At 35.0% G+C, this 56,676-nt stretch carries 72 protein-coding genes and 1 pseudogene (1 of these 73 only partly in view); 37 read left to right on the top strand and 36 right to left on the bottom strand.

The window, feature by feature from the left end; genetic code table 11:
* Positions 1-429, top strand: the final stretch of a protein-coding gene (locus tag C6988_RS02560; RefSeq protein ID WP_182133253.1) for a hypothetical protein. Its footprint begins 720 nt before the window's first position; only the last 429 of its 1,149 coding nucleotides appear in the window; its start codon lies off the left edge, out of view; its stop codon occupies positions 427-429.
* A gap of 27 nt (positions 430-456) precedes the next feature.
* On the opposite strand, the gene C6988_RS02555 is transcribed toward C6988_RS02560, so the two are convergent.
* The 11 genes from C6988_RS02555 to C6988_RS02505 all read right to left on the bottom strand — a co-directional run bounded on the left by C6988_RS02555 (position 457) and on the right by C6988_RS02505 (position 12,074).
* A complete protein-coding gene (locus C6988_RS02555) occupies positions 457-1,860 on the bottom strand; it encodes an MBL fold metallo-hydrolase (protein WP_182133251.1) in 1,404 nt (467 codons plus the stop codon).
* Position 1,861: 1 nt separating this feature from the next.
* On the bottom strand, positions 1,862-3,619 hold the full coding sequence (locus C6988_RS02550) for a DUF262 domain-containing protein (RefSeq protein ID WP_182133249.1): 1,758 nt from the start codon (positions 3,617-3,619) through the stop codon (positions 1,862-1,864).
* A gap of 51 nt (positions 3,620-3,670) precedes the next feature.
* On the bottom strand, positions 3,671-4,429 hold the full coding sequence (locus tag C6988_RS02545) for an RNA-binding domain-containing protein (RefSeq protein ID WP_182133247.1): 759 nt from the start codon (positions 4,427-4,429) through the stop codon (positions 3,671-3,673).
* A gap of 40 nt (positions 4,430-4,469) precedes the next feature.
* Positions 4,470-5,633: a cysteine desulfurase family protein gene (locus C6988_RS02540; protein WP_182133246.1), complete on the bottom strand. Its 1,164-nt coding sequence runs from the start codon at positions 5,631-5,633 to the stop codon at positions 4,470-4,472.
* Positions 5,630-5,983: a DndE family protein gene (locus C6988_RS02535; protein WP_182133245.1), complete on the bottom strand. Its 354-nt coding sequence runs from the start codon at positions 5,981-5,983 to the stop codon at positions 5,630-5,632. Before C6988_RS02535 ends, C6988_RS02540 begins: the two co-directional genes overlap by 4 nt.
* Before the next feature lie 7 nt (positions 5,984-5,990).
* Positions 5,991-8,027 (bottom strand): DNA sulfur modification protein DndD, encoded by a 2,037-nt coding sequence (gene dndD / locus C6988_RS02530; RefSeq protein WP_182133244.1) that lies wholly within the window; start codon positions 8,025-8,027, stop codon positions 5,991-5,993.
* A complete protein-coding gene (dndC, locus tag C6988_RS02525; protein WP_182133243.1) occupies positions 8,017-9,537 on the bottom strand; it encodes a DNA phosphorothioation system sulfurtransferase DndC in 1,521 nt (506 codons plus the stop codon). The genes dndD and dndC overlap by 11 nt, the downstream gene beginning before the upstream one ends.
* Position 9,538: 1 nt before the next feature.
* The gene (dndB, locus tag C6988_RS02520) at positions 9,539-10,630 is read right to left on the bottom strand and encodes a DNA sulfur modification protein DndB (protein WP_255464155.1); all 1,092 of its coding nucleotides are present in this window, start codon (positions 10,628-10,630) and stop codon (positions 9,539-9,541) included.
* 62 nt (positions 10,631-10,692) lie between these two features.
* Positions 10,693-10,893, bottom strand: a complete 201-nt coding sequence (locus tag C6988_RS02515) for a hypothetical protein (protein ID WP_182133242.1) — start codon at positions 10,891-10,893, stop codon at positions 10,693-10,695.
* Between the two features lie 82 nt (positions 10,894-10,975).
* Positions 10,976-11,143: a hypothetical protein gene (locus tag C6988_RS02510; RefSeq protein WP_182133240.1), complete on the bottom strand. Its 168-nt coding sequence runs from the start codon at positions 11,141-11,143 to the stop codon at positions 10,976-10,978.
* Between the two features lie 61 nt (positions 11,144-11,204).
* A complete protein-coding gene (locus C6988_RS02505; RefSeq protein WP_182133238.1) occupies positions 11,205-12,074 on the bottom strand; it encodes a S1 family peptidase in 870 nt (289 codons plus the stop codon).
* Positions 12,075-12,193: 119 nt separating this feature from the next.
* Here C6988_RS02505 and C6988_RS11150 point away from each other — a divergent pair, with 119 nt between their 5' ends.
* Together C6988_RS11150 and C6988_RS02495 are read left to right on the top strand one after the other, a co-directional pair.
* Entirely contained in the window at positions 12,194-12,568 is a 375-nt protein-coding gene (locus C6988_RS11150) for a hypothetical protein (RefSeq protein ID WP_255464153.1), read from the top strand.
* Positions 12,568-12,870, top strand: a complete 303-nt coding sequence (locus C6988_RS02495) for a hypothetical protein (RefSeq protein ID WP_182133236.1) — start codon at positions 12,568-12,570, stop codon at positions 12,868-12,870. The genes C6988_RS11150 and C6988_RS02495 overlap by 1 nt, the downstream gene beginning before the upstream one ends.
* A gap of 576 nt (positions 12,871-13,446) precedes the next feature.
* On the opposite strand, the gene C6988_RS02490 is transcribed toward C6988_RS02495, so the two are convergent.
* Positions 13,447-14,682 (bottom strand): site-specific integrase, encoded by a 1,236-nt coding sequence (locus C6988_RS02490; protein ID WP_182133234.1) that lies wholly within the window; start codon positions 14,680-14,682, stop codon positions 13,447-13,449.
* A gap of 45 nt (positions 14,683-14,727) precedes the next feature.
* On the opposite strand from C6988_RS02490, the gene C6988_RS02485 reads away from it, so the two are divergent.
* From C6988_RS02485 to C6988_RS02475, 3 genes are read left to right on the top strand one after another with little or no spacing between them, the layout of a single operon-like run.
* On the top strand, positions 14,728-15,015 hold the full coding sequence (locus C6988_RS02485; protein WP_182133232.1) for a hypothetical protein: 288 nt from the start codon (positions 14,728-14,730) through the stop codon (positions 15,013-15,015).
* A gap of 2 nt (positions 15,016-15,017) precedes the next feature.
* On the top strand, positions 15,018-15,512 hold the full coding sequence (locus C6988_RS02480) for a hypothetical protein (RefSeq protein ID WP_182133230.1): 495 nt from the start codon (positions 15,018-15,020) through the stop codon (positions 15,510-15,512).
* A gap of 32 nt (positions 15,513-15,544) precedes the next feature.
* Positions 15,545-16,294 carry a DUF3426 domain-containing protein gene (locus tag C6988_RS02475; RefSeq protein ID WP_182133228.1) on the top strand — a complete coding sequence of 250 codons (750 nt, stop codon included), beginning with the start codon at positions 15,545-15,547 and terminating at the stop codon, positions 16,292-16,294.
* Here the strand turns inward: C6988_RS02475 and C6988_RS02470 are convergent.
* The gene (locus C6988_RS02470; RefSeq protein WP_182133226.1) at positions 16,257-16,712 is read right to left on the bottom strand and encodes a hypothetical protein; all 456 of its coding nucleotides are present in this window, start codon (positions 16,710-16,712) and stop codon (positions 16,257-16,259) included. The two genes, C6988_RS02475 and C6988_RS02470, sit on opposite strands and share 38 nt — an antisense overlap.
* Positions 16,713-16,738: 26 nt before the next feature.
* The gene (locus C6988_RS02465) at positions 16,739-17,485 is read right to left on the bottom strand and encodes a DsbA family protein (protein ID WP_182133224.1); all 747 of its coding nucleotides are present in this window, start codon (positions 17,483-17,485) and stop codon (positions 16,739-16,741) included.
* Positions 17,486-17,561: 76 nt separating this feature from the next.
* On the opposite strand from C6988_RS02465, the gene C6988_RS02460 reads away from it, so the two are divergent.
* Positions 17,562-17,873, top strand: coding sequence for a hypothetical protein (locus C6988_RS02460; RefSeq protein ID WP_182133222.1), 312 nt, complete (start codon positions 17,562-17,564; stop codon positions 17,871-17,873).
* Between the two features lie 195 nt (positions 17,874-18,068).
* Positions 18,069-18,389 (top strand): hypothetical protein, encoded by a 321-nt coding sequence (locus C6988_RS02455; RefSeq protein ID WP_182133220.1) that lies wholly within the window; start codon positions 18,069-18,071, stop codon positions 18,387-18,389.
* On the opposite strand, the gene C6988_RS02450 is transcribed toward C6988_RS02455, so the two are convergent.
* Together C6988_RS02450 and C6988_RS02445 are read right to left on the bottom strand one after the other, a co-directional pair.
* The gene (locus tag C6988_RS02450; RefSeq protein WP_182133218.1) at positions 18,386-20,416 is read right to left on the bottom strand and encodes a thioredoxin domain-containing protein; all 2,031 of its coding nucleotides are present in this window, start codon (positions 20,414-20,416) and stop codon (positions 18,386-18,388) included. The genes C6988_RS02455 and C6988_RS02450 overlap by 4 nt on opposite strands.
* 34 nt (positions 20,417-20,450) lie before the next feature.
* Complete coding sequence (locus C6988_RS02445; RefSeq protein ID WP_182133216.1) at positions 20,451-20,678, bottom strand: hypothetical protein; 228 nt, start codon at positions 20,676-20,678, stop codon at positions 20,451-20,453.
* Positions 20,679-20,802: 124 nt separating this feature from the next.
* On the opposite strand from C6988_RS02445, the gene C6988_RS02440 reads away from it, so the two are divergent.
* From C6988_RS02440 to C6988_RS02430, 3 genes are all read left to right on the top strand, one after another.
* Positions 20,803-21,767: alcohol dehydrogenase catalytic domain-containing protein (locus tag C6988_RS02440; RefSeq protein WP_182133297.1), on the top strand; the 965-nt coding region annotated here is incomplete at its 5' end.
* Positions 21,768-21,807: 40 nt separating this feature from the next.
* On the top strand, positions 21,808-21,960 hold the full coding sequence (locus C6988_RS02435; protein ID WP_182133214.1) for a hypothetical protein: 153 nt from the start codon (positions 21,808-21,810) through the stop codon (positions 21,958-21,960).
* A 35-nt stretch (positions 21,961-21,995) separates the two neighbouring features.
* Entirely contained in the window at positions 21,996-22,229 is a 234-nt protein-coding gene (locus C6988_RS02430; protein WP_182133212.1) for a hypothetical protein, read from the top strand.
* Between the two features lie 132 nt (positions 22,230-22,361).
* Here the strand turns inward: C6988_RS02430 and C6988_RS02425 are convergent, their stop codons facing one another.
* Positions 22,362-22,685 (bottom strand): hypothetical protein, encoded by a 324-nt coding sequence (locus C6988_RS02425; RefSeq protein WP_255464150.1) that lies wholly within the window; start codon positions 22,683-22,685, stop codon positions 22,362-22,364.
* Between the two features lie 91 nt (positions 22,686-22,776).
* Here C6988_RS02425 and C6988_RS02420 point away from each other — a divergent pair, with 91 nt between their 5' ends.
* Positions 22,777-23,031, top strand: coding sequence for a hypothetical protein (locus tag C6988_RS02420; protein WP_182133210.1), 255 nt, complete (start codon positions 22,777-22,779; stop codon positions 23,029-23,031).
* Here the strand turns inward: C6988_RS02420 and C6988_RS02415 are convergent.
* On the bottom strand, positions 23,028-23,717 hold the full coding sequence (locus tag C6988_RS02415; protein ID WP_182133208.1) for a hypothetical protein: 690 nt from the start codon (positions 23,715-23,717) through the stop codon (positions 23,028-23,030). The genes C6988_RS02420 and C6988_RS02415 overlap by 4 nt on opposite strands.
* Before the next feature lie 101 nt (positions 23,718-23,818).
* Here C6988_RS02415 and C6988_RS02410 point away from each other — a divergent pair, with 101 nt between their 5' ends.
* Entirely contained in the window at positions 23,819-24,028 is a 210-nt protein-coding gene (locus C6988_RS02410) for a hypothetical protein (RefSeq protein WP_182133206.1), read from the top strand.
* Here C6988_RS02410 and C6988_RS02405 read toward each other — a convergent pair.
* The 4 genes from C6988_RS02405 to pth2 form a co-directional block, all read right to left on the bottom strand.
* Positions 24,012-24,242, bottom strand: coding sequence for an Lrp/AsnC ligand binding domain-containing protein (locus tag C6988_RS02405; protein ID WP_182133204.1), 231 nt, complete (start codon positions 24,240-24,242; stop codon positions 24,012-24,014). The genes C6988_RS02410 and C6988_RS02405 overlap by 17 nt on opposite strands.
* 241 nt (positions 24,243-24,483) lie before the next feature.
* Positions 24,484-25,680, bottom strand: a complete 1,197-nt coding sequence (truD, locus tag C6988_RS02400; protein WP_182133202.1) for a tRNA pseudouridine(13) synthase TruD — start codon at positions 25,678-25,680, stop codon at positions 24,484-24,486.
* Between the two features lie 45 nt (positions 25,681-25,725).
* Complete coding sequence (locus C6988_RS02395) at positions 25,726-27,324, bottom strand: Vgb family protein (protein ID WP_182133200.1); 1,599 nt, start codon at positions 27,322-27,324, stop codon at positions 25,726-25,728.
* A gap of 52 nt (positions 27,325-27,376) precedes the next feature.
* Positions 27,377-27,730, bottom strand: a complete 354-nt coding sequence (pth2, locus tag C6988_RS02390; RefSeq protein ID WP_182133198.1) for a peptidyl-tRNA hydrolase Pth2 — start codon at positions 27,728-27,730, stop codon at positions 27,377-27,379.
* Positions 27,731-27,869: 139 nt separating this feature from the next.
* Here pth2 and C6988_RS02385 point away from each other — a divergent pair, with 139 nt between their 5' ends.
* From C6988_RS02385 to C6988_RS02360, 6 genes are all read left to right on the top strand, one after another.
* Positions 27,870-28,277, top strand: a complete 408-nt coding sequence (locus C6988_RS02385) for a hypothetical protein (protein ID WP_182133196.1) — start codon at positions 27,870-27,872, stop codon at positions 28,275-28,277.
* Between the two features lie 84 nt (positions 28,278-28,361).
* On the top strand, positions 28,362-29,501 hold the full coding sequence (locus tag C6988_RS02380) for an NAD(P)/FAD-dependent oxidoreductase (protein WP_182133194.1): 1,140 nt from the start codon (positions 28,362-28,364) through the stop codon (positions 29,499-29,501).
* 48 nt (positions 29,502-29,549) lie between these two features.
* Positions 29,550-29,729, top strand: a complete 180-nt coding sequence (locus C6988_RS02375; protein ID WP_182133192.1) for a zinc finger domain-containing protein — start codon at positions 29,550-29,552, stop codon at positions 29,727-29,729.
* Positions 29,730-29,731: 2 nt separating this feature from the next.
* Complete coding sequence (locus C6988_RS02370) at positions 29,732-30,013, top strand: elongation factor 1-beta (RefSeq protein ID WP_182133190.1); 282 nt, start codon at positions 29,732-29,734, stop codon at positions 30,011-30,013.
* A gap of 8 nt (positions 30,014-30,021) precedes the next feature.
* Positions 30,022-32,193 carry a CDC48 family AAA ATPase gene (locus tag C6988_RS02365; RefSeq protein ID WP_182133188.1) on the top strand — a complete coding sequence of 724 codons (2,172 nt, stop codon included), beginning with the start codon at positions 30,022-30,024 and terminating at the stop codon, positions 32,191-32,193.
* Position 32,194: 1 nt separating this feature from the next.
* Positions 32,195-32,494 (top strand): hypothetical protein, encoded by a 300-nt coding sequence (locus C6988_RS02360; protein WP_182133186.1) that lies wholly within the window; start codon positions 32,195-32,197, stop codon positions 32,492-32,494.
* Here C6988_RS02360 and C6988_RS02355 read toward each other — a convergent pair.
* Positions 32,491-33,363 (bottom strand): heme o synthase, encoded by an 873-nt coding sequence (locus tag C6988_RS02355; RefSeq protein WP_182133184.1) that lies wholly within the window; start codon positions 33,361-33,363, stop codon positions 32,491-32,493. The two genes, C6988_RS02360 and C6988_RS02355, sit on opposite strands and share 4 nt — an antisense overlap.
* A 99-nt stretch (positions 33,364-33,462) precedes the next feature.
* Between C6988_RS02355 and C6988_RS02350 the strand changes: the two genes are divergently transcribed.
* Both C6988_RS02350 and C6988_RS02345 read left to right on the top strand, forming a co-directional pair.
* The gene (locus C6988_RS02350) at positions 33,463-34,548 is read left to right on the top strand and encodes a plastocyanin/azurin family copper-binding protein (protein ID WP_182133182.1); all 1,086 of its coding nucleotides are present in this window, start codon (positions 33,463-33,465) and stop codon (positions 34,546-34,548) included.
* Positions 34,549-34,550: 2 nt separating this feature from the next.
* Positions 34,551-34,958, top strand: a complete 408-nt coding sequence (locus tag C6988_RS02345) for a M67 family metallopeptidase (protein ID WP_255464148.1) — start codon at positions 34,551-34,553, stop codon at positions 34,956-34,958.
* Here the strand turns inward: C6988_RS02345 and C6988_RS02340 are convergent.
* Positions 34,946-35,335 (bottom strand): cyclophilin-like fold protein, encoded by a 390-nt coding sequence (locus C6988_RS02340; protein ID WP_182133180.1) that lies wholly within the window; start codon positions 35,333-35,335, stop codon positions 34,946-34,948. The genes C6988_RS02345 and C6988_RS02340 overlap by 13 nt on opposite strands.
* Before the next feature lie 50 nt (positions 35,336-35,385).
* Here C6988_RS02340 and C6988_RS02335 point away from each other — a divergent pair, with 50 nt between their 5' ends.
* Positions 35,386-35,643: a DUF2024 family protein gene (locus C6988_RS02335; RefSeq protein WP_182133178.1), complete on the top strand. Its 258-nt coding sequence runs from the start codon at positions 35,386-35,388 to the stop codon at positions 35,641-35,643.
* A gap of 55 nt (positions 35,644-35,698) precedes the next feature.
* Complete coding sequence (locus C6988_RS02330) at positions 35,699-35,884, top strand: hypothetical protein (protein ID WP_182133176.1); 186 nt, start codon at positions 35,699-35,701, stop codon at positions 35,882-35,884.
* On the opposite strand, the gene C6988_RS02325 is transcribed toward C6988_RS02330, so the two are convergent.
* The 4 genes from C6988_RS02325 to C6988_RS02310 all read right to left on the bottom strand — a co-directional run bounded on the left by C6988_RS02325 (position 35,881) and on the right by C6988_RS02310 (position 40,159).
* Positions 35,881-37,920, bottom strand: coding sequence for a sodium-translocating pyrophosphatase (locus tag C6988_RS02325; protein WP_182133174.1), 2,040 nt, complete (start codon positions 37,918-37,920; stop codon positions 35,881-35,883). The two genes, C6988_RS02330 and C6988_RS02325, sit on opposite strands and share 4 nt — an antisense overlap.
* A 61-nt stretch (positions 37,921-37,981) precedes the next feature.
* Positions 37,982-38,344, bottom strand: a complete 363-nt coding sequence (locus C6988_RS02320; protein ID WP_182133172.1) for a hypothetical protein — start codon at positions 38,342-38,344, stop codon at positions 37,982-37,984.
* Between the two features lie 136 nt (positions 38,345-38,480).
* Complete coding sequence (locus C6988_RS02315; protein WP_182133170.1) at positions 38,481-38,978, bottom strand: GTP-dependent dephospho-CoA kinase family protein; 498 nt, start codon at positions 38,976-38,978, stop codon at positions 38,481-38,483.
* Between the two features lie 11 nt (positions 38,979-38,989).
* On the bottom strand, positions 38,990-40,159 hold the full coding sequence (locus tag C6988_RS02310; RefSeq protein ID WP_182133168.1) for an Mrp/NBP35 family ATP-binding protein: 1,170 nt from the start codon (positions 40,157-40,159) through the stop codon (positions 38,990-38,992).
* A gap of 147 nt (positions 40,160-40,306) precedes the next feature.
* Between C6988_RS02310 and C6988_RS02305 the strand changes: the two genes are divergently transcribed.
* Genes C6988_RS02305 through nadC form a run of 3 tightly spaced genes read left to right on the top strand, consistent with a single transcriptional unit; the run spans position 40,307 to position 41,937 of the window.
* Entirely contained in the window at positions 40,307-40,921 is a 615-nt protein-coding gene (locus C6988_RS02305) for a DNA-directed RNA polymerase (protein ID WP_182133166.1), read from the top strand.
* A gap of 1 nt (position 40,922) precedes the next feature.
* Positions 40,923-41,111, top strand: coding sequence for a transcription elongation factor subunit Spt4 (gene spt4, locus C6988_RS02300; RefSeq protein WP_182133149.1), 189 nt, complete (start codon positions 40,923-40,925; stop codon positions 41,109-41,111).
* A gap of 1 nt (position 41,112) precedes the next feature.
* Entirely contained in the window at positions 41,113-41,937 is an 825-nt protein-coding gene (gene nadC, locus C6988_RS02295; RefSeq protein WP_182133147.1) for a carboxylating nicotinate-nucleotide diphosphorylase, read from the top strand.
* Here nadC and C6988_RS02290 read toward each other — a convergent pair.
* The 3 genes from C6988_RS02290 to C6988_RS02280 form a co-directional block, all read right to left on the bottom strand.
* On the bottom strand, positions 41,934-42,335 hold the full coding sequence (locus tag C6988_RS02290) for a tetratricopeptide repeat protein (protein WP_182133145.1): 402 nt from the start codon (positions 42,333-42,335) through the stop codon (positions 41,934-41,936). The genes nadC and C6988_RS02290 overlap by 4 nt on opposite strands.
* Positions 42,336-42,365: 30 nt before the next feature.
* Positions 42,366-43,304: a quinolinate synthase NadA gene (gene nadA / locus C6988_RS02285; protein WP_255464147.1), complete on the bottom strand. Its 939-nt coding sequence runs from the start codon at positions 43,302-43,304 to the stop codon at positions 42,366-42,368.
* A gap of 91 nt (positions 43,305-43,395) precedes the next feature.
* Positions 43,396-44,214 carry an aspartate dehydrogenase gene (locus tag C6988_RS02280; protein ID WP_182133143.1) on the bottom strand — a complete coding sequence of 273 codons (819 nt, stop codon included), beginning with the start codon at positions 44,212-44,214 and terminating at the stop codon, positions 43,396-43,398.
* Positions 44,215-44,313: 99 nt separating this feature from the next.
* On the opposite strand from C6988_RS02280, the gene C6988_RS02275 reads away from it, so the two are divergent.
* From C6988_RS02275 to C6988_RS02260, 4 genes are read left to right on the top strand one after another with little or no spacing between them, the layout of a single operon-like run.
* Entirely contained in the window at positions 44,314-45,153 is an 840-nt protein-coding gene (locus C6988_RS02275; RefSeq protein WP_182133141.1) for a DNA double-strand break repair nuclease NurA, read from the top strand.
* On the top strand, positions 45,150-46,682 hold the full coding sequence (locus tag C6988_RS02270; protein ID WP_182133139.1) for an ATP-binding protein: 1,533 nt from the start codon (positions 45,150-45,152) through the stop codon (positions 46,680-46,682). The genes C6988_RS02275 and C6988_RS02270 overlap by 4 nt, the downstream gene beginning before the upstream one ends.
* A 1-nt stretch (position 46,683) precedes the next feature.
* Positions 46,684-47,835, top strand: coding sequence for a metallophosphoesterase family protein (locus tag C6988_RS02265; RefSeq protein WP_182133137.1), 1,152 nt, complete (start codon positions 46,684-46,686; stop codon positions 47,833-47,835).
* Entirely contained in the window at positions 47,819-49,906 is a 2,088-nt protein-coding gene (locus C6988_RS02260) for an AAA family ATPase (RefSeq protein ID WP_182133135.1), read from the top strand. Before C6988_RS02265 ends, C6988_RS02260 begins: the two co-directional genes overlap by 17 nt.
* On the opposite strand, the gene C6988_RS02255 is transcribed toward C6988_RS02260, so the two are convergent.
* Positions 49,903-50,400 carry a HEAT repeat domain-containing protein gene (locus C6988_RS02255; protein ID WP_255464146.1) on the bottom strand — a complete coding sequence of 166 codons (498 nt, stop codon included), beginning with the start codon at positions 50,398-50,400 and terminating at the stop codon, positions 49,903-49,905. The genes C6988_RS02260 and C6988_RS02255 overlap by 4 nt on opposite strands.
* A gap of 100 nt (positions 50,401-50,500) precedes the next feature.
* On the opposite strand from C6988_RS02255, the gene C6988_RS02250 reads away from it, so the two are divergent.
* On the top strand, positions 50,501-51,160 hold the full coding sequence (locus C6988_RS02250; RefSeq protein ID WP_182133133.1) for a thioredoxin domain-containing protein: 660 nt from the start codon (positions 50,501-50,503) through the stop codon (positions 51,158-51,160).
* On the opposite strand, the gene C6988_RS02245 is transcribed toward C6988_RS02250, so the two are convergent.
* Together C6988_RS02245 and C6988_RS02240 are read right to left on the bottom strand one after the other, a co-directional pair.
* Entirely contained in the window at positions 51,146-51,625 is a 480-nt protein-coding gene (locus C6988_RS02245) for a hypothetical protein (RefSeq protein WP_182133131.1), read from the bottom strand. The genes C6988_RS02250 and C6988_RS02245 overlap by 15 nt on opposite strands.
* A gap of 1 nt (position 51,626) precedes the next feature.
* Entirely contained in the window at positions 51,627-52,085 is a 459-nt protein-coding gene (locus C6988_RS02240; RefSeq protein ID WP_182133129.1) for a 50S ribosomal protein L15e, read from the bottom strand.
* 127 nt (positions 52,086-52,212) lie between these two features.
* Here C6988_RS02240 and C6988_RS02235 point away from each other — a divergent pair, with 127 nt between their 5' ends.
* Both C6988_RS02235 and C6988_RS02230 read left to right on the top strand, forming a co-directional pair.
* Positions 52,213-52,386: a hypothetical protein gene (locus tag C6988_RS02235; RefSeq protein ID WP_182133127.1), complete on the top strand. Its 174-nt coding sequence runs from the start codon at positions 52,213-52,215 to the stop codon at positions 52,384-52,386.
* 45 nt (positions 52,387-52,431) lie between these two features.
* Positions 52,432-52,680: a hypothetical protein gene (locus C6988_RS02230; RefSeq protein WP_182133125.1), complete on the top strand. Its 249-nt coding sequence runs from the start codon at positions 52,432-52,434 to the stop codon at positions 52,678-52,680.
* On the opposite strand, the gene C6988_RS02225 is transcribed toward C6988_RS02230, so the two are convergent.
* Complete coding sequence (locus C6988_RS02225) at positions 52,658-53,713, bottom strand: sensor histidine kinase (RefSeq protein WP_182133123.1); 1,056 nt, start codon at positions 53,711-53,713, stop codon at positions 52,658-52,660. The genes C6988_RS02230 and C6988_RS02225 overlap by 23 nt on opposite strands.
* A gap of 150 nt (positions 53,714-53,863) precedes the next feature.
* Here C6988_RS02225 and C6988_RS02220 point away from each other — a divergent pair, with 150 nt between their 5' ends.
* From C6988_RS02220 to C6988_RS02205, 4 genes are all read left to right on the top strand, one after another.
* Positions 53,864-54,559, top strand: a complete 696-nt coding sequence (locus tag C6988_RS02220) for a hypothetical protein (protein ID WP_182133121.1) — start codon at positions 53,864-53,866, stop codon at positions 54,557-54,559.
* Between the two features lie 56 nt (positions 54,560-54,615).
* A complete protein-coding gene (locus C6988_RS02215) occupies positions 54,616-55,269 on the top strand; it encodes an autotransporter outer membrane beta-barrel domain-containing protein (protein ID WP_182133119.1) in 654 nt (217 codons plus the stop codon).
* Positions 55,256-55,774 carry an LEA/WHy family protein gene (locus tag C6988_RS02210; protein WP_182133117.1) on the top strand — a complete coding sequence of 173 codons (519 nt, stop codon included), beginning with the start codon at positions 55,256-55,258 and terminating at the stop codon, positions 55,772-55,774. The genes C6988_RS02215 and C6988_RS02210 overlap by 14 nt, the downstream gene beginning before the upstream one ends.
* Positions 55,775-55,893: 119 nt before the next feature.
* Positions 55,894-56,319: a response regulator gene (locus C6988_RS02205; RefSeq protein ID WP_182133115.1), complete on the top strand. Its 426-nt coding sequence runs from the start codon at positions 55,894-55,896 to the stop codon at positions 56,317-56,319.
* 10 nt (positions 56,320-56,329) lie between these two features.
* Here the strand turns inward: C6988_RS02205 and C6988_RS02200 are convergent.
* Positions 56,330-56,676: pseudogene (locus C6988_RS02200) on the bottom strand (hypothetical protein); the annotation flags it as partial.

The raw sequence follows: 56,676 nt of genomic DNA, 5'->3' as shown, positions 1-56,676 counted from the left end.
ATTGGTTTGTTTGTTGGTAAATTTAATTTAGATGCATATCACTTTTGTTTAGATTACATAATAAAGACCCATGAAATAATTTTTCATCTGTTATTGGTGTCATCTTATGCAAATATAGGGTATTACAATAAAGAACTTGCAGATAGATTGTTCCTCACGATGCAAAATGAACTAACTAATGTAAAACAAAGTTTAAGATTTGAAAGTATAGAGAGTCTACTAATTGAAAAGATTCCAATAAATCAGTATATTGGAACTCAGGATAAAGAATTTGTTCATACGGATGAACAAGAGGAAATTGAGGATGAAGATGATGAAGACATTATATGTCAAAAATGTAATTATCCTACACATGATCCTGATGAAGAATGCATAACGTGTCACTACTTGGAATTTAGTAGACCAAGTTCAAATCATCCTATTATATAGTATGGAGAATTTCAAAAGAAGTGATTATCAAATTTCATATCTTTTTCCTTGCTCTACGATATTGATTTTATTTGTCACTCTAACATATTCAGTAGGATATTCAGTATGAATTGGAAATAGCATTTTGGCATCAATCTCTTTTACCATATTTAATAAATCAGTACCCTTTGCATGACCAGAACAGTGAATCTGATGATGCTCCATTTGGAATTTTTCTATCCAATTATGTAGTCTTTTTGTGCTCAAAACTTGCTCTTCATTATATGCTTCACTAGCAGAATGAATGTAAACGGTTCCAGGTTTTGGTTTCATATCAATTAGTGCATTAAAGCTAAAGAATCCCAATGCACAGATGTATTTGTTAGGATGTTTTGCAATTTCAGATGCAGTCATTGCGTTTGGAGAAGTAGCAAAAACTCTATCCTCCCCATAATAATCAGAATCAGAATACGTACCACTGCGATATTTTGCTTTGTAAATCACAATGTTTTCGTCATCCCAGTTGGGAATACCAAGTTTTGGATCTTGTGACATGTATTTGAGAAAATAACAATCTCTAATCTTGACGACCAGTTTTCTATTGTTTGCTTTGGCAACATTGTAAAAAGTTCTAACCCTGTCTACATCTTTAAAATTAAAATCAGCAAAGATAAGATTCGAGGTGTCTGCAGTAAGCTTGTTTGATTCATCATAAACCATTTGTTCATTTTCATTGGTTGGGGGATCTTTGATTCTTGTTCCCTCTGCAATCAATGCTATAGGTTTTACTTCTTTTGCCTTTTGAACAAATTCTTCAGTCATTTGTGGTTGCGAACCATGTCTACGTAAGTCACCAGTATATACAACGGGCCCTTCACTAGTGTAAATGATGAAACCGTATGCACCAGGAATTGAATGATCTACATGAATAGGCTCTATCTCTAAAGAACCAATCTCGAATTTGTTTCCAGAACGAAATTCATTAATTTTTCTTGCAATTTTAGGATCTCCACGTTTTGTTCCTGCAAGTTTGAACTCTAAGATCTCTCTATCTATAGCTCCGCTTGAACGCTCTTGAATTGCCTTAATCATATTATGAGTAGTTTGACCCATGTAAATTGGGATATCTCGGTGTAAAAAAGAAACATAATCAACGTGGTCTGCATGTGCATGTGAAACTAACACAGCGCCTACTTCTGGTTCTTTGATTTCCCTTCCTGCCTTGAACATTAAATCATCACGATAAATTCCAGGAATATCAGGTACCAATCCCATTGTGATAAAATCTAAAATTCCGTTAGAGGAACGGGGTGCCAAATATTCTTCAAAGTATTTTTCTAGAGATGTGAATCCCTTTCCAAAATCTAGAAAAATTTTTGTGTCTTTGTCTTCAAGTAAAATTTTGTTACCTCCAATCTCATTAACCCCACCATGGAATGTGAGAACCGTCAAATTAGTCGTCTAAATTCCAAATTTTAGATGCTTGTTCAGCAAGCATTTCTTGTCTTTGAGAGATAGATTGATCATTCCATTCTGGCCAATTACAAATATGATTAACGATTTTAGCATCATCTGTTTTGTAAGCCTGATTACATTTTTCAATAAATGAGATATTTTGAGTCTTAAAATTTTTAGAGCGATTTAAAATTGTCAAATTACCAATCTTCCACAAATTATTTTTGTGGTAATCCTCCAATTCCAATTTGGTGGTAAATCCCTTTTTATTCTTAAGATAGATTTCCCATTCTGAATCTTTGATTACCTTAGGCATGATATGCTCAATTGAGATGTTGTCCTTCTGAGCACTTAGAGTCATTTCTTTTTTACCACCATGTAGAGAAGTATTCAAATTTGTTAAAATGTAAATAGCATTTTTTTGGTTTGCGTCAAAATTCGAGAAATTAAATCTAAATGCTTCATTATCGCAATACTGTTTCGAATCTCTTAGGAATTTTTTCACATCTTTCACAGTTATTGAGGAATCATTTCTTAGTTTTTTACAAACATCGTTCATTAAGGCTTCAAGTGATGTTGCACTAGTTTTACAGATGGTTCTTGATCTAAAAAAGAAAATCAATAAATTGTGAACAAATTCCGAAAAAATCTTTCTATCATTACCAAATAAATCAAAGCCTTTAAGCAATACAGGATAAATAACTTTTGCAGTAAGAGAGTTAAAAGTGATTAAATCTTCAACTAAGTTAGATTCATTAAACCAATCTTCTTTTTGTGGATCTTTTAATTTTCTATATACTTGTGCCGCAGATAGAACATGATCAATAAACTCTTCTACTTGCTCTCTAGTCTTTATTTTGTGTAATACTCTCTCAAATACTTCCTTGGGACCTGTAGGGGCATAATATGCCATTAAGTAATGTCTAAGAAAATCTGCTTCTTTCACATTTGCATTATCTAATCGATTAAGAATTTCAAGCCATTTGTTATACCATTCATCCACATCACCACCGCCATGATCAATTTTTTCTAGTAGATAATTCTTAACTAAATCACTTTCTTCTAGCCTTATTCCACGATTGTTAATACTATCAAATATTCTATACGCACGTTCAGGAGTATCAATGACATTTCGTACCACAACAAAATATTTTACAAAATGATTTGCCAATCCAATTAAAAACTGAATTTTTTCATTTTGATCAGGTATTTTATCCAATTCTCCCGAAATTTTATTGTAAAATAGTGCATATGCAGTTGCAAGTCCTTTGTTCCGTTTAGAAATATTGTTAAAAATTATTTGGTTTTTGTTTGAGGCATTATCTAATTTTAAAATCTTGTCTACAAAAAAATCTTGATTGTTTCGACTAAGCTTTAGTCTATATTTGTAATTAGAATCTCCAACATCTTCTGCTTCAAGATAATATTGTATGTTTTCAACATCTCTATCCTTATTAAATTCATAAAGAAAATCTCTAATTACAGTAAGAAAGGTTATGGATGTAGTAAGCCTTTGCTGTCCATCGACTACTTTGAATTTTTCTCTCTTGTTTTGATCTGCAATTAATACTAAGGTTCCAAAAAAGTAGGGATCCTTTTCACATAAATGATAATGTTCAATGAGATCTTTCCAAAATTCTTCAATTTGTTCATCTTGCCATGAATATTCTCTTTGAAATTTTGGAATTACATACGATGCGGCATCTTCTAGGATGGTTTTTAATTTGATTTGTTGAGTATCTATGAAATCTCTCATTCCAGACAGCCTCCGTTAGTACCTAGTATAATAAAACCATATCTTATGAAATTATTCTGATTCATTAAATCGAACCTTCCAGTATGATAAAAAATCACTATGTTTCTCTAGTAACTTTTTACCATTCCCTTCTCGAATGTAGAAGTCATCAAATTTTCTTTGTTGATTCACATTATTAATAGAAACATTATAGATTTTTTCTTTAGAAAATACGGGTTCAGATGCCGGGCTTACTCTAATTTCACATATCTCTTTTCCATCAATAACGTGAAAGCTAATATCTATAAAATTAGATATCGGAACTTGATCTGCTAAATATTTTCGAATTGCATCTCGAATTTGTAATTCTAATTTATCATTATTCCCACCATTTTGCATTAAAGAATAATCTCGTTCTAATCCTTTGACATTTCCATCATCATCTACTCCTATGTAGACATAACCACCTTTTGTATTCATTAACGATGCTACTGCAATACAGACTACTTTTTTTAATTCATCATTTTTTGCATTTGTTGTAGTATCAAATGCGAATGTTTCTTTTTTTTCTAATTCAGTATTCTCTCTTTGTGTAATCCGAATTTGTATTTCTTCTAATGTACTATCTTTTTTTATTATTTTTTCAATATGGCCAATGTATCCATTATCAATTTTAACTTCAATTCCTTTTTCATCAAATTTTTCATCAGATAAAATTTCCTCAACAATACCTTCCTCAAAATCATCTTCTTTTTGATTTGGATGTAATGATATTTTCACATGCATGCCAATTTTGATCGAATCTCGCACCATGGTGTTGGCATCTTTCATTATGATCGAATTTTTTAGGTACTAGAAAAACTTAATGACTTCACAAAGTTATTTTTTCTAGTTTTTTGACACATGAAATAATATTTTCAGTGACATACTGAATTTCGGCATGCGTATTATTTCGCCCAATGCCTATTCTAAGAGATGAATGAGCACGTTCCTCAGCAAATCCTAAGGACAGTAAAACATGTGATGGCTCTACAATTTGGGTCGTACATGCGGAACCGGCAGAAATAGCGATTTCTTTTGAGATTGAATTAATAATCGATTTGCTCTCAATCCCTTTAAAATAAACATTGAGATTATGCTCTAATCTTTTCGTGGGATGTCCGTTTTGTTTTCCACCCGCATTAAAAAAAGATTCAAACATTTCAACAGACCATTTATGAAAACGATTATTTTCTGCCTTCATTTCATGTTGGGATAATTCAATAGCCCTCCCAAAACCAACAATACCAGGAACATTTAGTGTTCCCGAACGAATATTTCTTTCTTGTCCACCACCATGAAGGATCGGATTAGGTTTAATCCTTGGTTTAACACCTCTAACATAAAGTGCTCCAATTCCTTTTGGTCCATACATTTTATGAGCAGAAAAGGACATCAAATCGATATTCATTTTCTCTACATTCATTGGAATATGGCCTACTGCTTGAGCAGCATCAGTATGAAAAAACACATCATGATCATGAGCTATATTCCCAATCTTTTCAACATCAGCTATTGTACCAATTTCATTGTTAGCAGTCATTATGGAAATCATCACAGTTTTTTCTTTAATGGAATCTTCTAGCTGCTCAAGATTAATTTCACCATATTCATTTACAGGTAAATACGTAATTTTTTTCCCTAAACTCTCAAGGTGTCTTGCAGTATCAAGTACTGCTTTGTGTTCAGTAACACAAGTAATGAGATGATCACCCTTATCCTTGTATTTTTCCATTGTTCCAATTAGAGCTAAGTTATTTGATTCAGTAGCGCCACTTGTAAAGATTATCTCATCGTGTCTTGCACCTATTGCTTTTGCAATTTTATCTCTAGCAGATTCTACAGCAACTGATGCTTCATACCCAAATGGATGATCTAAACTAGAGGCATTGCCAAACTTTTCAGTCAAATACGGCATCATCTCATCTAGTACCCTAGGATCTAGAGGAGTAGTTGCATGATGATCAAGATAAATTGGAAATTTTATTTCACTCAATTCTTTCTCTCTACTTTTATCATTTCATAAAAGTCAGACAAGTCTTTGACTCTAGCAAATAATGCAATGGTTCCTCGATTAAAATGAGCCCGCAACATTTTGCTAAGATATATCTCAGGATCTAAATTGTCTTTTTTTAATCTTTGAATCATCAATGTCATGTAGATATCCTCATACTCTCCAAACAATACTGAAGGATGAATTTCAGAACCTTTTTCATCAAACTCTTCTGGATTAGGCATTGATGGATCCTTTAAGGAAAGACATATGCCAAATCTACCCATAATATTTGGGGTCAAACCAGTTTTTGCCTTTAGTTGCCCGAGCAGATGCTGAGAGCGTATACTCATCTTTAATCTAGTGAATCGCAATTATCTTCTCTCCTTTGTCATTCCAAAAGTAGCCCAAGTGTTGTTTTGTTAATCCGTTATCTGGAAGATACTCCATTGCAAATGCTCTAGTCATGTATGGTTGAAGTTTAGTGTAATGTTCCAGTTCAATTTCTTTGTCAGTTGAAAAAATCAATACTTGATGAGAGGCCAATGGGAAAAACTTTTCAACTAAATTAATTCTATGTTCTTCATCCAATCTTGCTAATGGAGTATCAATCATAAACGGTAATGGTCTGCCAGATGTTTTAGCCAAAGCCCACAAAATTGCAGTTGCAAACATTTGTTTTTCTCCACTAGACAATAAATCCTTTGGGAATGGATCATTATTTTTCCTAAACAAAGTTACTTCAAATGAATCTCTATCAATAGATACTCGTTCGATGAAATCTTTTTTGTGCATTAAAATTTTAATTGCATCTAAAAGATATTTTTCTAGTAAGAGTAATTTTTTAATTTTAAGCTTCTCAACATATTCATCTAAAACTACTTGTACCTTTTCTGTAAGTTCAGCTTTTACCTGGGATTTTTTATTTTTATATCTTTGAGAAACAATATCACGTAACTTTACGGTAATGTGTTTTTGTAGAGCTAGATTACTAGAGATCTCTGTCTCAATATGATCAATTTCAGTCTGAATACCGCCAGCAATCGCATGTAATTCATTTAGTTTAGAAATCAATGGTCCTAATTCATCATCATTGGGTGCATTTGCAATTGAAGTTTCAATTTTTACAACATCTTCTGCTACTTCAAGATATTTTGTAGTATCTTTTTCTAATATTTCTACTACAGAATTGGATTCTCTAATCCAATCTCGGATTCGAGTAGATTGTAAAAAGGATAAATTGAATAATTCTTTTTCCTTGGAATCTGAAGTAGATTTTCCACTAATCGAAGATAGAACTTTTGTTAGAATTTTTTCTTTTTCTTCTTGAGGTAATGAAAACTCATTCCAAAAAGTGTCATCTTTTAGGTAAGCCTGAATCTCTTTGAATTTTAAATCAAGAATCTCCTTCTCTAATCTAGACTGCTGAATTTTCTCATCTTTTTTGATTAGATCCTCTAATTGTTCTAATTCTTTAGGAATTAGACTCAAGGGTAAAACTCCAGCACATAATTCTTGTATCCTTGCCCCGATATTATCAAGAGTCAGTCTTTTCACTGCAAGGCGGGATTTTGCTTCTTCTCTTTTTGTAGCAAACTGGCCTCCAATTTTTGTGACTTTGGCCTCAAGACTTTCAATTTCTGTTCTAATGTCATCAAGTTCAGATTGCTTTCTAACTTTCTTTTCTCGAAGATGCGCAATAAGTTCCGAGTTTTCTTCTTTCTCTTTAGAATACTTATCATAGGATTCCTGTAGTGCTTTATCATTATTTGTTAGATTTCTCATTAGATTTACTTGTAGGTCAGAACGAAGTTGTTCTATCAAATCTAAACCCAATAAGGAACTAAAAGAAGATTTGATTGCCATGTCTTCATTTCCTTCAGCGGCTATCTGCACAATTTTTTCACCATCAAAGAAAAATAAACGGGCAATTCCTTTTGGAATTAATTCTTCAATAAACGATTGCCAATGAGAATCCTCAATTGTATCTAATGATTTAAAGTCATCATTTACATTTTGCCTTTTTTTTACACTAAGGTTTTCAATTATTTTTCCGTCTTCATTTCTCCAAGTTCGATCAACTTGATACTCTATTTCTTTTCCATCATGATAAAACTTGAACTCTACAATAATTGATGCAGAATCAGCAGAAATAGAACTTCCCAGATATCTATGAATTTTTTTTGCTAAAAATGATTCATAGGTTTTGTTTGTAATTCTTTTACCCAATGCAGTAATTCCATAAAAACACAACATGATAGATTCAAAGAGAGTTGTTTTTCCCGCACCATTTGTTCCTCCAACTAAGATAATTGGCTTATCACAGTCACAAGTAAAATCAAATTCATTTTTTCCTTGATACACGCCATAATCTTTTAGGATAACTTTAGTCAACATCAATTTTTTGTCCACCCAAATCCATCTTGTCCTGTTTTTGTTTTTTCAAATCCTGAATAATTTCATCAATATCTTCACGCCATTCTTCAGAGAGGATTTTATCTAGTTTAGGGAAAATTTTCGAGTGTTTGCTCATTCCCTGAGATTCATACTCTGCATTTAGTAATTTAGATACTAGTAATTGAGGCACATTATTTTTGTTGCAAATGTCCTCAAGAACCTCTTGTTCAACGCTTCCAAATCCACTAAGATCTTCTTGCATCATAGGTAGTTTCTCACCCATGACTTTTTCATAGATTTGATACACAGAGTTCTTCCAATCCCCTCTCTCCATTCGCCAAATCCGTTGAATTTCATGTAATTCCTCTTCCAATATCAGGTTCATTTTTTGGTCAGGTCCATTTTCCCGAACTTTCTTTTGTCCTCTAAGTAATTTTTCAAGATATTCTTTACAAAATTCTAATGTGTAAGGTCCTGGAACTAAGATGGAATAAGGGTCTGATGGGTCACGCTCTTTTTTAGAATCATTTGTTTTGAAATCTTGAATGTTTTTCTCAAAAGCCTTTTTCTTAATATCATCAAATAATTTCATTTGTCCTGTTCTTCTCTTTAATTCTCTAATGGATTTTCTCTTTTCATGATCTTGTGTTGCCTTAAGCTCTTCTCGAAGCTCAAGTAAGGGTTCCATCCAATCTTCACCACTCTCAATTGTATTTTTTAGTGAAGTGTCTTCAGCTACTACGGTACAGACCCAGCAACCAAATCTACTATTTCCACATGATGGAGTACTAGTATCAACCACTAGGGGACATTCAGATGCATTTGCGTTTTGATACATTGCAAGAAGATCTCTATTGTTTGCACCCCAAGGATTTTTGTTTTGTAAAAGATAGTTCCAAACATCTTCGGTAGTAAAATCTCGTAATGGGGTGTAGACATATGTTTGAGCAAATTTAGAATGCCTAGATAACAAACTTCCTTCAATTTCATAAAGATTCATCAATTGTTGCCTTGAACCGCTTTCATCTTTTCTTGTTCCAAGAACGACAATTGCTTCTCCGTACTGAGATACTTTATCTTGAATGAATCTATCAGCATTTCTAATCTTTAATCTATCAGTACACCATCTAAACAGATTTGTCGGTGCCGGAAAACCTCGTCCCAGTAAACATACCCAAAAGGAATCCTCAAGAGTTGGTCTAACTAAATTAGTTGAGATAGGTAAATTAGATTTCTTGGAAGCTGTCTCCATCATATCTAGTGTGCTAGTAATCTGTTCTACAACTTTTGGTGATTCAACCAAAGTATCAGAAGATATGATGAAGATTTTTTTATGTAGTTTTTCTCGCGGTAATTCGGATAATGCGTTCCAGATTAGTTGAACCATACATGTAGAATCTTTTCCGCCACTAAAACCCAAAATCCAAGGTCTATTATCAGTCAGGTATACCTGCTTGATTTCATCATAAATGTTGGTTAGCGTGCGGGATTTAAAGACAGAATCTGCCATTTTACTCTAAAAATTCCTCCAGGGGTTTGTTTACACCACATTTTTGTAGAATTACATTAGCAGCACTTTTGATAGCAGTTTTATTCTTAATCATCTTGCCTTCCATCATAATCTTACCTTCCCATATGGGGTTACTACGGGACCAATCAATTTTTTGTAATCCCTTAATTTTTTCTCTCCATGAATCTTCATAATGTGTAATCATTACATTTCCAAACATTCCCAAAGCAGTCAAAACATTAGTGTGTGCATGAACATAATTCTGTCGTAATTCATATGCAGATACTTTTTTTTGAATCAAAAGATTCCATTCAGGAATATTTTTTGATACTCTATCCCAAAAGTCTACTGCAATCTTTTGTTTTTCTGGTGCAATTGATTTTGTCTTTAGTCTTAGTAAAAATTTTGTTGCATCTGCAATACCATTTAATGTAAAGAAATTAGTGGAACGATTTGAGATATTTGTTTTTTCAGTTTCTGTTCTACCATGAAATACATCAACATCATTTACTAAATTAACGACGAATCTTGCAAAAGTATCACGATGATCATACAGTAAACCAAGGGATCGGGTTGGCTTTACTGCATGCTTGTTTAAATCTGCAAACATTTGCTGGCTACGCTTTAGTCCTTTATCCTCAAAGACGACAACTGAAACTTTTTCACTAGCTAATTCAGGTTTCTTTTCATATGCATATTTTATTGCGGCACATCTATGTTGACCATCATTAATCAAGATTGGAGCATCAATTGGAATTATAATCTGGCCTAGCCGCCCATCTTCTCCTTGACCAGGTGAGGGATTGAATTTTACTTTTCCACCAACTGAAACTGTAATTGATGAAAAGATGTAATCCTGAGGATTTTGTATGATATAGTTTGCTATCTCAGGGATACGACTTGTTCGAAGTTTTCTTTGTGCCCTAAGATTTGGTGGAATTTGAGGATCGTCATTGAATTTAAAATGGTGATAAATTGTGGCAAAGGAACACATTGCGTTGTAAAATTCTCGATTAGCTTGGATGCCTCTTACTGCTTCAAAGGAGATAGTACCGCTTTCTTTGTCGACTTCTTTGAAGGTAAGCTTACTCAATGAGTAATATGATGGAAGCGTGTTTTTAAGTCTTTGGAAGCATGTTATAATTTAGGCACGAATTATATCATTTTTAGCTCTTTTAGGAGTTTTTCTAGCTTTGGTCGCTCTGAATCAGGACAAGGATACTTGTAGTTGCCTTTTCTAGTGGGTGCTTTGCCCTTTGTTTTACCATGTTCTGATAGTATCTGTGCTATCCAAGATGACTTTGCTAGTTTACCGTGTTTTTCTTTGTATAACTGCTGAGCTTCCCTATACCCCATACCCAAGGGAAGTAAGAAATCATCAGTAATTAACTATAATTGCTCTACATTTTGATCGCAAAATGTAATTTTTTATAAAAAATCAGGATGCAATCTTTGCTAGTTTTTTTAGGTCCTCTTTGGATAAAGTTAGTCTAAACAAGACTGCATCCGGGTTTTTTGCGTTTTTTGTTTGTGGATAAAATTTGATGGTTACTTTACCACCATCTTTTGTAACGTCAAATGGACGTCCACCTAAGGTATCTTTCATGATTTGAGAAATAATTGATCGCTTATAGATTTATTGTATTTACTAATTAATGAAGACCTGATTAATCGAATTTTGGAGGAATAAATTTGCCATCAAGTTTCACCGTTTCAGGTAATTCGTCATTTGATAGCGGTACACCATTTTTGTCAAATTCTTTCTTAAGTATTGCTAGCATGTTTTGAAGTGCATCAGTAATAAAATAATTTGATATACCCCAAACTAATCCAATTTTTGCACTTGCATAAGTGGTGTTAATACCCACATTTACATCGGCAGTAATTACTTTTTGAGCAATACCGATTACTTGTTCCGAATTTGCATCGATGATTGGCGACCCACTAGACCCACCTGTACCTATGATATCGGTCTGTATTCCATATGGATTTTTGGAATAATCTGTTGGGAATAAACTTGAAACGTGACCTGATTGTAACACAGGACTGTATCTATTCCCTGAAAGATAATCACTTGTCCTCAAGGATAAACTTCCACCAGGATATCCACACATAATAATTTCATCGTACACATCGATTTTAGTTGGTTTATCAAATTTCAAAAAAGGCAAATTGTGTTTGCCAGATAATCGACCTACAGTAAAATCATGATCTAAAGGAATGTTGTCACCTAATTCCGGAATTGAAATTTCAATATTTCTACCATGGTCGATTTTAATAGATGTTAATTGACCATGTTCATCATCTATGTTTTTAAATAGAAATCCTCTATGTTCTAATTCATTACCAAGGCTTTTTTCTCTCTTTAAAATAGATTCCATTCCATCCACAACATGTTCAGCAGTAACAAAGTAACCTTCAGAATCGATAATGAAGCCAGTTCCACAAATAGCATATGGTTTTGACTCGTTTTTTTTAGTAAGTCCTAATGCAAAACAACATGATTTTAAGTGTAGTATTTTTTCTCTGGTAATCATATTTTAGGATTTTATATTAAGAGATGTTATTCTTATATTTTCATAATTTATGAGTTTTAAATGGTGGAGTTAAGATATGTTCGAGATGATAATAATTTATGACCTGTAAAGGAATTTGCGTGCGTTATAAAGCACAAAGACCAATTGGGGCAGGCAGATATTCATCAGGACAGAGAAGATGTCATCTTTGTGAAATCTTTATCAAATGGGAAGGGCTTTGGTGCCCTTGTTGTGGTTCTAGATTAAGAGTCAAACCAAGGAATTTGAAATACAAAGCAAAACTTCGGGCAAGAGTAGAATCTGATAGCACCCTTGATTCTTCGCATTGGGGATTTTTGGCAAGAAGAAACATTGTGCAAGTAACTAACGATGGATTTGATATTGATTCATCAGAAATGGAAATGAATAGACGTTATCTTTTTACATATGATGATTCAAAATATGAAATTTATAAGAATAAAGAAAATAGAGTTATCCTTAGTGAGGTGGGATAATGAATCTCCTTCCTTTATCTGCAAATTTTGACGCCAGTTTATTGTATCAGCGAGAAGATAAAAATTATCATTTTGACATTACAACCTTACAACCTCGAACAAGTAAAATTGAAGTTTATGGAAAGCTGAAAAAACGAAAAATATTGATTATGTGTGATGGGAATGGAAAATTCAAAATTCGTGAGATAAAAAAAATGCAGGACAGACTCAAAGAAATAAAGAAATTATTAGAGGAAAAACAAATCTCTAATAAAGAATATAATAAATTTAAAAAATCAATTTTAAAAGATGAGTTTGAATGACAACAATCCAAAAAAAAATTGTATTCCAATTAACAACACATACTATTGGATTACGATTTACAATTTATAGAGTAGTAGGTAGAAATTCTCCGCCAATACTTAGATGTAGTAAAGTATTGTATTATTAATTATGATTTGATTTTTAATACTTAAACTTGTCATAGTAATAGGGAGTTATTGCTTCACTAGAAGGTGATAAAACAGTACATTGTGAGAAATATTTTCCAGGTGAAATTGTAGGATAAAAATTAATCAAATAATTTCTAATATTTTAAAAAATTATCAATTACTTGTATTGAAAGTAATTAACAATGTAAAAATTTCAAAGTTTTTGAAAAACCAGTGACGGTACTATAGACAATAACAAACCTGAGAATACTAAGAATTTCTTATTTTGGCAGTACAAAAGAGCAAGGATTTGTTTGTAAAAACAAGTGAGAAATGTCCCTTGGAGGACATTTCTTCATGGCGTAGTGAATTACAATTTTTCTGGGGCGTTATGAGACCTTTTTTAATAGCGAGTTTTTAGGATTCCATTAAACTACATGTGTGTAATATTGTACTATGGTTACATAATCAAGATGAAAGTGCAGCAGGTTCGTATTCCATTAGAACTTTCTTTGCTATTGCAACCTTATCTTGTGGAGTCATGGGCTTGCCAGTCTTCACATCGTTTATTCTTCTTTCAAGGGATTCTAGCTTTTCTAGTATTTCCCACTTGCTTATCTCACTGATTGTGTTTTGTGCAGATAGTTTCTCAATGACGTCTTTTTGGCGAAGATGTTCTTGAATTTTTAGATAAGGGATAGCCTTTTTGTATTCAGTGAATAGGTCTTTCACCTCGGGGGTATAGTATAGGCCCTTGAGTCCGTTCTTGTGACCCATGAGTTTCTCAATGTCAGCTTCAGATATTGCAGGGACTTCATTTCCATCTACAATGTATCGGGTCTTTCGTAGAGCGGTTCTATAGAATTTTCTAGTCCCATGAATCATCGATATGTTGTATCGGTTATCAGTTTTGACTCTGTCAATTTTTGCATTGACTAGAAGCAAAGTTATCATGTTGTCTATTTGGTATTCTGTCAGAGTAGGTTGTATTTTACCAGATTTTGATCTGCCCTCGATTAGAATGGAATCAGGAGTGACATCCCTTGTGGCCAGGTACTCATCTACAGCCTGCCTTGCCTCAGGAGTGCAAAAAGTCACATACTCTTTGACATCATTACGATATACTGTAATCATGTAACAATCTTCGATAGGCTCTAAGTCACCCACCTTAAGACCGGCTAAGCCGCCTCTTCTCATCCCAGTTGTAGCAAGCAACATTACAACTGCCTTTACTCTCTTGCTGGTTGTACTGGATAGCATTTTTTGTAGATGCTCTACTTTGTAGGCTTCTCCACCACCAGGCTTGTTAGGTGGTGGAAATAATTTTTTGAGTCTCTTTGAAGAGTACTCAAAGTCATTGAAGATTAGAAAACTATCAATTCCTGCAAATAGGGTCTTTACAGTTCCTGCTTTTGCTCCACTGTTCTTTAGGTCTAATAAGAAATCAGTGAGTAGTTGATTTACCTCATCCTTTGATTTTTTTAAGAGTTGATCGAAGGTTGAGAATTTTACCTCATGGTTCTGAGCAAATTTATGCAATCTACCCAATCCACGAATGTAGGTATCCTTTGTGGCCTCTGAATTGAGGGATTCTATGAAGATCTCGTATGTCTTACCATACATCGAGGAGTTTCCAGCTGTCCTGGCTAATAAAAATAAATTTACCTTTTGTCCTTTTTGCTCATTATGTTGTGTTTTAACCATGAAAGAATGATTGTTATATTAGGCACACTGGAATTTTGATACGACATGGAAAAGATAGAATATGAGGGAACAGTTTGGGCAATAAATCACAACAATCCCGAACCACTTGTTGAGCATTCATTAAAAGTACTTCAAACACATGGTGTAAAAAAAGAAGACATTGTTCTAACAGATGCTCCAGAGAATGTCAAGGTTGGTGCAATTGTTGTCGAGATTTGGCCGCATCATTTAGACATAGGCAGAGTAAGAACAATAAGAAATGAGTCATTCATTAGTGGAACGGTCATGGTTATAGAATTAAAAACAGATGTTGAAGGAAACTATATAGAATAAATTTGAAGAAAAAGAAAATTCAAAACATTGTTCTTGCAAGCATTGCAGTTATAATAATTTCAGGGGTCGTAGGGTACAACTATTACATAGACCAAGTAAAGATCAAAGGATTTACTTTTGGAAACGAGATTCAGCAAATTCAAGAGGAATTAAAAAAATCCCAAGATGAGTTTTTGGCAAGTGAAAAGATGCTAAAAAATGAAGAAATTGCAAAGGAGGAATTTTTGGAAATAGCAGAGAAACATACTGCAAAGATGCAGGAATTAATTTTACGATATGACTCTTTGAATCCTCCTGAACCATTTAAGGCATCAGTAGATTTGCTAAAGCTATCAACGCAGACGCAACTAGAGGCGGAGAATTTGATAATTAGTTGGGCCAAAACAGGCAATACAGACGATCTTTTACGAGCAGATGCAGTATTTCAGGAGGCTTTTGAGTATGAGATGGCAGGATTATCAGAATTTAATGCAGTAAAGGCAGGAATCAAACCATAATTCCTTTTAATTATGAATGACAAATAGAGTTATTGAGATATCTCTTATTTTTATTACCAATTTTTTTAATTCCAAATGCATGGGCAGATGTAGTAATACAAAATGATCAGCAATACCTAGGAATTGATGGTTCCTATCACATTGTAGGAGAAGTATACAATGGTCTTGATGCACCAATAACACAAATTGAAATTTCTTCATCACTATATGCAAATTCCGAATTAGTTGACACCATCTCTGCAAGCTCACTTGTCAATACCATAATGCCAGGAATGAAAGGCCCATTTGAGATCCTAGCTACAGGAAAAGATGTCGCATACATCGATAGTTATTTGCTTGCACTAGATTACAAAGTCTCCACGCCAAAAAGTCAAGTTATTGATGTCGTAGATTCTGAAATAACAAGAGATGCTCACAATAATTTAATGATAAAAGGCACAGTAGCAAACAGGGGCGAGATTACTGCAAACATTGTATCTGTTGTGGCAACACTCTATGACAGAAGCGGTAATGTTGCAGCTGTAGAGAGAATACACACTGAGCCAGATTACCTAAGATCAAACTCTGAGGCATTTTTTTTGGTATCAGTTCCCGATAAAACACAATCAAGTACAGTTGTCGACTATTCACTAGTTGCAGAATCTGAAGAGTATGCAGCAGTTCCAGAATTTCCATTAGGAACATCTTTGTTGTTTGTTTCGTCCATCATAGCATATGTTGCATTTACAAAATATCCTAATAGATTCATAGCAAACCTTGTGTCTGCAGCTGATCCAAAATAGGCGCCAACTCTTCTAAAAGCAACTTCTTATCAAGTGGGGTGGGTTTTGAAAATTTTACTGGAAAAGTAATGCTTAGCATGTCATGATCAGTGTGAGATAATCTAACAAAGTGAGAATTATTTCCAGAAGAGGTCATAAAATTTTTCCACATCTGAATTCTTTGGTTTGCAGAATTAAGCTGAGCTTCTAATGTGGAAATATCTGCCTGATAATCGGGATCAAAAATACCAAACTTCACCATTGGAAGCATCAAAAAACCCCCAGGTACTTTTTCATGCTCTTTTAGCATTTTCTCAATTATTTCTTCTTCATTCTCGCGCGGATATATGTCTCCATAACTAGGATCAAAGTATCCAGCAATCTGTTTTTTAGAATCATATACACGAAAGTATTGCTCTTCTAACTCGAGTTTCCACATAAGGAAGAGATTATGAAAATATCTTTTTACGTGTTTAGTTGAGACTCTATAACACTCTGAAAGTCAGAAAAGGGTTTTGCACCTGAAAGTTTTACAAATCCAATTTCATCATTTCCTATAAAGAATGTTGGAGTTCCTGTAACACCATAGCCCGTTGCTTGCGCATAATCTTTTTGAACTTCTTCTAGAATGCTTGCTGATTTAATACAAGAGTTAAACGAAGAATCAAGCCCTAGCTCTTGTGCATACTCTACTAGTTTTTCTTCTAAGGACACAGAGTCTAGGTTTTGCCATTGATTTTGCCTCTCAAATAAGATATCATGATATGCCCAAAACGCACCCTGTACATTTGCACATTCTGCTGCAATATGGGATGGAATAGCATTTTTATGAATTCCTAGAGGCATGTCTCGATAAACTAGTTTGACAATACCAGTGTCGATGTAAGCTTGCTCAATTGATGGAAGAGTTTCTATGTAAAAACGTGAACAGAATGGACATTGAAAATCTGAAAACTCTACAATGGTTATTGGGGCATTAGGATTTCCCATGAAAGGGTCATTATCATGAGATACAAAAATCGGAGATGGGTCAGTTGGGGCCTGTACAGCCTCTTGTATCTGCAGTGGTTTTTTGTTATATTCCATGATTAGCTTTGCAATTTCATCATTAGATGGGCTAGAACTTGTGCCCAAAACATAACCGCCAAAAAAGGCAGCAATTGCAATTGCTGCGATTAATCCTTTAAGCATATTACCGCTATTAGCACTCATTTCTTAATGACCTCATAAGGTGCATTTTTATTAATTTATATGATTTTTACCAAGTTATGAGCAGAAGGTTTAATCCATGGCAATAGCAAAAGAGACAAAAAATTTCATCGATAGTTTAATTGATTACTATATCAGCGAAGCAGCATCATACAAACAGATTGCAGAATCATATGTTCCAGAAATCAATTCAGTGGCAGATACAGCATTTGGCATTATTTCTGGATGTGTTTATTCAGGGTTTTTACAGGCGTATCAGAATCAAGAAAAAACACCAGATCTTGAGGACATTAAAGAATTCAACAAGATTCTAAAAGATAGGGCTCCTCTCATAAAAAAAGCAATACTTGAAGACCCAGATAGTACAAAAAAAGATACCAGTGAAGAATAATATTTTTTGAGAACTGGTCCCTAGAGGGACGCAGTTCTCATACTATCTCGGGATTTGGTCGTGGCATCGCAGGACGATGTGAGAATTGTTCCCACTACTTGCGATATTGGAATTAGGCATTTTTGTATTAAAACGATTACGTAGAAATTATCAGTATAGTTAGAGATAAATGCAAACTATTGAAACAGAAAAGCATTGAGTGAAATTAATGAATTTAGAATACAACAAATTGTTGATAATGGGCAAGTTGTCCAACTATCACTAGTTGAAAATGTCAACACCGAACCTGTTTCACAAAAACAGATGATCATCGATTCGGTTTCTAAAAGATTAGATGCAGAAACAAAAGAACAAGTGATGCCATTACTTGATGCAATTCTCCAAGCACAGCCAACTGTCAAAATAAAAAGCTACCAGCAAATTTCAATCAACATTGCAATGCCCAAGAACAGATACGAAAGACTTGGAAGACCACAAGTTGGGGAAATTTTGCAAATAGATATGAAGAAAAATTAGACGAGTTTTTCGATTTCGGAAATTTTCTCAAGAGGTAGCGAACAAGAAAAATCCTTACATACAAATGCAGTTGTTTTGTCTTGATGGAACTCTTTTCCTGCAAAGAACATCAAAGTGGATAGTTTTTCCAATTGAGATTTATTTTTAATGGCAACAACAATAGAGCCGGGCAGAAACTCTTTGAAGATAAAATTTGTCATTTCATCATTTTGGGAATTTAAAATAGTGATTTCGGTTGGTTTTTGCAGATACATGTAGATGGTATTCAGTAAATATCCAAATCCAAATGGGTTCTCTGCTGCCATCATAGCCTGAGATTTCATTACCTTCATAGCAGCTTCAAGGAATTTTTGTTCCTGAGTCAAGTGATATAATCGTAAAAGTGCATACGCAGCAACAGAATTCCCAGAAGGCATCGAAAGATCATAGTTACTCTTTGGTCTTATGATTAGTTTTTCATGATTATCTGCAGTCATGAAAAAGCTTGATTGGGACTCGTCCCAGAAATGATCCAGCAGATAATCTCCTAAAGATTTAGCTTTTTCCAAATATTCCGCATCAGGTGACATTTCAAAAACATCAATCAGAGAATTTGTAAAATATGCATAATCTTCCAAGTAGCCTTGTATTTTTGCAGTACCATTTTTGTATGTACGAAGGAGTTTTCCATCTGCAAACAGTTTTTCGTTAATAAAAGAGACGCATTTCTTTGCAGCATTTAGATAGGTTTCATCATTTGAAACCTGGTAGCCTTTTGAAAAAGCAGTAATCATCAAAGCATTCCAAGAGGTGAGTATTTTATCATCCAATCCAGGTCGTATTCGCTTTTCTCTAATTTGCAAAAGTTTCTCAGAGGAGCGATTAATGATTTCTCTTACTTTATCTTCAGAAATTCCAAAATGAAAAGCAACTGATGAGGTATTAACATTGTTGCAGAGAATCGAGTTTCCTTCCCAGTTTCCTCCATCGGTGACATCATAGTATAAGCAAAAGACATCTGCGTCTTTTCCAAGTGTTTGTGTTATCTCTTTTTTGGACCAAACGTAGAATTTTCCTTCTTCACCTTCAGAGTCGGCGTCTTCTGCAGAATAAAATCCACCTTCAGGAGAAGTCATGTCTCTTAGAACATAATTGAGTGTTTTTTTCATTACATCAAGATAAAATTGATCTTTTGTGATCTGAAATGCTTCAGCATAATTAATTGGAATCAATGCATTATCATAAAGCATCTTTTCAAAATGTGGTACTAACCACCTTGCATCAGTAGAATAACGATGGAATCCACCACCAAGTTGATCAAAAATTCCACCTTTTGCCATCTTATCTAATGTCTTCAATCCAAACTCTTTGAATTTAGATATCTTTGAAATTTTGTAATACCTAAAGAGAAACGAAACATTTGCAGCGTTTGGAAACTTTGGTGCATTTCCAAATCCCCCATATGTTGGATCACCCATTTGTAAAAGATTTACAGCCGCCTCATCCAGGATGGATTTTTCTATCTCAGAGGGTGTAGAAATTTTTTCAGCACCCTGAAGTGTGTTTAAGAAATTTTCCGCAGTTTTTTCAATATCTTTTGGTTTTTCTTTCCAAGCCTGTGCCAATTGCCTAAGAATGCTACCGAATCCGGGACGTCCATAACTATCCAATATAGGAAAATACGTTCCCACATAGAACGGCTTTTGATCAGGAGTAAGAAATACGCTTAATGGCCAGCCTCCTTGCCCTGTAGCAATCTGACATACCTTTTGATAGATATCATCAATGTCAGGTCGCTCTTCTCGGTCAACTTTGATGTTGATAAAATTCTCATTCATTATTTGTGCAATATCATCATTTTCAAATGATTCATGGGCCATAACATGACACCAATGGCATGAGCTGTATCCAACACTAAGAAAGATGGGCTTGTTTTCCTTCTTTGCTTTCTCCAACGTATCTTGATTCCATGCATACCAATTAACAGGATTTTTTGCATGTTGTAGTAAATACGGACTAGTTTCATGAATTAAGCTATTTTCAGCCACATGAGAATTATAGTACTACGGTATTTGTATCTAATTAGATTCCTTGACGTCCTTCTTCATGTTCATAAATTGCAACATTGATCTTTGCCAATAATTTTGATTTTGATTTTTGTGCTTTTTTGCTATGGCTGTAATCTTTCTTTTCAACTAAAATTTGCAATCTCTGAAGTTCTTTGAGATCAAGTTCTTTCAAGCCCTTTTTTGTAACTTTCTGAAGAAGCGAAACTCGTTCTTTATCTTCTTCAGTTAGCCTATAATCCATATTCGGAGTAATATCTCATTGTTTAATTTTCTTCCTAACAAATCTAAAAATATGTTAATGGTTTGCAAGAATCATGGCAGAAAAGATGAGGGCGATGATGTTAACACAGTTAGGTCCAATCGNNAGATAGATAAACATGAAATCAAAAATCCAGATGAAATTTTGCTAAAAATTGAGGCATGTGGAGTATGTCACTCACAATTACACGGAATTGAAGGAGATTGGAAAGAATTAGGCATTCCGCCTACACTACCAACAGTTCCAGGTCATGAAGTAGTTGGCAGAGTGGTAGAGATTGGAAATAATGTTAGTAAATTTAAGGTTGGTGATAGAGCAGGCATAACCCCATTGTTGGAATCATGTTTAGAGTGTGAATATTGTTTAGAAGGAAAGGAATACCTTTGTGAATCAAATGTTGTAACAGGTGAATCACTTCGTGGAGGTTACTCAGAATACATTACAGTATCAGAAAAATTTGCTACTAAGGTTCCAGATACTATGAAATCCGAATATGCTGCGCCCTTATTTTGTGCAGGAATTACAGCATACAAAGCAGTAAAAGCAGCAGAGCCAAGACCAAACAAAAAGATAGGGATTTTTGGAATTGGTGGAGTAGGACACATGGCAATACAATTTGCAAAGGTTGAAGGATGCAATGTCGTAGGAGTATCACGAAGTAAGAAACATCTAGATGTAGCAAAAAAGCTTGGAGCATCAAATGTTATTACATTTGAGAAAAATCAAGAAGAATTTTTGAAGAACCTAAAAGAAAAAATCGGATTGCTTGATGCTGCAATTGTTTTTGCACCATCTGAAAAAGTCACAGATACTGCAATTAAGGCAATCAAAAAAGGCGGGTTGGTAGTTATTGCAACAGTTGGAGACATTCCTAACTTCCCAACATTTGAAGAAAAAACAATCAAAGGAACATTGATTGGTTCAAGAAAGGACATGGAAGAAGTGATAAGAATTTCTCATGAAAATAATTTATCAGTAGTGTATGAAACGTATCCGCTAGAAGAAGCAAATGAAGTTCTATTAAAATTAAAAAATTCCGAAATAGAAGCACGTGCAGTACTAGTACCATAGATTAAAATTTCTTTAAATAACAGTCTCCAAAATTTCTTTCATGCACTGTAAGAAATGTCATCATACTGATGAGGCACATAGACCATCAGAGAAGAGCTCATCACTTCTAAAACTTGGTGCATGTCAAATTCCAGATTGCCCATGTAACCAATACATGGATGAAATATCTCAGATTGATGAGGAACTAATGTAAATTAATTCATATACTTTGACTATGAATAGCAGGTAATGAAGAAACATGCTCCTGCTGAGGAGATGAAAAAAGATCTTGACGTTCTACTTTCCAAAGTAAATGCATTAGAGGTTGCATCAACGGATGAATATCAAAAAGGAGTTGTTAAGGTACTTCGTGCCCTAGTTGAAGGTCAGATTCATTCAATAAATGAATTTGAGCATCTCAAAAAAGCAATTGACTTGGTGACATTGCAATTATTCGAAGTTCAGAGAAAAGTCAATTCATGATTTAAGTACAGTGTCACTAAGACCACATTCAGAGCACTTCATTAAAATGGAATTTTCTAGTTCCTTTTCTTTCTTCATTAGAGTTCCACAACAAGGACAGTTCATAACATACCACATACATTGGAATAATTCTTAATCTTTGTTACAGACAGGGTTGTATTTTGATGTCACTTTATACACTACTCTCTCACGTTCAGTTTTTTCTGATTTCCACATGGGATGAATTGCCAAGTATAGATTTTGTTCTGAGCCTGCATGAGTCAACCAGCACTTGAATTTCTCATTTTTTAAGAAAAAATCGGGTTTCTCAGTTTTTTCTGATTGGCCTACATAAATGATCGTAAAATTGTCTTTTTCTCTTGATAACATGACATAGACGACTTCTTCCATTGGAGGTCCCCACTCTTCAAGTTTGATAGGTCCTAGAAATTCATAATGCAGAATTTGTATAGTCAAACAATATGAGTAAGAATGGCTTTCATTTTTGTATTTCTTTGTAGTCGATCTTGAAACGAATAAATGCAACCAAGTGGAGCAAAATTTGAGAATGGCAGAGCCACACAATTATGCCAAAGTTGGATATTCTATGATTTTAGTTGCAGCATCACTAGTTGTGATTGCATTAGTAGGCATTGCAATTGGCGAAGACGTATTATATGCAGATAAAATCCAGCGTGCAAATACTCTGCTATTTGAGGAATGCAAAGTGATTGATTTCAAAGATCCAAAGTGTGAGAAATTCCATACATATCTTAACAACGATGTTGCTGGAATTTATGTAGATTTTGAAGAAGGTTCCTAGAGATAGCCATTAGAATAGTCTTCATAGAAGTTTAGATTTCGTGTTAATCTATTCATTTCATACAGTGCACCACCAATAATTCCCGCTTGATAAAATGTGTAAAGATAAACTTCAGAATGAGATGGATTTGTCTGAGTAAAGCTTAACGCAAGCATTGAAAAGAAGATAAAGGTTCCAACAAAACTTACAACTCTATTCAGTGTTCCATCCATGCCAACAATTTTTTTTGTTGCAGAGGCCATTAAGGTAATACTTGAGATGATCAGAAAGGTGGCGCCACCGTTTGTATTTACATATTCAGTTACCCAGGGAATTAGACCTACATCTAAAATGGAAGACAGGGGCATCACACTTCCTTCATTAATTGCAAAATTTACGGCACTAAATAATCCGCCAATAACAAAAAAGAAGAGCAGTATTTTGACTAGTGTTCTTTTGAATGGGCTGCGTGTTTCTCCAGGAATGATGGCTCTTTGAGTGATCTTTCGCCCATATAGGAAACCTATGGCCAAAGACGGTCCAAACATGATGTTTAGTAAAATAGCAGATTCACTGTTAATTTGGGCAATTTGTGGATGAAATATCAGATATAAGACCAAAGCCAGAACTGCTGCAGATGAAAACAAAATTAGGCCCAAATATTTTGGTCCTCTAGATTCAGTTACATCATATTCCCAATTATACACACCATAGGCTTCAAAAAAGATGATTAAAGAAAAAACAAAAAATCATTTGTTCAAATTATCAATTCTCTTTGCCTTAATTATTAGAAAAATCTTAAAAAATCATGGTCTTAGGAAAAAGCCTCATCATCATAGGCATAATAATTTCAATTTTCGGGACAATATTTCATTTTCAGGGTCAAGGGCAAGTCGGTCCAGAGTCTTCTTTTATGTATGCAAACCCAGAATGGATTACTCAGGGGATAATTATTGCCGGAGCTGGAATTGGAATTATTATTTCTGGGATAGTAGTTAGGTTCAAGCGGTCACTCTAAGTGTTATTGTGGATCTAATCTTTTGGAATTTTCGTATTTTACTTGTGACAAATTCATCCATTTTTTGAGGAGTCTCAGTTTCAACTTCGACAACAAGATCATACTCACCATAAGTAATTGTGGTTGAGGACACACAGTCTATCTCATTTAATTTAATGAAAAGTTCGTTTTCAGAACCAACGTCGCAACTAATCAGGATGAACGCTTTTTCCATTTTATTCAAATCCTAAATGCATAAATCAAATATTGCGTTTCTAGTTTATTTGCTTTAAGATCAATTAACAAGTATTATGTTAAACAAGATTACGTAATTTTCGATGAGCAGTGTGTACATCTAACGCCTGGCTTTAATCGATCAGTTTTACTATCAATTGGAATGTCAGCAGACCGCTTGCATGTTGGACATGGAACCAGCATTTTTTTGTCTAAGTTTGAATTAAGATATTAATTTTATGTTAAAAACCATCCATGAGGGGTTCTTTGGGCTTTATAATTTCGCGAAGTATTATTGTTGCAAACGAACCTCTAGATAAAGTGAATTCGATAGCATCACCATTTACAGAATAGTCATCACATGTAATTGATGAATTTCTAAATCCACCTTCATTGCTGGCTTCTTGTAATTCTTTAATGTAAAAATTCTTTGGAGTAACTTCTTCATCTTTTAGAATTTTTTGTATATGAAAATCGAATCTTGTTTTTTTATAATAAGAATAACCAACTTGAGGAATTGCTAGTTTCTGGTCCAACCCTTTGTTAAATTTGCCCAGTATTCCATTTGAGTCATAGCAAACATCATTTTCATGAATGCCAAACAAGTCTTCACCACTATCAAAAGCCACACTTAGTGTCTGATTGAAGAGATATGATTGGTATGCTTGAACATAGAATCTTTTCATGTTAACTGGGAGTGCACGAACTGCGGAATGAGGATCATTGTGTTTAATCAGTTCAGAGATAACTAGTCTTTCAAGATCCATCTGCGGAGGAACTTGGTTTTCTACACTGGCTAAATTTTTTGTATCCTTGAGTTTATTGCGAATCTCAGAATTTTCTTTAGAATCATATTCCGATTCATAGCTCAAAATGTAATCAACAGCAGATGGCCAATCATTTTGTATGATTGCCTTGCCTATCAGGTGGGTTACAGGCCGTGTTGAACCAAATCTCTGGTATCCATAAAAATTCAAAATCTTATCATATTCATCAAAATCAGTTAATGATGAATTTGCATGTGAGATCTTGATTTTGAATTTGTTTCCAATCATGTCTTTTTTTGAAAGTGGTTTTTTAGAATAGCCGATTGGAGTTAGCGTAAATTTTGATGATTCAAACGGTTTAGCTGTACTCATTGATTTTAATGATATAACATATTGTTCAGTTACTGCATTTGCATCTTTGAGACCCAACGCTTTTAGTCGTAAACCAGTTAGTCGCTGGATGGAGTTTAAGGCATGATTTGTATCGATTCCCTGTTTTTTTAATTTAAAGACAGCAAAACCAGAATCATATTTAATTTGTGATTCTGATTTTTTGGAGATTACTTCATAGACATGAAAATCTTCTGGTTTTTGTTTAATTTTTCCGCCGCAACCAGGAAATTTTGTACTGTAAACAAAAATTCCTATATGTGAATCAATTTTTGGAATCATAAAATCAAAAAATTTCTTGAAATAAATTAATCATCGTATTGAATATTATTGGATAATTTTAACTGAAATGTACTTTGATACAGTGACATCATTTGCATCTATTCCGAGAAGAACTTTATGTGTACCAGACAGGGCAGATTGACCTGCTAAAACAGATACCTTAATCACCCTTGGTGCATCTGCATCTAGTTGAAACTTGTCAACATCACTCATTACTTTAAGATCTGAGAATGTTGCAGTTGTAGAAGAAACAAATGAAACATCAGACATATCAGATGAACCAGTAGGGGTAACAGTCATGATGATTTCTGTACTCTCTCCTTTACGCAATGTGATGTTATTTTCACTCAGTTCCACATCATATGGTAATGGAATAGATGTATCTACAAATCCGATGTTATTTTCGGCCCATTGAGTAAACCAAATTTTTTCACCAGAAGTAGTAAAGCTGAACATTTGTGCCAGTCCGCATGTATTATCCACAGGACTGCAATCAGCCCATGCAGGATTTTTTGATGGTGCTAGATACTCAATTAGGTGTTCATTGTTTATATCAAATAAGGCAATTCGGTTGGCAGTTTGTTCGTTGAAGACTAATCGGCCATCATCTGCAAATGCAGTCCAATATGGTCTAGATACCGGAGTCTTTACAACACCGGTAAAATTTCCATATGAAGATAATGGAGGTGGAGAGGTCACGTATCTCGTAAAGGATTCATCGTTTGGATTAAATTTGAAAAAATTGCTACTTGATGTATCGGCTATCCAGATGCTTCCATCAGGTCCAACACTCAATCCATTAGGTGTGTTCATTCCAGGCGGAAAGTTGTAAAATTCTATGAAATTTCCAAGTGGCAAATCATTACTTTCTTCAATTGTAATAAACTCATCAAAATATTTTTCAGTATCAAACTTTACCAAAATTCCACCTTGTTGTGGAAGCCAATTAGTATACCACAAGTTATTGTTTGCATCTAAATCAAAACCTGCTGCAAGATATCCCTCAAGTGGAGATGGGAGACTAAAGTAAGTTAGCTGCCCTGTTGATTGTGCAAGGTCTAGAAAGGTAATTTTACCTCCATGTAAGTCGTTTACTATGATTTTACTTCCGTCAACTTTAATCTGTTGAGGAAATGATTCAGTTTCTGAAGGATATGATATTCTGTCAAACTTTTCTTCTTCAATAGAGAATTTCCAAATTGAATCAGTTCGTGTATCAGTATACCAAAATGTACCATCAGGAGAATAATCCAAGCCCCACATTGCAGCGTTGGCACCTTCAGGCCACATTGGATTTTCAAATTCAACAAAAGTTTCTGTTGATGGTTCAAATTTTGCTAAATTTCCCGTGTTAGATTCTGCAATCCAAATGTTACCTTGAGGATCAGTGGCTATTGCATGAGGCTGTGCACATACTGTTGGAAGCTTAAACTCTTTAATGTACGATGTAGACTTTGCATTACCCGTACCACAGAATCTATCTCTCTGTTCATCAGGATAATTATCTGCAGGAGTACCAGTAATCGTAATATTTTCATCACTTTCAACGGGAGCAATGTTAGGAATTGCAATTACTATTCCTGATGTCAACATTATACCGCCCAGAAATGCAAACATGATAATTCCTTTGGTTCGTTTTTTCACAAAAACAACTCCAAAATGCCTTGTTATATCTTATTCCACTGAAATTTGCCAATCAAAGTAATTTCAAATCTCCCGTAACTTTGTCAATGTTTGATTCTGGTGCAGGTCCAATTGAAATACACGTAACTGTTCCAGGAGCAATTTGGGTATGTCCAGCATCAGTGACTTCAGCCCATGGTAGATTCAAGTCGATTGCATGTCTTTTAATTTCTTCCAAGTCTTTTAGGGATTCAACCTTAACAACAACTTTCTCTTGACCAAGCCACCATTTTTCAAACCAATTAGGATTTGATTTTCTAACATTTTCAGCACCTAGGACGCATGCATGTCCAACTTGGGCGGCAATCTTTCCCTTACCCATTCCAAGATCAGTCCTAACCACAATTACCTGTTTTATTTCACCCATCTTATTTCAACACAGTTGAGATATCTTCTCTAAATTAAACAGTTGGGCATTTGAAAATTTCGAGTTTTATGTCATTTTAAATATTTTTTTGAATAAATTAAGAGAAATTTTTTTAAAGCATGATCCTCGCTTTGTGTCCATGAAGTTACTAACCAGTATAGTTATTGGAATGTTTGCAATAGGATTGATCTCAACAGTCCCAGATGCATTTTCACAAACACAGACCACAATCATTCCACTAAATGACGAAATTAACTTGGAAAAGACAACTACAGTCATGAGCGTACCAGAAGGAAATACACTTCCATGGGGATTTGTTAAAGGAAAAATTGCAGAACCAGTTGAAAGATATCCAGTGATCATACAGTTCTTCAAAGGAGAAGATCCTGTACATGTTGCACAAGTTGATGTAAAGGGAGATGGTTCCTATGAATACAAATTCAGAGTCAGAAATGTAGATGATGGTGGAAACGCTATTGACATCTTTGAAGGCAATTACATTGTAAAGATCTTCAAAGTAGTTCATGCAAACCCATATCAAGCATAATTAAATTACCATAATTGAATGGATTTGAATAAAATCCATGAAAATTTCTTTTAGAATTAAATAATTGCTCAAAAGATATCAGATATGTATGATGTAATAATTGCAGGCGGAAGCATAGCGGGTTTACTTTGTGCAAGAGAAATTGCATTAAACGGTCATTCCGTGTTAGTTTTAGAAGAAGATTACGAAATAGGAACCCCTGAACATTGTGGAGGATTAGTTAGCATGACTGCATTAGACGACCTTGGAATTATTCCACATAGAAAGACATTTGATCACTTAATTGATACAGCAAAGATTCATTTTCCAAATAATAAAACAATCACAATCAATTCAAAAAAACAAAGAGTTGCTGAAATTAACCGAAGAGAGTTAGATAAACAGATAGCATTGCAAGCACAAAAAAATGGTGCTGACATCAGGGTTAAAACGAGTGTAAAAGAATTTTCAAAGGATGGAGTTAGAACAAATGATGGATTTGAGGAATGCAAAGTAATTGTTGATGCACGTGGAGTATCTTCTTTAATACAAAAAGACAGGACAGGGATTTTATCTTCGGCACAATACGAAGTTTATGCAGAATGGATAGACAAATCCACAGTAGAGGTGTATTTTGATAAAGAGAAATATCCGGGATTCTTTGCATGGATAATTCCATCATCTAATGGAACTGGAAAGGTCGGAGTCGCAGGAAAGGGAATCAATGCAGCAATGGTTCTGGAGGAGTTTTTATCATCAAAAGGAAAGTATTCTGTAATTAGAAAGATCTTTGCACCAATTTGGATAAAGGGTCCAATTGAGAAATTTGTTAATCAAAATATAGTGACAATTGGTGATGCTGCCGGACAATCAAAGCCCACCACAGCGGGGGGAATTTTTTCATGCGGTATGGGCGGAATAATGGCAGGTCGGGCTATATCAAAATTTTTAGAAACTAATGATTTTGCTGAATTGGAAAAATATCCCAAAGAGTGGAAAAATAAATTTGGAAAAGAATTTGAAAAACAATCATTTGCAAGAAACATACTTGAGAGATTAGAAAATGATACAATCAACAAATTGTCAGATTCGGTTACAGAAGATATGATAAAAGATATTTCTGAAAAAGATGATTTTGATTTTCACACTTCATCAATTGTAAAGTTGTTAGGATTGAAAGGATCGTTAAAGACTGCCCAGGCATTGTTTGGAAACGAAATAAAAAAACTGCTGGCATCAAATTAGTATAATTTCCAAGGAAGGTATAAATGCGGTCGGTAAACACCGCAAATTATGTCATCTACAATTTCATTACCAGTGTGTAGTTGTTGTCATAGACACATCATGCCTAATGATAAATGTGTGAAATTTAACTGCCCAAGTTGCGGTTCAGTCCTAATTTGGCGATGCCAAAGTTGTAGGGAGTCTGCACGAAATTATACATGCACATCATGTAATTTTAAGGGGCCTTAGACATGGCACAGTTACTGCTAGTTGTAAAAATTCTACCAACCGGGACTGATGTTGATTTAGATGATCTTGCTCAAAAGATCAAGGCAGCTCTAAAAGATGGAATTCAATTAAAACGTCATGCAAAAGAACCACTAGCTTTTGGTCTAGAGTTCATCAAGGCAGAATTCATTGTAGATGATAAAGAAGGACAAATGGACTCGCTAGAAAATGCTGTCAGAGCAGTCAAAGGCGTAAGTGAGTTTGAAGTTTTAAACATGAGCAGAATGTCAGTAGATATGAAATAGGTGTTACCTTGGCACGCAAAGACGAGCCCCTTCAAATGAGAATTGGCGAAGCAAAACAACGGGATATCGGAAAAAAGCGTGCAAGAATTGGTCCAGATGCGATGGATTTTCTAAAAGTCACACCAGGAGATGTAATTGAGATAATGGGTTCACGTTCAAGCTGTGCAGTGGTTTGGCCAGCTGATGAAGATGAAAAAGATCCCGAGATAATACGTATTGATGGTCAAACAAGAAAAAACATTGGTGCAGCAATTAATGACATAATTAAGATTAAAAAAGTTGCAACTAAAGTAGCAAAGACTGTCTCTTTGATGCCAGTGACAGATGTTGTTACGGTTGATAAAGAATTCACAGACTTTGTGAAGAACAGACTAAAGGGATTGCCATTATCACAAGGCGATGAGATTTCAGTAATGATACTTGGAAACTCAATGGACTTTAAAATAAACAAGATATCTCCTAAGAGTGTAGTAAAGATAGACCGTTCAACTACACTTACAATTTCAACGGAAGCAACTGTAGATAGAAAACCACGTGTGACATATGAAGAGGTCGGAGGATTGCGTGGAGAAGTAAAGGCAATGAGAGAGATTGTAGAGCTACCATTGCGTCATCCAGAATTATTCAGTAGGTTAGGAGTAGAGCCACATAGTGGAATTTTGCTTTACGGACCACCAGGCTGTGGAAAGACATTGATTGCAAAAGTTTTGGCAAGTGAATCAGAAGCAAACATGTATTCTATTAACGGTCCTGAAATAATGAACAAGTATTATGGTGAAACTGAAGCACGATTAAGAGACATCTTCAAAGAAGCCAAGGATAATTCGCCAAGCATAATATTCATTGATGAAATTGATGCAATTGCTCCAAAACGTGAGGAAGCATACGGGGATGTTGAAAAGAGAGTTGTTGCACAATTGTTAGCATTAATGGATGGATTAAACGATAGAGGAAACGTAATTGTCCTGGGAGCAACAAACAGACCAGATAGTGTAGACCCGGCACTAAGAAGGCCTGGCAGATTTGACAGAGAAGTTGAGGTCTCAGTCCCAAACGAAGATGGTAGATTGGAAATTTTGCAGATTCATACTAGAGGTATGCCCCTAGCAGACGGTGTTGATCTAAAAGATTTAGCAGCAGAGCTTCACGGATATACAGGTGCAGATATCAAATCTCTCTGCAGAGAAGCTGCAATGAAATCAATTAGAAGATATCTTCCAGAGATTGACTTGGAGACGGAGAAGATACCATCAGAAGTTTTGCAGTCAATGCAGATAAAATTAATTGATTTTTACGATGCAATGCACGAAGTTGTCCCAACTGCGATGAGAGAGTTTTACGTTGAACGCTCCAAAGTATGGTGGGAAGATGTAGGAGGTCTTGATGATGTCAAAAGTGCCTTACAAGATAATCTTATCATTGCAATGCAAGATCCAACAAAGTTTAGCTCGATGGGAATAAAACCTCCCAAAGGAGCTTTAATTTACGGACCTCCAGGTTGTGGAAAGACACTTCTTGCAAGAGCCTTAGCTACTGAAAGCGGTGCTAACATGATTCTAGTAAGAGGTCCTGAAATTTTATCAAAGTGGGTTGGAGAATCAGAAAAAGCTGTAAGAGAGATCTTCAGAAAAGCAAAAGCATCATCTCCATGTGTTGTTATCTTTGATGAGCTTGATTCACTTGCTAGATTCAAATCAAATGATGAAGGAGGAGTTGGAGAAACAATTCTCAGTCAGCTGTTAACAGAGTTAGAAGAAGGAGTTTCATCAAGAGTAGTGGTTGTTGGAATAAGCAACAGGCCAGACTTGCTTGATAATTCGTTACTCAGAACAGGAAGATTAGATTTAGTTCTTTATGTTCCACCACCAGATGAAAAAGGAAGACTAGAGATTATCAAAATTTTAACCAAAAAGATGCCACTTGCAAGCGATATCAAGCTACAAGAGATTGCAGTAACAACTCAAAATTATACGGGTGCAGATTTGGCCTCATTATGTAGGGAAGCGGCAGTTACTGCCATGCAGAACAACTCTCCAAAAATTTCAAGTAGTGATTTTGCTGCTGCTCTTAAGAAGATTAGGCCATCAATCACTAGCGAGGTTGATCAATGGTATACCTCAGTAAGGGAAAGTATATCAAACGTTGTTCCCAAATCAATAGACAAGACGTTTTACGGTTAAAATGGCAATTCCTCTAAAAAATACAGTATATGAGATGATAAAGGATGCAGAATCACTGACGGATTCTGAATTATCAAAAGCACTTGTAAAAGAAGGAATTGTGATTGCCGAAGATAGGTTTAACAAATTACTTTTAGATTTAGAGATACTTGGATTGATCAAGGTTTCATGGCTTGCAAAAGATACAAGAAGAATCGAAGTGGTCATTCAGCAAACTGAACAAGACGTAATTGATGAGGCCAATAAAGAGATGATGGAAAGAGATTATGAAGCAAGCTTTCCAGGTGCAGAATCAGATTAGATTCTAAAGTGAAACGCAGCATCTAATGCTACTGCTAAAAATATTATTGTCAAGTATGGAGCAGTAACCTTGTATGCTTTCCATGCAAAGTCAGATGTTGGATTCTTTGTAAGTTTGTAATGATATGCAAGCATCAATCCTCCAGAAACTGCTGCAATCACAGTATACACTAGACCCAAACCAAATGCATAAAGCATTAGCGAATAAGGTAGCAAGATCAGAGTATTGCCAAGTATGTACTTGGATGTCTTTTGCATTCCAATTACAACTGGTAGCATTGGCACTCCAGCTTCTTCATAATCATCCTTAATCTTCATTGCAAGGCACCAAAAGTGAGAAGGAGTCCAGACAAAGACCAAAAATCCAATTAGGAATCCTAGTAAATCCATGGAGCCTGTTGCAGCTGCCCAACCAGCCATCGATGCAGCACTACCTGCAAAACCTCCAATCACAATATTTGATGTATTAAGACGTTTGAGCCAGACGGTGTAAATTATAACATAAAAGAAGATACCAAGGGCAATAAAGAAAGTAGACATTACATTTAGAGTAAAGTAAGCATAGATTACAGATGCACAGCTAACAGCTAGTCCATAGATTAATGCATGATTTGGAGCAAGATTACCAGACGGGATTGGACGAGTACTTGTTCTCTTCATTTTTGGATCAATGTCTCTATCATAGTAATGATTTAGTGCACTGGAACCAGCAGAAGCAAGAGCACCAGCAATAATGATGTGTAAAAGACCCCACATGTCTAGTTCAGGTCCAACAAATTTGCTGCCAGCATACATTGATGTGACTGCAGTGATCACTAGAAGAACAACAATTCGAGGTTTGGATATCTCCAATATTTCGCTAAATCCCAAGCATTCTGCTTGACTTACTACTGGATTTAATTTATTCGACCTTGCAGATCCATGAAATTTCAAAAGGATTAAGTATCTGGCGGAATTGAGCTAGCACAAATGAGTGATTGGGACCTCATGATGCCAGGAATGGGGCTAACTGCAATTGGAGTAGCAGGCGTAACTATTTCGTACTCTGGAATTGCTCACACCTTCATTGATGGCATGCATGCACTTACTGGCCTTACTTTATTCATAGGATTAATCATATTATCAGCTGGAATTCTCAATGGAGGAATTTCCACAAGTAATAGGGCCAAAGCAACGACTTTGGTCATAATGTCAATTGTTCTATCATTTGCAATGTATGGATTTACGTTAAATTCGATTAGTACTTTGGGAATTTTTGCAGGAGTTATGATGATTATTGCAACTCCGGCAATTGTAATGGCATATGTAGTGATGAAGATGCCAAAATATGCCAAACCTGTTGGAGCAATCTTTGCACTAGCAGCAGGCACTGGAATCATAATGTTTGTAGCGTTTGGATTAGTAGGTCCTCAACCATATCTGTTACCAGTTGAAGTTCCTGAAGAAGTTGCTGAAGAACCAGAAGCAATTCCAGCAGGAACACCAGTATTTACAATCAAGATGCTAGAAGGTTCATCCGTTCAAGGAGCACCAGACTATGATCCAGATGTAGCTAACGTACCTCAAGGTCATGTTGTAGAATGGGTAAATGAAGACACAGTGGCACATACTGCAACGAGTGTTTTAGATCTTGGTGAAACATTTGATTCATCATTACTTGGACCAGGTGAAAAGTTTGGACTGGATACTACAGACTTGGCAGTAGGAGAATATGAGTACTATTGTATTGTACATCCATGGATGACTGGAATGTTAATCATCGAAGAGTCAAAAGAGGCAATCGTTGAAACTGTTTTGATTCCTGAAGGTGCAGGAGTACAACAGACGGGTCAGGTATACTATGATCCAGATTTGATTACAGTTAGCATTGGCACTACAGTTGAATGGGTAAACAATGATGTTGCAATACATACTTCTACAGACAAGAATGGAGGTTTTGATTCGGACATTATTGGTGCAGGAGTATCATATTCATACACATTCAGTGAAGCTGGAACCTTTGATTACTTTTGCATAGTTCATCCATGGATGGAAGGCACTGTAATTGTTGAATAGTTTTGCAAGATACTATTTCATTTAGCGAAAATCAAAAAAGACAACTTTTAGAACACGCTGAAAAAGAAAAACCAAACGAGTCGTGTGCCATCCTGTATGGAAAAATCAAAGAAAGCAACGCAATAGTAACGGAGATTTACTTTACAAAAAATATTGACGAGTCACCAGTCAACTTTACAATTTCAAATGAGGAATTAATCAAGGCATATAAGATTGCAGAAGATAAGCAACTGGATGTTGTAGGTATATTTCATTCTCATCCAGATTCGATGGCAATACCATCAAACACCGATAAAAAATTCATGGAGAGTAATCCCGTAGTGTGGGTAATTTATTCAGGAGCATCAAAGGAGCTTAAGGCATATACGTTAGATGAATCGATAAAAGAAGTAGTAATTCAAACTAGTTGAAATGCTGCTTTTTGGCCATCCTTTATCTTTGATAGTATTTTTTTATCGGGATTAATGATTTTCCCAATAACATTTACTGGTGAATATGGAGTTATCTCCCCCTTTTTCCCAATAGGCGTTGGTCCATAAAACAAACAAATTGCCTTTCCTTGAGGCCAATATGCTACATCATTTAATTTGACTGGAGATTTGGCATTTTCTTCAGACTCAGATATCGGAGATTCGTCGGTGTAAATCTCATCTCCCCAAATGTTAAGAGACAATGTAAAAGGCAATTTTTCAATAAACTGCTTTACAGTGTTTGGAGAATTAAAATCATCTAATTCTAATGTAATATTCTCAATGTTTGGAATCTTTACCTGAATATTATATTTCACGAATAATTACTATTTCTTGAATTAAATATCCCTTACTTGCAATGTATTGTATGGAAATTCACGTATACGATACCTACGTAAAAGCCAAAGATGGTCATACTATGCATTTTGATGTGATCACAAAAGAAAAAGATCACGACAAAGCAATCAAGTATGCAAAAGAATGGCTCAAAACTGTAGGAGAAGAGAATTCTACTGTAACTACTGAAGAATGTCAATTTTGTCATTCACAGGGTGCACCTGAACCAGTAGCACAGGCAATTGAGAAGAATGGATATTTCATCCAAAAGATGGAAGGCTGTCCATAAAACTCCTTTTTTCTAATTTTTAGAATCTTTTTTAGTTGATATTCTAACTAGATATATGGAAAAACCCCAGTACGTCAAGTTAACTGTAGAGGGAAGTAAAAAGACCAAATGGATTTGTGGTTGTTTTCTCACTGAGGATGATTATTTTAAGTTCTGCGACAAGCATAATGCGGCACTCAAAAAAGCAGTACTTGCTCAAATCGATGAGCTAGACATGACTTTGGTAATTAATGAAGGCTAGATTGCAATTATTGCAACAAATGCAGAAACAAAGACGATTGCAATTGTGTTTAATAGTTTGATTACAGTATTTAGTGCAGGTCCGGCTGTGTCTTTGTATGGGTCGCCAATAATATCACCGACTACTGCGACTTTGTGTTCTTCACTTCCTTTGTTTCCTTGCATTTCAACTAGTTTCTTTGCATTATCCCATGCACCACCAGTATTTGCCAAATGATATGCCAAGAAAATTCCAGTAACCACTGCACCCATTAGTAATCCTGCAACAGCAGTTGGCCCAAGTAAGATGCCCAGGATAATTGGCGAAATAATTGCAATTATTGCAGATTTCCATAATTCCTTGATTGAAGCTACTGTGGCAATATCTACACATTTTGCATAATCAGGTTTAGATTTTCCAGTTAAAATTTCAGGATCTGCCTTGAACTGTCTTCTCACTTCATCTACCATCTTTGTTGCTGCCCTTGATACACCGTTAATTAGCTGACCTGTGATGATAAATGGAATCAATCCACCAACAAGTAGACCTACAATAACGGCAGGGTTTGTCAAGCTGTAATCTAATTCTAAAACACCTTCAAAGATATGAGAGGCTTCAAATTGGAATGCTTGAATCATTGCCAGAGCAGCTAACGCAGCACTCGCTATAGCAAATCCCTTTGTGACGGCTTTGGTAGTATTTCCAACGGCATCTATTTCATCAGTTACTTTACGATTTTCTTCGCCCATTCCAGTCATCTCCACAATTCCTCCCGCATTATCTGCAATTGGGCCAAATGCATCAATGCTCAAAACAATTCCAGCAAGGCTTAGCATTGCCATTGCAGTTAATGCTGTTCCAAAGATTCCATAGAGGACTGGGTCTGCACCCTCTGGGGCAGCTGCAGATGAGATACTATATGATATGATAATGGCAATTACAAGTGCAATCATGAAGGGTCCTGTTGATTGTAATCCTTTGATAATTCCCATCAGCGTTAGTGACGCATATCCCCACTTTGCAGATGCTGCAATTTCTTTAACTGGACCGTATTTGTAATTTGTATATCTGTCTGTAATCTTTTGAATCACAGGAACTAGAATTACACCGATGACTGTTGTTCCAAATAGTGCGTATGCTGCAGTTGATTCGCCAATAAATTGAGTTGTAAATACAAAGTTAAGACCAATTGCAATAGCTGCTGAGACATAGAATGAGCGATTCAAAGGTTTCATTACATCAGTGACATTCTTTGAGCCAACTATAACCACTCCAATAATTGATGCAATCATTCCTGAGGCTCCAATAAGAATTGGGTATAGGAATAGTTCAGGTGCACCAATTAGTGCTGCAATTAGAAGTGCTGCGAGGATAGTTACAATATATGATTCATAAACATCAGAACCCATTCCGGCTGCATCACCAACATTATCGCCAACATTATCGGCAATGGTTGCAGGATTTCTAGGATCATCTTCAGGAATGTTTGCTTCAACCTTTCCTACCAAGTCGGCACCCATATCTGCGGCCTTGGTGAAAATTCCACCCCCAATTCTAATGAATAATGCGATAAGACTAGCACCGATTCCCACACCAGCGATTGTAATTGGGTCGGGATAAATTAGATAAAGCCCAGTGATTGCCAACAATGCCATTGCAGGAACTGCCAATCCCACTGTTGCACCACCTCTAAAGGCCATTGCAAATGTTTTTCCTAGTCCACTGCTGCTAAGATGTGCCGCTCTTACTGCAGCTTTAACAGTAATTTTTAGTGAAATTAAGCCAGCTACTGCTGATAATGTGGCACCTACAGCAAAAGCAATTCCATTTGAGGGTTGCAAAAATCCTCCGATAATAACTGAAAGTGCTACAGCTACGGGTATGATAATCTTCATTTCTCTTTTTAGAAATGCAGAAGCTCCAACTTTGACTGCGTTTGAGATTTCCATCATCTCTTTTGTGCCTGTTGGTTGCTTTGTGATCCATGCAACAAGACCGGCAGCTACAATAAAAGAAGCAATGCCTGCCCCAATTGGCAGAAGTTCCTGTACCTCCATTTTAATACCTGCATGCCTATTCGGGCGAAATATAAATCATTGATAAAAAATTAGAAAAATTTCATTTTCTTTTCCGATATGGTGCAAAAGTTTTACCCCGAATTCCTTGCCTGACTAACTTGTTGAATCTTTTTCCATGTGCCAAATATGGGAATCGCATATGGATCAGTTCATGAACTATAGTGTTTTCAAGATTTTTCTCATCAGGTATCTTTCTAACATTAATGAATATCATGTTATGCTGAAGGTACGATACCCCATAGTATTTGTATGCGGATGTACGTCTTCCTTCAGTCATTTCTTTTGGCATTTCCAATACCTCTTTTGTAGTGAGAAGCACTTTTGGTTCCGGAATAGAAAATCGATTTGCATATATTCCAATTTTTTCTAATATTTGTAAACGGAGTTCAGGTTCTAGCTTCATGTTGTATTATTTTGAATAATGGGTTTATCCTAAAGTGTCAATTGTTGCTTTGAGTTTTGTTCATTTTATCAATATGAGAGGGTCAGAGTTTTAGTAGTGTAATCATGCATCATACAGCCACCGTCTCATCATACCCCTAATTCATTAGATCAAGTAGGGATTTTACTTTATGTTTTATTGCTGGAGTAATTATGACAAATACCAGTCCTTCATTTGGCTGACCATACATTACAACAGAATTTGTAGGTGCATTCATACACACAGGTAAAACAAGCAGATCCTCTTCGCCATGCACAGTAATTCGGACTGGTGGGTTTGAGTCAAATGCTTTTCTAATTGTTTCAATACTTTCTGAGGATATTTCAGCTGCTGGATTATTACAGTTCAAGTGAGTCAATACTGAAGTTTCAGTCGGAGGACTGCGTTGGATTCGTTTTTCTTGTCCATCGATAATTTGTAAGGATGGGATAATTCCATAGTTGATCATTTTTTCTGTGGTTGCATCGCCAACTGTGATAATGAATGCGCCTTTAGGTATCAGATTTAAGATAGATTCTTTGTTTGTTTTTTCATTAGGAATTAATTCTCCTAAAGGAATCTTTAGTCTTTCACGAAGATTTTCTGGTAGCTTCACACCATTATCAATTAGTTTGAAGGATTTGTACTTGCTGCTGTTCCAGAACCTAACGATTGTCCTGCATCAGTTTTTGGCATGTTTTCTTCAACAGGTTTTTCTTGTGGGGCTTCAGAAGCCATCTCTTCTTGTAATTTTGCAGCCAATATACTACATTGAGCTGCAATGTTCTTTGCAGAACTTCTAAAAGCTTGTGCACTTGGCGAGTTTGGATCAGTTAACATTATTGGTTTACCAAGATCAGAGCCCGACATTATTCCAGAGTTTAATGGAATTTCGCCAATAAATGGAATCTTGAATTGTTCACTAATTTTTTTAGCACCGCCTTCTCCAAAGATGTAATGTTTTTCATCACATTTTGAGCATACAAAGCTGCTCATATTTTCTACTACTCCAATAATAGGGACATTTAGTTTTTCAAACATCCCAATTGCTTTAACTGCAACATTACTTGCCACATCTTGTGGAGTCGTAACAACAAGTATGCCAGTGATGGGTATTGTTTGTGCCAAAGTTAAAGGAATATCACCTGTTCCAGGTGGGAGATCAACTATTAGATAATCTAGATCACTCCAATTAGTATCAACTAAAAATTGCTTTAAGATTCCTGAAATAATTGGTCCTCGATATATTGCAGCTTGATGAGATTGTTCTGCAAAAAATCCAAAAGATACAACTTTCATTCCATTTGTTTCTGCAGGTTGTAATTTGTTATTGTCAACTTCCATAAATGCATCTTTCATTCCAAGCATTAATGGAATACTAGGACCATAGATATCTGCATCAAGTAAACCTACTTTAGCTCCTGTTTGAGATAATGCTAAAGCTAAATTCAATGAAACAGTAGATTTTCCAACTCCGCCTTTACCACTTGCAACGCCAATGATGTTCTTAACAGTGGCCATTCCGGTATCAGCGTCAAGTGAACGACCTTCCATTACTTTAGCAGTTACATTTAGATCAAAGTTTTTTACGCCATCGATTTCTCCAATGGCCTTTCTAACATCTTCTTCTATCTCTGCATTGAATGGACATGCAGGCGTAGTAAGCTCTAATGTGAATTTCAGATTTCCCTGGTTGAGTTCTAAGTCTTTTATCATCCCCATTGAGACGATATCTTTTTTCAAGTCTGGATCAATAACAGTACTCAGTTTTTCAAGAACTTGATCTACTCCAACCATGGGTGAAAAGCTCCGTTTACTTTATTTAAAGATAGGTTGGCGAATCATCTCAAATTAAGAATAATTGAACAATCGTAAAAATACCTGTAAAATTTGTGAAAAATTACCCAAAGATTCATAAATTCAGATTCGGAAATCAGTGCACAGTTGTTTTCTATATCTACCCTAGTTGATGTTGTCAGGATACCACCTAGCTTATTTGGTACAACTCTCAAAAAAGCGGCAATTAACATTCTCAAAGAAAAGTACGAGAGCATGATCAATGCAGACTTGGGATATATCATTATGATTTTAGATGCCAAAGTTGACGAGATGGGAAAGATGGTTGCCGGTGACGGTGGAACATTTCATAAAGTTGAGTTTGAGGCATTAACATTTTATCCAAAGCTACAAGAGATTGTACAAGGAGAGATTGTAGACATTACAGACTTTGGTGCATTTGTTAGGATTGGTCCAACTGATGCGTTGTTACATCTTTCACAAGTTATGGATGATTATTTGAAGAGTGATGTAAAGTCAGGAATGATTCTTGCAAATCAAAGTGGAAGAACTCTCAAAGTTGGTTCAACATTACGTTCTAGGATTACTGCAGTATCATTAGGTAAAGCAGCTTCAATGGGAAAGATAGGAATCACATGCAGGCAGCCATTCTTAGGTGCTGATGAATGGATTGCCGAAGAAATCAAAAAAGGCGGAAGCGATGCAGATAGTGACAAACCATCAAAGAAAGAAGAAAAAGCTGTAGAAGTAAAGGAGAAGTAAAATGGTCAGAGAGATGGCTTGTAGAAAATGCAAGTTCGTTACAACAGGAAAAGTTTGTCCCGCATGCAAATCATCAGATCTTACTCCAGACTGGAATGGAATTGTTCTAGTAGTAAATCCAGAAAATTCTCAAATTGCACAAACCTTAGGCATTACATCAAAAGGAAAGTACGCAATTAAGGTAACATAAGTTGGGCAATAGTCCAAAAAAATATTTAGAAAGATTTTTAGCTGAAGATATAGGCAAAGGAGACATTACAAGTGAACTTTTACCAAAAAAGAAAATTTTTGCTCAAATTATTTCTAGAGAAAAAGGCATAGTAGCAGGAACAAAATATGCAAAACAAATTTTTGCATTAAAAAAATGTAAAGTCAGAATTAAGAAAATCGATGGGAGTAGAATAAAACCAAATGATGTAATTATGGAGATTTCTGGAAATGCAGATTCTGTTTTATCATGTGAGAGAACGTCATTGAATTTGTTATCGAGGATGTGTGGAATTTCTACACAGACAAATGAGCTAGTTAGATTAATTGGAAATAGCAAAACTAAATTGTTTGCAACAAGAAAAACTGCCCCCGGCTTACGATTCTTTGACAAAGAAGCAGTAAGTATTGGAGGAGGGTTTAGACATAGAATACGATTAGACGACATGATCATGATAAAAGATAATCATATTGAAGTAGGAGACTCATTAGTAGAGTTAATTCGTAAAGCCAGAAAAAGATACAAGAAAATTGAAGTTGAAGTAGAAAATCAAAAAGATGCACTCATAGCAGCAAAAGAGCGCGCATCAATAATCATGCTAGATAATTTTTCACCAAGTCAGATTAAAAGAACAATTGACATTTTGGAAAAAAATAAGCTTAGAGATAAAGTAAAACTTGAAGCATCAGGTGGGATATCAAAAAAGAACATCAAATTATATGCAAAGACAGGAGTCGACATAATATCAGTAGGCTCCATAACAAATTCAGTTAACGGTCTTGACTTAAGCCTAGAAGTGAAAAATTAGTTTTTGTTTCTTTGTTGAATTTTTGATTCTAATTCTTTTAGGGATTTATTTTTTGGATCAATCTCTTTTAATTTCTCACATGATGCGATACTGTCTTTAATTTGACCAAGCTTAAAGTGAGCGTTTGCCTTTAACAAAAGCACATCAGGATCATATTCACCTATTTTTAGTGCCTCATCAAAGTGGATTAATGCGGTTTTTAATTTCCCTCGCATGTAGTAAATACCTCCAATGATAAAATGTACATCATGATTATGGGGTGTTTTCCGAAGAATGCCGTCTCCCACCTTAATTGCTTTATCATATTGCTTGTCTTTGACTAACTTTCGTAACTCCTTCATTTGGTTGCGTACTGAAGATTCTTTTTTATTAGATTTTTTACCAAATAATCCGGTCATATGATTTCAAATGGATTGTAATTATGAAAGTTAGCTTATTGCAAGCATTCTTTCAATTGCTAGTCTAGCCTTATCGGCAGTCTGCTTTGGAACTTTTACTTCATATTTGTCTTCAGATAAAGAATCAAAAACTTTTTGCAGGGTTATCATCTTCATGTATTGACATTCTGCTTTATCAGATGCTGCAACAAACGTTTTTTCTGGATTTTGTTTTCGCATTCTATATAATATTCCAGTCTCAGTTGCAACAACAAATTGATTTGACTGAGACTTGCTAACATGATTCATCATACCTTCTGTTGACAAGATTTGGACTTGTCTTCCTTTGTAATTTCCTGCAGCCACATCATACAACATAGGCGTTGTACAGCTACATTCAGGATGAATAACGAATTCGGCATTTGTCATTGAATCAAGTTTTTGTGTTACGTCTTCTGGCTTAATACCTGCATGTACATGACATTCACCTGCCCAGATGTACATATTTTTTCTACCAGTCATTTTAGATACAAAGGAGCCAAGAAACATGTCAGGTAAAAATAAAATTTCTTTATCCTCAGGAATTGCCTTTACTACATTTACTGCATTAGATGAAGTACAGCAGTAATCAAGCTCTGCTTTGATTTCGGCAGTAGTATTGACATAGCCTACAGCGATAGCATCAGGATGCTGCTTTTTCCAATTTTTAAGATCATTTACGGTAATGGAATCAGATAAGGAGCATCCTGCCTCTAAATCAGGTATCAATACTTTCTTTTCTGGAGATACTATGGCAGCAGTCTCTGCCATAAAATGTACACCACAAAACAAGATTGTCTTGTGAGAAGTTTTTGCAGCCTGTCGTGCAAGACCCAAAGAGTCTCCAACAAAATCAGCAATATCCTGAACTTGAGGAATTTGGTAGTTATGAGCCAAAATCACTACGTCTTTTTCTTTCTTTAATTCAAGTATCTCCTCTTGTAAATTCAAACTATTGGGAATGATTTATGAGCGAATTTAAAGAATAAGAAAGAGACAGGTAATTTCTATAATTCACACTTTTATGGCAATTATTGCCAATTTAGGTTCCAATGTGAATGTCTTGAGAACATATTTCCCTTAATCTCTCAATTGCAGATAGTGTAGCCAATCTACTTGTTTTTGGGTTATTCTCATCAGGTATATTTTCCACAATAAATGACATCTTTCCAAATTTTCCGATTGCTTCTACTTGGTGAGTGTTTGTAATAGAATTCGGATCTGCAATAATTTTTACTGATGTTTTTTCACTTCCTAATCCAGCTAAACTCAACAATGCTGCAACATTGATGTTTGCAGGAAATAATGAAACTGCATCTTTTGCAGAACCTTGAAAAACTACGGTAGGCTCGGATAAAGATTCAACATCAAGGTCAGAAGTTTCAAAAAATTTTGCGCCTTTTAGTGATCTTGGGTGTTTTGTAGTGATCAAAGTTACCGCATCTAATTCATCTTTGACAGCTTTAATGCCATCTAAACCCGCAATGGCACCTGAGGGAAGATAAATTGTTCTTTTGAATTCTTTACATGCATCATAAAGAATTTCAAAGATGGATTCGTCCAATAGTGCCCCAACACTCATTATCATCATATCCTTTCTATTTTGCAAAACACTCAATGCCACATCCTTGACTGCATCTTGAGAAGCTGCTTCAACTATCAAATCAACGTTGTTTGATGACAGTAAATGTGAGTTTTTTACAATTTCTGGTTTTTTTGATAATTTTGAAACCAGTTTATTTGAACGGTCTTCAGATTGATCAAAAACATGGGTGAGCACAGCTGGGATTTTTCCAGAATCTATGGACAATGCAATTTGGGTGCCAATAGCTCCACACCCTAACAAAGCAATTTTTTTCAATTAGATCGTCTTGGACACAACTTGTAATTAATTTTAGTCTATTATTAGTAAAACTTTGACATAACCTAAAGATTTTATCTTCAGGATCAAAGTATTTCTATGCTAAATAGTGTCTTTAAAGATGCCATAAAGAGGCGTGAAAAGACTCTAGAAATTCTAAGAGGGCCAAAATTTGAACAGATTAAAGAAGAGGCAAAACAAAATTGGGTAGAATTTGTTCCAGAAAAAATAGATAATATCATTGCGGGGATTGATAGTAGTTTCAATAGCACCAAATTTCAGGGTGCAGAAATGTGGGCAGTCACTGCGGTTTCAGTTAAATCAGATGGCGAGATACTAGAAGATTTACATGATTTTGGTTTAGGATATCCGCAATCAGATATTTCATCAATTGCAAGTAAGATGGAAGTTGAAGCTTGTGAGAAAACAGTAGATAGAACAGATTTAGTTTTGATGGATGGTTCTTTGTATTCTCAATTTATGACAAGACAATCTGCACTCACATCATCAATTATCAAAGTAATGAAAAAACGCGGAAATGTAGTGTTTATTTCCAAGACATCTAACACCAGAGCCCAATTTGAAAAATTTGGTTCGATTGCCGGAGACATATTCTATTACAACCATGCTACCCAATCACCGGGATTTAGTAAACTGTTTAAAGATCCAAGTTATGGAAAAGACAAAATCATCGCATCTACATATGCGAGATTAAGTGAGTCTTTACCGCTAATCAAAATAGAATTACTTGGAGAGGACTACACTGAAACTGAAATTAAAGAATTGCTCAATAAACTGTATAAAAATAGTGTTAGTGGATATCCTTACTCCTTAAAATTGGCACATAACAATTGTAAAATTAGCGGAAGAGATCTTGCAAAATTAGTCAGCCTACATGGACTTTCAACAGAGATTGGTTCAAGGGAGGTTCTAGGTTGATCATCGGATATGTTATTGGAGAGTCAAAACCTACAAGAATTACGGCTCTAGCTTCAAGGGCATTATCGATAGGAGAATACGTAATCATTAATTCGGATGAAGGTAAAATTTTAGGACTAGTTGAAAGATCTTATGTTTCAAGTGTAGCATTATCAGATGTTAGAAATTTTGATGAAGCCGTAGAAAGTAAAGAGATTGCAGAGATTAACAAGCGAGATAAGGGATATACATCACAGATAATGATTTTAGGTTTCTTAGATAAGTTACAAAAGGGTCAATCAATAGTTCCTGCTATCCCTCCATTACCAGGAACAGAAATTCTTGAGGCTTCAAAAAAAGATTTGGAAAAAATTTTTGGTCCGGATGGAAATGAATGGATACGAATTGGTTCGCTTTTAAGAAATCCAGAAATTGATGCAAAAATAAATATCAACAAAATTGTTGCACGTCATGTTGGAATATTAGCCATGACTGGAATGGGAAAGAGTAATCTAGTTTCATTATTAGCAAAACAAATCGACAGTCTAAACGGTACTGTAATAATTTTTGATTATCATGATGATTATAGTAATTTAGCCATTCCAAGAATTAACGTGATAGATGCGAAGATCAATCCTAGGCTTTTAGATGCAGAATCACTTGGAGAAGTTTTAGAAATAAGAGATAATGCTAGCATTCAACAACGCATTCTTCGTATGGCGTTTACCAAACAAGTTAAAGAAAGTAAAGATTTCTGGATGGTATTAAATGATCAAGTTGAAGAAATCATTCAACTAAATAAAAAAGACAAAAAGGAATACACGTATTCTGGTGGAAGAGTTCAAGACAAAATAGATGATGCCCAACACAAATTTTCAGATATTTTGGATCCAGATGTTGTTGACCCCATCGGACTAATCAAAGAAGGAAGAATTAACGTGTTGAACATTTCTAGCCTTAGTGAAAAGCAGGCAAATGTAGCTGTTTCATACTATCTCCAAGAATTACTTAATGATAGAAAGGAATCAATTCGTGCAAAAAATGCCAAACAGACTAAGAAAAGATCTCCCAGGTTTGGAACCTCAATTTTTGTAGTTATCGAAGAGGCACATGTCTTTATCCCTAAAGGAGAAGATACACAAGCAAAGTATTGGGCATCAAAAATAGCAAGAGAAGGTAGGAAATTTGGACTAGGTTTAGCAGTGGTTTCGCAGCGACCAAGGAGTCTTGATCCAAATATTTTGAGCCAGATGGGCTCACTTGCAATAATGAAAATTGTTCAAGAAGATGATCAGAGTCAAATCACTTCAGCAGCTGAATCAATTAGTAAAAATTTGATAGAGCAGTTAACATCACTTAATGTAGGAGATGCAATTTTAGTTGGACAATGGGCAAATCTTCCATCAATTGTTCACATTCAAGAAGTCAAAGAGAAAACCATGGGAGCAGATCAAAATGCAGTGACAGAATGGGCAGTAGCTAAGAAATTTGAAGGTATCGCAAAGGAATCAACACAAAAACTTATTCAAAAAGACTTGCTAGTTGATTAGAATGCGTTTTTCACATATTTCAGATACACATCTAGGATTAATCCAATATAACTCAGAAGAAAGAGAAAACGATGTCTATGACGCATTCAATCAAGCAATTGACAGATCAATTACAGATAAAGTAGACTTTGTGATTTTTGCTGGAGATATTTTTCATACGCCAAGTCCAAGCGGTACTGCGATAATGCATATGGCTCACGCTCTAAAGAAATTGAAGCAAAATAACATAGAATCATTTTTCATCCTAGGGGAACATGATATTAGCAGAATAAGATCATATCCGGTTCCATACGTTTACCATAAACTTGAATTTTCAAAATATATCGGTCAGGGTGAACCAATTTACTTTAAAGATGTTATGATAGTTGGTTTTGATAAAATAAGAAAAAGTGAAATTACCGAATTTGAAGAAAAATTTGCAAAAATAGATTCTTTAGCGAAAGAATTCAAAGGTCATAAAATTTTAGTTTTACATCAAGGATTATCGGAAGTAAACAAATTTGCTGGAGAGTTAGACACTAATGATCTTCCAAAAAATTTTACATATTATGCAATGGGTCACCTTCATGATAAATTTTTAAAATCGTTTAGTAATCTTGGAGGACCAGTTGCATATCCCGGTTCAACAGAATTAACTACAAGTGAGGGGATTAAGGAAACTGCAAAGGGGTTTTTCGAAGTTGATATTTCAAGCAAAAATGCAGAACCTAAATGGATAGAGCTTGAACTACGACCTCAGAGAACACTCACCATAAGTTTTGATAAACTTAGTTCAACCATTGATCAGATACTAGAAGAATTTAGAAATTCAAAGAAAAAACCCATTATAGATATTAAAATTCGGGGCAAAGACATTCCTTCAGATGTTGTTCAAGCACAAATTTCACGCCTAATTTCAGAAACATTATACTTTACATGGAAAATTGCAAGGGATGGAGATAATTCATCAATATACTTGGAAAAACCTGCTAAAATCGATGATGAGTTACTAAAGCTTGCAATAACTTCTTTGAAATCAGAAAATCTTGGAAATTTTGCAATAAATGAATTGCTTCCACTACTAACATCAAACCAGATTGAGATGGCAAATCAGATGGTAGTTGACAATTACAGACAATTCAGAAAGGAGAAACTAAATGATAAAAACAATTGAGATTGGAGATTTTTTATCCCATTCAGATACAAAATTAAATTTCGATAATGGCGTTACAGTTTTTGTAGGTCATAATGGAGCAGGAAAATCAAGTGTTATTGATGCAATCACATTTGCTTTGTTTGGGCAGCACACAAGAAAATCCAACAAGGGGTTAGTACGCAGAGGACAAACCCAAGGGTTTGCTAGCATTACGTTTACAGTTGGAGATGGAGAATTTAGAGCAACTAGAAAAATTGATACAAAAGGTACTTTGTCATCACAATTCTTAGAAAGGAAAAGTGAAGACTGGGTTCCAATTGCAGAAGGGGAAAGAAAGCAATTTGGAGAATCAATGACAAAAAAAATTGAATCCGTGATTGGTTTGGATTTTGAAAAATTAAAAATTGCATCAATTGTTCAGCAGGGGGAACTTAATTCAATTATCAAGGCCAAACCGAAAGAATTCAAAGAGCTAATTAACGCTATAATTGGTATCGATAAGCTAGACATTTCATCAGAATTTATGAAAGAAATTCTGAAAAATTTTCGAGATACCATACGAGCCGAATTTACCTATGACGATACACAGATAGATTTTCTAAAAAATGAGATTGAACAATCAAAAAGAGAGATAGAAAAAAACATTCCTTTGCATAAAAATATCATCGCCGAAAAAGAAAAAATCCAAAATGACATTACCGAACTTAAGAAAAGAATCGAAATCGATTCGCCCAAAGTGGATAAAATTCACCAATTAGATTTGAGAAAAGATGAGCTGATAAAATACGCAAAAGATGCGATCTTATCAATTCAGAAAGAGATTACTCAAAAAGAAAGGAAAATCAACGAATGTGAGGGATGTTTTGAGATTATCAATAAGAAAAATGATTTAGAAAATTTGTTAAAAACTATCGAAGAAAGCATTGATGATTCATTGAAGAAAATAGAAGGCCTAAAGCTGAAAATAGCCTCATTAAATGAACAAGAGTCTATTGCAAAAAAACTACATCTAGATGATGGTAGATGCCCAGTGTGTGATTCGAAAGTTGATCATTTGAATCCATTATTTCAAGAAGAGCATCTTAGAGAAGAGATCACTAGAATGAAAAGCGAAATAATAAAGTTGGAAAAGGATCATGCAGTATACTCTACCAAGAAGAATGAGTTTACAAAGAAAATCCAACAGATTAGAGATGCAGAGACAATTCTCAGAACTCATTCAATTTCATCTATTCAAGAGATAAATCAATTAAAACAAGAGGTGCAAAATAAGAGAAGCGATATTCAAAAAATTCCATTAACAGTTAACTCAAGTCAATTAGTTGAAATCGCATCAATCGACTCTCATTCAAAGCAACTTTATGAAAAAATTCATCAACTTGAAGAGCAGACAAAAGATTTTGATTTTGAATCCTTTAAAAATTTAAAAAATTCATTGGCAGGTAAAGAACGAGAAGGAAGTAGTTTAGATCAGAGATTAGGAGCAATACAAGAAAAAATTCGAAATGATCAAGAAAGAATTGCCAAAACAGAGTCAGTGTTAAAAGAATTGAATGTTGTTAAACAGTATATTGAAAACCTTGTAAACATCCAAGATAATGTTTTTAGTAGAGACGGACCTGTTGCAACAAGTTTAAGATCATGGGCTTTAGATACAATTTCATTAAAAGCATCTGAGTATCTATCTATGTTAAACACAAAGATTCAACGAATTGAATTATCAGAAAAGGCTCGTGACGTATCAATAGTTTGCTACTCCAAGACTACCAGTTTAGATTTAGAATCCTTAAGCGGCGGTGAGCAGGTAAGTATTGCACTTGCATTACGACTTGGAATGACTCAATTGCTAGGGGCATCGAATCTAAATTTCATTATTCTTGATGAACCAACAATGCACTTAGACGAAGAAAGAAGACGCTCATTAGTTAAAGTACTCGCACAACTTTCAGAGTTAGGAAATCTACAGGAAAAAAGATCTATGCAATTCATTATAATTACTCATGATGCAGAAATCTTTCAAGATTCTGCAGTTGAACAAATTTTTAGATTTGAGTCTTCAAATTCTGGAACCGTAGTTACGGCGCTTTAGCCGCCAGTAAGCTTGGCAAACTTTTCATTTTTGCTAAGTTTTTCCATAAATTCTATGTTGGATAAGGCAACAACTGCAGATTCTACTACGGGTTCATCAGGATCATTTAGAGCCTTTACGAGTGCCTCTTTTGCCTCCTTATTTCCTACAACGCCTAATGCTATTGCTGCTTCATGTCGTACAAACATGCTAGGATCATTAAGTGTGGCATCAACAAGATGTGGGACACAGATTGAATGCCCCATTTGACCGAGTGAAAATGCAGCCTCATGCCTCACTAGTTCATTAACGTCATTTTTGAGAACTTTGGCAATGTAAGGTACTTTATCTTCTCCACCAAAATCCACCAAAATGCAAGTGGAGCGAGTTCTCACTACATAATCATCATGCTCTAAAAGATTTACAAAATATTTTACATCTTTTTTTTCATATTTTTCTTCCATCTCAGAAAATAATTTTAATCGTTCATCAGTCACGACTTGTTTTTGGCTCAATAATAAACGCCCACTAGTCTCATATATTATCCTAATTCGTATTTTCAAATTAAGATGCAACATAGTTATGTTTTTAATAGAAAATCAAATCAACTAGAATATGCGAGCAAAGATAGGCGAGAAAGCACCAAATCTCAAAATTTCTGAATGGGTACAAGGAATGCCCACAAATTTTGATCAGGAGAAAGACAAAATCATTCTTGCAGAGGTTTTCCAAGTAAACTGTCCAGGATGTTTTATGTATGGTATTCCTGAAGCAATAAACATCTACAACAAATACAAAGATGATGGAGTTAGAGTTGTAGGCATAGCTACAGCATTTGAGGATTTTGATAAAAATACACTTGACAACTTGAAATTATTATTAAAAACAGGTGAAGTTATTGGTGACACACTTCAATCACTAGGCCAATACAAGCAGCTAGATGGAAACAAAATACCATACAAAATACCATTTCCAGTAGCCATGGATTCCCTTATCAAAGAAACAGGGGATATTGATAATGCAAGAATTATGGATTTTATTTATACCCAAATTCCAGCATTTGATTCACAGTCAGAAGACTATCGTACTCAGATTATCCAAAGAGTCAAAGATTACATGAAGTCAAAAGAGTATACGGCAGAAACATTTGAGATGTTTTCCTTGCAAGGAACGCCATCTACAATTCTGGTAGACAGAAAAGGAATACTACGAGATGTATCTTTTGGACAGAGTGGCAACTTGGAACCAATGATTCAATCATTACTTAATGAGTGAACGCTTTTTAAAAAATAAGAGACCAAGTAATCCAGTTGCTAAAACCAAAGGAGCAATTTCAGAAAACTCTGGTAGGTAAGTGGTTCCAATAATGTCTAAGGTATGTTTTCCCGTGCCTGAAAATTCAAGTGTAATGAATGAAATTTGTTCGCTAGTCTGTACCTTGGGAAAAATTTCAGCATCATTTAGGAAAAAAGTGAAATTACCATTGATTAAATTTTTGGGAATGTAAATTTCTGCCAGATTATTTTCTAGCCCGCTATCAATTACCAGTGTTAATCGCTTTGCTTCTGCATCAAAATTAATCTCATTTACATCAAAATTAGATACGGTTTCAACTTCAAATTCATAGCCGCCTGTTTCAATAATGAAGTCTTGTTTCAAACCAGTACGATCAGATAGGGGTGCGGCATATACGGAAGATATTGTTGTGAGAATTATCAAAAGTACTAGTAATGTTTTCAATTTATGCGACGCCAGGCAGTACTCGTTTTCGAAGTTCTTTATCTTTTGCAATCCTTGGATGGTGAGGATCTGCCAATATTACTTCAAACCAATAGTGCATACCATCTTTGTAAACAAAATAAGAGCCCAATAGCTTCATGTTTGGATGTTTTTCCATAACTCTATTCTCTGCAACTTGTTTCATGCTTACATCTGCTTTAATTCTAGTAACACCAAGATGTTTTGGCCGTCTACCAGCTCTTGGACGTTGTCGCCTCATACCACCAGTACCAACACGCATTCGGATTACTACAATTCCTTGTTTTGCTTTGTATCCTAGTCTTCTGGCTCTTTGAATTCTGCTTGGAGTGTCAATTCTCGTCATAGCATTTTGTTTTCTCCATCCAACAATTCGTTCTCGGATGTCTGGAGAATTTTCCTTCCACAATTGAACCCAAATTTGGTCTTGGCGACTAGGCATATCGCCAACTAACGAAATCCCCTTAATATCTTATTTGCAATTTGGGAGAGGGAAAATTAAGAATTAACCTCAAATCAGCGAAAAATCAATTGATCAGGTTTTAGCAATAAATGAACCACATTCATTCTTGAGAAAAATCATCCTAACTCTAAATGATAAGGACTATATCGATTTTTTAGAATCCGCACAAGAATGTGAGAAATTATCAGTAGAAGAGATGATCTATGATCTCATTAACTACTATATCATAGTACAAAGAAACAAGGAAAAAATTCGTGCTAGATTCCAAAAGAAACTTTGAAAGAAATGCAGTAACAGTCAAAATCAAGCAGTATTTTCAATGATTGTGAAACCAGCACATGTTTTTGCAGGCTTGATCTTGATAATCATTGGCTCATTGATAATAGTATATGACTATCCACAATTGGAATACCTAAAAAATGTAGAAGAACAAATTACAGAGTCAACTGATACAATCGGTTTACAAGGTAGATTACAGATAGAGTTTACAGTAGGAATAACTATTTTGATTGCAGGAATAATACTAGCGGGATATGGAATGCTTAAAAAAATTAAAGATTCTTTGGTAAAGTAATCCTAAAGGTGGTTGGATTAGAAGATAGGGTGATATCGCCACCGTGTTTTTCGACAATGCTTTTACAAATGGATAATCCAAGTCCAGTACCATAAGATTTAGTGGTAAACATCGGATCAAAGATTTGTGAAGCAATAGAATCCGAAATTCCAGGACCGGTATCTTCAAATTCGATCAAAGCTTTGTCATTTTTATCAGTAATTCTAATAATAATGTCACCATCTTCATTCATGGCTTGAATTGCATTAGTAATCAAGTTAGCAAAAACAGCTTCTAGTTTCCTATAATCACAGTTGATGTTGACATCTTTTTCTGGACGGCTGATGTTAATGTCAGAAGGCTTCACTATTGAATCAATAGCAGACTCTACTACTGCACGAAGAGAAACTTTTTGCAGATTTAATTCAGTGACGCGGACATAATCTAAAACATCATCAACAAGATGGACAATGCGTAGTATTGCTCGGTCTATTCTTCCATTATACTGTAATCGCTCTTCAATTTTCATGTTAGGTTTTGTTTTCATGATACCGTGAGTTGTTTTAATGACTGAAAGGGGATTTCTAAGATCATGTGCTAATCTAGAAGTCAATTCACCGATGGTAGCCATTTTTTCAGAGCGGGACAACTGTTGTGATTTTTCATCTACCATTTTTTCAAGATATTGTTCACGAATTTCCAATTCTTTTTCTTTGACAGTAACTTTTTCAAGTTCTGCACGAAGTTCTTGGTTTAGATTGTTGTAAGTTTTTTCTTTAATTTGCATCTCTTGATTTCGTCTGTTTAGTTCATCATTTTGTTCTTCGAGGCGCTGAGAAAGATCTTGTAATAACTCGACCTTTCCTTGCAAATCATGATTAAGTTTAGCAGCAGCGTTAATTTTTTGATTTGAAATTTCAGCAATCTCACGTAACTGCATTTCCTTTTCTTTCAAATCCAGTTTAGTAGATTCTAATTCTTTAAACGCAGAAGCCGCAACCTCTGATAAATTTTGAATTAATGGATTTGGCAAGTCAGGTTTTGAGGTTTGCATAGACATTTACTTGAAAATAAAATTTGATTTACTTGTGTTTGTTTGAGATGTACGGACAGAGAATTTACCTATTAACGAATGATTTTTCAGAAATTGTCTGTTCTTTTTGGACGCCTATGAAATCATATTTTCATCAATGCCTAAAATAACATGGCTGGAAAGCACATCAATCGTAAAAAAAGAGAGGTATCTGCAGAAGATGAATGGGCGCATATTACAGGTGTTGGAGAAAAGATTGATGTTGCAGATGCAATGGAAGTCCAAGACAGAAGCATTACTTTTAAAAATCAATATGGAGAGCCTTCAACAAATTTTGAAGTCTATGAAGAGGAAAAAAACAAAATGAATGACGAGGTTGGAAACACTGCACAGTATCTAAAATTTGTAAATGAAAGTATAATGGAAAAGAAGAGAAGATTAGATATGTTTCATGAGAGACAAAGAAAATTCCAAGAGGAAATTGAATCACTCCAGTTTTATCAACCAAAAACAAAAGAGCAATTAGATAAAATAAAGTACAAAGACATTAAGGCAGGCGACATAGAAGCTGCAATAAAATTTCTTGAAAACGAAAGAGAAGAGATAAAGAGAAAGATGGAATACTTTACATCTCAAGTAAGTAGAACTCAATCAGATCTAATAGAAAAAGACAAGCAGATAGCAGAAATCAAAGCTGAGCTTGTTTTAGCCCAAAAGAAGGAATCAATGCAAAATGAACAAAAACAAGAAGACCCAATTGAGGTCATAAAAAAACAATTAGAATCACTAGAGAATAAAGAAGAAGCAAGAAAAATTCTACAGTCAGTAAATAGTCTTGTAGAAAGAATGAATGTTAAGAATAATTAGATAAAATTTGTAACATCTAATTTGAGGTTTTTATTACTCAATGGAATCACAAAGTTATGAAAAAAATTCTATTAATGTTTAGTTTAATGATGTTATCAACAGCCACGGTATTTGCTCAAGAAGGAGGAATTCAGATATCAACTGACAAGCAGACGTATTACTTTGGGGATTTTCTCAAATTCACAATAAATGTAGATAATGTAACTGGAGATTTTGCAGTGATTCACATAGTTGATTCATCAGGCAAAAAGAGTTCTCCAATCAATTTGCCAATTTCTGAAAAAGTAACGACAATAACTGCACCTAATCCATTTGGTGCAGAAATTTTTGGCGAGGGAGAATACACCCTAGAATTGGATTATGATAGAAAATATCACTCAACGAAATTTTTTGTAAAAGATTCTGGTAAAGTAGTCATTCCAGTATGGATTAAGGACCTAGGGGCATGGTGGATTGAAGGTTTGATTTCAGATTCAGAATTTGCAAAAGGTATTGAATATTTGATAGAGAGCAATGTGATAATTATCCAACAGCAAGCAGTACAAGAGAATCATGAATCATCCATACCAGATTGGTTCAGATATACTACAGAACTATGGATTCAAGAAGATAATGGAATTGCTGATGAAGAATTTGCCAATGCTTTAGCACATTTAATAAAAATTGGAGTTATAGTCATCAATACAAGTGATGCAAGTGAACAGACATAGCATCATAGTCATAATAGCATCAATTGTCATTGTTGGTACGTTTGCATATTCATTTGTTAACGCTTCATTATTAGATAATATTGAATTCAGGTGGCATCAAAAAGGAGCATTTGATTTTATTGCAATGATGCATGGAGGCAAAATATCATTATGTAATACATCAGCATTCCCAGTTTCCATTGGCGGAATCAACATGGATTTGTATTTTGATAATCAAAAACTTGGAACATATTTCATAGAACCAATTACAATTGAAGGAAAATCAATAGTAGAAACAAGCGGGAGATCAGACATGAAGGAAAAATCATCACAAGCGATGCTGCTCTTTATGGATACAGAATTTTCAGGAACAGATATTGCAAGAGTAGACAGCAGTCGAATGTTTGTTCAGGTAAATTACATTACAAGTATTTTGGGATTTATTCCAATTACAGTATCAAATGTCTATTCAGGATATGAATTTCACCAAATCATGAATGATGCTAATGGGGATTTTAGTTGTTAAGTAGTTATAATTTTGTGATTAGTTTAGTAAAATGATTTAAAGAATTCTCAATAGTGTTTGTTTTCTTTAGACAGATATTTTTTCAAAATGGTTAATCCAATATCACATATCTTATCAATATGGTAAGTCCCACCGATAATACATCTGTTATAATAGTAGATGATGATTACGATAGCTTAGAAGTACTATCAGAGTATCTGAGCATAAAAAATCTAAATGTGATTGCCAAGGCAAAAAATGGCGCGGAGGCAGTAATAATTTATGAAAAACTGCAGCCAGACGTAGTACTTTTAGATGTCATAATGCCAGAGTACGATGGATTTTATGCTTTACAGAAAATTAAGAATATCAATCCAAATGCAAAAGTAATTTTTGTTACAGCCGCAACAGCAGGCGTTACTCAAAAAAGGCTCTTTGAATCAAATGTGGAAGCGATAATCTTCAAACCATTTGAGATGGATTATTTACTAGAAACAATCGAAATGGTAAAACAAGGAAAGAAGAGAATTCCAAATACAGTAAGGGCATTAAATAAAACAGATTAAATTTCTAAAATTATTTTTGTCTACTGCCTCTGCTAATCATCCAGAGGACAAATCCTACAATTAATGCAACAATGAATGCGGCTACAACACCAATAATCAATTCTTTACCCATACCTGGGGACGTAGTGGATTTAGATTCATCAAGTACACAAACACCATCTTGAAGAATTGTTCCAGGTCCACAAGATTGGTCCAATACACATGCACCATCTTTTAGAATCGTTCCAGGTCCACATTGTGTTTTTGGTTGGTCGGTTGTGGGTGTTGGTTCCGGCTTAGGTTCTGGTACGGGTGCTGGAGCTGGTTCAGGCTCTGGTTCTGGAGCTGGTTCAGGCTCTGGTTCTGGAGCTGGTTCAG

The organism is Nitrosopumilus sp. b1 (assembly GCF_014078545.1).
Classification (GTDB): Archaea; Thermoproteota; Nitrososphaeria; order Nitrososphaerales; family Nitrosopumilaceae; genus PXYB01.
The sequence above is the reverse complement of the archived record's forward strand: the minus strand, read 5'-3'. Positions and strand labels throughout refer to the sequence as shown.

Bases quoted from the DNA above. Each gene is read 5' to 3' on its own strand.
- C6988_RS02370 (WP_182133190.1), top strand. From the start codon at position 29,732: ATGGCACAGTTACTGCTAGTTGTAAAAATTCTACCAACCGGGACTGAT.
- C6988_RS02310 (WP_182133168.1), bottom strand. From the start codon at position 40,159: ATGGTTGGAGTAGATCAAGTTCTTGAAAAACTGAGTACTGTTATTGAT.
- C6988_RS02430 (WP_182133212.1), top strand. From the start codon at position 21,996: ATGAAGAAACATGCTCCTGCTGAGGAGATGAAAAAAGATCTTGACGTT.
- C6988_RS02435 (WP_182133214.1), top strand. From the start codon at position 21,808: ATGCACTGTAAGAAATGTCATCATACTGATGAGGCACATAGACCATCA.
- C6988_RS02220 (WP_182133121.1), top strand. From the start codon at position 53,864: ATGGCTGGAAAGCACATCAATCGTAAAAAAAGAGAGGTATCTGCAGAA.
- C6988_RS02515 (WP_182133242.1), bottom strand. From the start codon at position 10,893: ATGGGGTATAGGGAAGCTCAGCAGTTATACAAAGAAAAACACGGTAAA.
- C6988_RS02535 (WP_182133245.1), bottom strand. From the start codon at position 5,983: ATGAGTATACGCTCTCAGCATCTGCTCGGGCAACTAAAGGCAAAAACT.
- C6988_RS02490 (WP_182133234.1), bottom strand. From the start codon at position 14,682: ATGGTTAAAACACAACATAATGAGCAAAAAGGACAAAAGGTAAATTTA.
- C6988_RS02360 (WP_182133186.1), top strand. From the start codon at position 32,195: ATGGCAATTCCTCTAAAAAATACAGTATATGAGATGATAAAGGATGCA.
- C6988_RS02350 (WP_182133182.1), top strand. From the start codon at position 33,463: ATGAGTGATTGGGACCTCATGATGCCAGGAATGGGGCTAACTGCAATT.
- C6988_RS02240 (WP_182133129.1), bottom strand. From the start codon at position 52,085: ATGCCTAGTCGCCAAGACCAAATTTGGGTTCAATTGTGGAAGGAAAAT.
- C6988_RS02205 (WP_182133115.1), top strand. From the start codon at position 55,894: ATGGTAAGTCCCACCGATAATACATCTGTTATAATAGTAGATGATGAT.
- dndC (WP_182133243.1), bottom strand. From the start codon at position 9,537: ATGGCAGATTCTGTCTTTAAATCCCGCACGCTAACCAACATTTATGAT.
- C6988_RS02465 (WP_182133224.1), bottom strand. From the start codon at position 17,485: ATGAGTGCTAATAGCGGTAATATGCTTAAAGGATTAATCGCAGCAATT.
- dndD (WP_182133244.1), bottom strand. From the start codon at position 8,027: ATGTTGACTAAAGTTATCCTAAAAGATTATGGCGTGTATCAAGGAAAA.
- C6988_RS02320 (WP_182133172.1), bottom strand. From the start codon at position 38,344: ATGAAGCTAGAACCTGAACTCCGTTTACAAATATTAGAAAAAATTGGA.
- C6988_RS02375 (WP_182133192.1), top strand. From the start codon at position 29,550: ATGTCATCTACAATTTCATTACCAGTGTGTAGTTGTTGTCATAGACAC.
- C6988_RS02330 (WP_182133176.1), top strand. From the start codon at position 35,699: ATGGAAAAACCCCAGTACGTCAAGTTAACTGTAGAGGGAAGTAAAAAG.
- C6988_RS02260 (WP_182133135.1), top strand. From the start codon at position 47,819: ATGATAAAAACAATTGAGATTGGAGATTTTTTATCCCATTCAGATACA.
- C6988_RS02550 (WP_182133249.1), bottom strand. From the start codon at position 3,619: ATGAGAGATTTCATAGATACTCAACAAATCAAATTAAAAACCATCCTA.
- spt4 (WP_182133149.1), top strand. From the start codon at position 40,923: ATGGTCAGAGAGATGGCTTGTAGAAAATGCAAGTTCGTTACAACAGGA.
- C6988_RS02410 (WP_182133206.1), top strand. From the start codon at position 23,819: ATGGTCTTAGGAAAAAGCCTCATCATCATAGGCATAATAATTTCAATT.
- C6988_RS02505 (WP_182133238.1), bottom strand. From the start codon at position 12,074: ATGATTACCAGAGAAAAAATACTACACTTAAAATCATGTTGTTTTGCA.
- C6988_RS02215 (WP_182133119.1), top strand. From the start codon at position 54,616: ATGAAAAAAATTCTATTAATGTTTAGTTTAATGATGTTATCAACAGCC.
- C6988_RS02225 (WP_182133123.1), bottom strand. From the start codon at position 53,713: ATGCAAACCTCAAAACCTGACTTGCCAAATCCATTAATTCAAAATTTA.
- C6988_RS02325 (WP_182133174.1), bottom strand. From the start codon at position 37,920: ATGGAGGTACAGGAACTTCTGCCAATTGGGGCAGGCATTGCTTCTTTT.
- C6988_RS02405 (WP_182133204.1), bottom strand. From the start codon at position 24,242: ATGGAAAAAGCGTTCATCCTGATTAGTTGCGACGTTGGTTCTGAAAAC.
- pth2 (WP_182133198.1), bottom strand. From the start codon at position 27,730: ATGGGTGAAATAAAACAGGTAATTGTGGTTAGGACTGATCTTGGAATG.
- C6988_RS02445 (WP_182133216.1), bottom strand. From the start codon at position 20,678: ATGGATTATAGGCTAACTGAAGAAGATAAAGAACGAGTTTCGCTTCTT.
- C6988_RS02460 (WP_182133222.1), top strand. From the start codon at position 17,562: ATGGCAATAGCAAAAGAGACAAAAAATTTCATCGATAGTTTAATTGAT.
- C6988_RS02470 (WP_182133226.1), bottom strand. From the start codon at position 16,712: ATGTGGAAACTCGAGTTAGAAGAGCAATACTTTCGTGTATATGATTCT.
- C6988_RS02265 (WP_182133137.1), top strand. From the start codon at position 46,684: ATGCGTTTTTCACATATTTCAGATACACATCTAGGATTAATCCAATAT.
- C6988_RS02510 (WP_182133240.1), bottom strand. From the start codon at position 11,143: ATGAAAGATACCTTAGGTGGACGTCCATTTGACGTTACAAAAGATGGT.
- C6988_RS02275 (WP_182133141.1), top strand. From the start codon at position 44,314: ATGCTAAATAGTGTCTTTAAAGATGCCATAAAGAGGCGTGAAAAGACT.
- C6988_RS02335 (WP_182133178.1), top strand. From the start codon at position 35,386: ATGGAAATTCACGTATACGATACCTACGTAAAAGCCAAAGATGGTCAT.
- C6988_RS02380 (WP_182133194.1), top strand. From the start codon at position 28,362: ATGTATGATGTAATAATTGCAGGCGGAAGCATAGCGGGTTTACTTTGT.
- C6988_RS02385 (WP_182133196.1), top strand. From the start codon at position 27,870: ATGAAGTTACTAACCAGTATAGTTATTGGAATGTTTGCAATAGGATTG.
- C6988_RS02495 (WP_182133236.1), top strand. From the start codon at position 12,568: ATGAATCTCCTTCCTTTATCTGCAAATTTTGACGCCAGTTTATTGTAT.
- C6988_RS02290 (WP_182133145.1), bottom strand. From the start codon at position 42,335: ATGACCGGATTATTTGGTAAAAAATCTAATAAAAAAGAATCTTCAGTA.
- truD (WP_182133202.1), bottom strand. From the start codon at position 25,680: ATGATTCCAAAAATTGATTCACATATAGGAATTTTTGTTTACAGTACA.
- C6988_RS02485 (WP_182133232.1), top strand. From the start codon at position 14,728: ATGGAAAAGATAGAATATGAGGGAACAGTTTGGGCAATAAATCACAAC.
- C6988_RS02545 (WP_182133247.1), bottom strand. From the start codon at position 4,429: ATGAAAGATGCCAACACCATGGTGCGAGATTCGATCAAAATTGGCATG.
- C6988_RS02420 (WP_182133210.1), top strand. From the start codon at position 22,777: ATGGCAGAGCCACACAATTATGCCAAAGTTGGATATTCTATGATTTTA.
- C6988_RS02250 (WP_182133133.1), top strand. From the start codon at position 50,501: ATGCGAGCAAAGATAGGCGAGAAAGCACCAAATCTCAAAATTTCTGAA.